Below are 50976 nucleotides of genomic sequence, written 5' to 3' on the forward strand. Positions count from 1 at the left end.
ATGTTTTAAAAGGGTTTTTATTTTATAAAAAATACTATCAACCTTCCTACACTATCCATACATACAAAAAAAATACAAAACAAAGGCCGTCTGAAATGCTCTTTCAGACGGCCTTTTTTTATGGTTTCTATTTATCCAATACGTTGAAGGACAATTTCTAGGACAAATTTACTGCCCACATAGGCAAAAATCAGACTAACAAATCCGACAATAGTCCAAACGGCAGCTTTTTTGCCGCGCCATGCGGTCATGCTGTGTTTCAGCAATAATGCACCATAAATCAGCCACGACATAATACTGAAGATGGTTTTATGCGTGAAGGTCATCGGCTTGCCGAAAATGGTTTCTGCAAAAAACGTACCGCTGATAACGGAATAGGTCAATAAAACGAATCCTGCCCACATACCTTGGAACATCAGTTTTTCCAAACTCAATAATGGCGGTAAGAAGCTGACCAATGCAGAAAAACGGCGTTTGTGCAGATTGCGGTCGAGCAAAAGGATTAGGATGGCAAATAAGGTAACGATGCCAAATAATCCGTATGCGAGCAATGATGATGCGATGTGCGACAGCGGCAATAAGTCTACGATTTGACGGCCTGAAAAATCACCCGGGAAAAGGAAACACAACAATAAGGTCAATGCGGCACAGGGATACAATAAGAGTTGCACCCCGCGCAGACAGTAAAAGAAGCTGCCCAGGCAGTACATCATCAACATCAGCCAAACTATCAGACTGAGCGAATAACCAAAACCGGTAATCAATACCCTATCCTGCAATACCGGGAACATCAATGCTGCACCATGTACCAATAATGCGCCGCTCAAAATCAGCAACTCGGTTTTCAGCGGGTAAGACTTATTATTGTGCTTTTTATGTTGCACCCAGGAAAATGCGCCCAATCCGGCATACACCAGCATAAGGCAGATTAAGACAATCGGCATAAATATCTTTCTCAATAGACGTGTGAACACTAGATGGGCAGCCGGCAGGGTTTCAGACGGCCTTGCTGTGCGTATTTGTGTTCTTGAAGCATAACTTCGGACTATCGTGTAAAATAATCCGAATTTTATTTTAACAAAGAATGCCCTGTATTGGGCAGCTATTCTCATTATCAAGGATAAGTATGTTAGACAACCTGACCAACCGCTTCAGCAAGGTACTTAAAAATATTCGCGGCCAATCAACGCTGACCGAAGACAATATCAAAGAAGCCTTGCGCGAGGTTCGTCTTGCCCTGCTGGAAGCCGACGTTGCATTGCCCGTCGTTAAAGAATTCGTCAATACAGTCAAAGAACAGGCCCTTGGCCAAGAAGTCGTCGGCAGCCTGACGCCTGACCAAGCCTTTATTGGTGTGGTCAACCAAGCCTTAGTCGAATTGATGGGCAAGGAAAACAAAACGCTGGATTTATCGGTTTCACCGCCTGCCATCGTTTTGATGGCCGGTTTGCAGGGTGCCGGTAAGACAACAACCGTCGGCAAACTCGCCCGCCTGCTGAAAAACGATCAGAAGAAAAAAGTCTTGGTGGTATCTACCGACGTTTACCGCCCTGCCGCGATTGAACAGCTGCGCCTGTTGGCCGAACAGGTAGGCGTGGACTTTTTCCCATCTGATACCAACCAAAAACCGGTTGAGATTGCAACTGCCGCCGTCGATTACGCCAAAAAACATTTTTACGATGTCTTGATGGTCGATACCGCCGGCCGCCTGGCAATCGATGAAGAGATGATGAATGAAATCAAAGCGCTTCATGCAGCGGTCAACCCGGTTGAAACTTTGTTCGTTATTGATGCCATGTTGGGTCAGGATGCAGTGAATACCGCTCAGGCATTTAATGAAGCCCTGCCGCTGACCGGTGTCGTATTGACCAAGATGGACGGCGACTCGCGCGGCGGTGCGGCATTGTCCGTGCGTCATGTAACCGGCAAACCGATTAAATTTATCGGCGTCGGCGAAAAAATCAACGGCCTTGAACCTTTCCACCCCGACCGTCTTGCCAGCCGTATCCTCGGCATGGGCGACGTATTGACCCTGATTGAAGACGTTCAAAAAGGTATTGATGAAGAAGCCGCCGCCAAAATGGCGAAAAAGCTGCAAAAAGGCAAAGGCTTCGACCTCAACGACTTTAAAGAACAAATCCAGCAGATGCGCAATATGGGCGGCTTGGAAAACCTGATGTCGAAAATGCCGGGCGAACTGGGCCAAATATCGAAACAAATCCCCGAAGGCACGGCTGAAAAAGCGATGGGCAAAGTGGAAGCCATCATCAACTCAATGACTCCAAAAGAACGCGCCAACCCTGCCCTGCTCAAAGCCAGCCGCAAACGCCGTATTGCAATGGGTGCGGGCACAACCGTGCAGGAAGTGAATAAATTGCTCAAACAGTTTGAACAAATGCAACAAATGATGAAGATGTTCAGCGGCAACGGTTTGGGCAAACTGATGCGTTTGGCCAAAGGCATGAAGGGAATGAAAGGCATGTTCCCAGGTTTGTAAGCTAATTTGACAGAAAACGCCGTCTGAAATTTCAGACGGCGTTTTTGTTTTGTATTCTGATTAAAACCATGAGGCTTTAAACAACCATTTCTTTCTATAACGTCTAATATAAAAGGCCACCTGAAATCCTATTTTCAGACGGCCTTTGCTTATTCAACCTTCAACTTATTGCGACTTTTTCTGCTCTTCGCGTACTTTGTCCACCAACTGGTCAATCGTGGTCATGCCGGACTGCCAGTCTTTAAATTCGACTTGGTATTTGCCGCCGACGATAACGGTCGGTGTGCCGCTGATTTGGAATTTATTGGTCAATTCTTCCATTTGAGCCGCACGTGCTTGGCTTTCGGGTGCTTCAAATGCAGCCAATACTTTTTTGCCGTCAAATGCAGTTTGCTCGGACAACCATTTTTTCAGGGTATCGGTATCGGCCAAGTTGATTTTTTGGTTAACCATCGCATCGAAAATATGGCTGTTGGCTTTATCTGATTCACCGGCCATTTCCACTGCGGCCGCCAAACGTGCCAAAGGTTTCATTTCATCACCCCACACGACATGCTCCCGGCGCATATAGGTATCGTCTTTAAACGTTTTGATGTGCTCGCTCAAGACCGGCTCAAGATGGGCGCAATGCGGGCAGAAGTAGCCGAAGAATTCCAATACTTCGATTTTGCCGGCCTGCTGTTGCGGAATCGGATTGGACAATACGGTGTAATTGACACCTTCGGTCAATGCGGCAGGGGCTGCCGGAGCGGATGCGCTGCTTTGGGCGCTGTCTGCCGGAACGCTGGTTTCAGCCTGTTTGCCGCAAGCGGCCAATGCCAACAGGGTCAATGAAGTCAAAGCTAAGGTTTTCAGTTTCATAGGTATCTCTTGTGTGTCAGATTAATGTGCGGATTTTATGGCATTTTACTGAGAATATATATGATTCGGAATGAAAAAGTGTGTTTAATTTTGCTTCTTCAGTTATTAAAGGCCGTCTGAACTTTCAAACGGCCTCAGTTTTTCAACGTAATTCATGATTAATGCAACAGCATTTCCTGCATCAGCTTCATGCCCCATTGCCAGCCGCCGAGTGCGCCGTTTAACTGGCCGGAATGCGGCGATTGAAGCAGACGAGCATGCCAGCGATCGGCCTGTTCTTGCGCCCAATCGCGTGGCGTGCCGTCTGTTTCGGCGATAACCAGCGCTGTACGGCAAGGGCAGCGGACACGTTGGAACGTATGGATTTCGTCTTCGGGAAAAGCTTCTGGATGCGGCGAGACCAAAATAATATTAGTCAGGCGTTTTTGCGTCATGATGTCGGCTTGGTACAGCCATGCTAAAAATGCGGATACGCCGGCACCATGAGCCACGACGGCAATATTTCTGCTCACAACATGGTCGAAGGCTGCCTGAATGGCGTGTTGCCATTCGGAAATGGTTTGCCGACTATCAGCTTCGGCAGTTTGAACAATCGGATAGCTGATCGCCCAGCGGTCTATCCACATTTCCGCTTCATCCGCATCGCGTATCAGAAACAGTGCCATTTCTTCGAGTTCGAAGCTCTGCATTTCAGACGGCCTATTTGAGCAAGTCGTTAAGTGTAAATGCAATCAGCAATGCGGCTGGCACGCTGAGGATGGCACAAGTCGCCAGACAAAGTACGATGTTGGCAATCAGCCGCCAGCCCTTCCAAGCAAAGCATTTGGCCGCAATTAGCAGGCAAGGCAGGGAAAACAGCAGCCATACCAACGCCCAAGTCGGATTGGCCTTGGTCGGCGCAACCCAGCCGGACATCCGCGCCAGCATAAACACCGCCCACACCAGCATAGGCAATACAAATGCCGCTACGACCCATGCCGCGCCTACGCCGGTTTTGCCGTTTATATTCCAATCATATTTACCAAAAACCTTATTCGGCAACATAGTCATACTCCACAACTAAAGGGGCGTGATCCGAGAATTTTTCGTCTTTATAAACATGTGCGGAAACGGCTTTGGCGGCCAACTCCGGCGTAACCATCTGATAATCGATACGCCACCCGACATCTTTCGCATACGCTTGTCCGCGGTTGCTCCACCAGGTATAGCCCGGCACATCGGGATAAAGTGTGCGCCACATATCCGTCCAACCGAGCTTGTGGATGACTTTGCCTATCCATTCGCGTTCTTCAGGCAAGAAGCCCGAATTCTTCTGATTACCCTTCCAGTTTTTCAAGTCGATGTTTTGGTGGGCAATATTCCAGTCGCCGCAGACGACAATGTCACGTCCTTCGTTTTTCATGGCTTCGAGCATGGGATAGAACGCGTCCAAAAAGCGGTATTTCACTTGTTGGCGCTCTTCCGCGCTGCTGCCGCTGGGCAGATACAGCGAAATCACCGACAACTTGCCGAAATCGCAACGGACAAAACGGCCTTCCCTGTCAAATTCTTCAATGCCCATGCCGATTTGCACATTGTCGGGTTTGCGTTTGCTGTACACCGCCACGCCGCTGTAACCGCGCTTTTCGGCGCAATGCCAGTAGCCGTGCATACCGTGCGGATTTTTCATATCGTCTGACAGATCAGCCTCTTGAGCTTTCAGTTCCTGCACGCAGACGATGTCGGCACCGGAAGTGGCGATGTATTCATAAAAACCTTTTTTATAGGCGGAGCGGATGCCGTTGACGTTGGCAGAGATAATTTTCAACATAAGATTTGAGTGATTTTTAAAAACGGATAATAGGATTGAGGTTTTCAGACGGCCTGCAAGTCATAAACAAATACTTTGGAATTGCGGCCGTTGGCATTGTATACCTGCCGGCGTTCGGCAGGCAGGTCATCGGCTGAGGCCGTCTGAAAGCCCCGTTCGACAAACCATTCGCCCGTGTGCGTGGATAAGGCGAAAAGCGTTTTGATATTTAAGGCGCGTGCTTTTTGAAACAGATGTTCCAACAGCAATTCGCCGTAGCCGCCATCGCGCGCTTCGGGCGATACCACCAGACAGGCCAATTCGCCGCAGTCCGGTTCGGAAAAGGTTTTCAACGCCACGCAGCCGTAAATGTTTTGATCGTGTTCCAATACGGAAAAACTAGAAATATGGTTTTCCAAATACTCGCGGCTGCGGTGTAACAAGATGCCTTGTTCCGCCAGCGGACGGATTAAGGCGATGATGTGCGGAATGTCGTCGCTGCGTGCCTGACGGATGGAAACAAACGGCTCGCGCGCAATAGATGTACCGCTGCCCTCGCGGGTAAACAGCTCGCGCAACAGGCTGCCGTCTTCACGGCCGTTGAGAATCTGCACCCGCGATACGCCGTTTTCCAACGCGCCTACCGCCGCATGCAACAAATCGGCCGGCGCATCGGGATTGTCGTGTATCAGCTCCTGCACTTCGCCGACAGACAAAGTATTGGCCAACGAGCCGTCGGCGCGGCGGATACCGGCTTCTTCGGTCAAGAAAACCAGTTTCTCCGCCTGCAAAGCCATGGCCACTTCCTGAGCGGTTTCGCACATACTCAGGTTGAAGGTTTTGCCGCTGTACGAATGTCCCAAAGGACTGATCAGCACCACCGCGCCGCCATCCAAACGCAAACGGATTTCTTCCGCGTCGATTTTGCGGACGGTACCGGTATAGCCCATGTCCACGCCGTCGATAACGCCCAACGGACGGGCGGTAATAAAGTTGCCACACGCGATAACCGGCGGCTTGCTCCGTTGCGGTGCGGATACGCTGCTGAACAAGGCGGCTTCCACATCGCTGCGGATAATCCCCGCCACCTGCTTCACTTCCATCAAAGTCGCTTCATCGGTAATCCGTCGGCTACCGCTGTATTTCGGAACAAAATTCCGACCCGAAGCCAATTTGTCGAGCAAATGCCGCGAACCGTGTACCAAGACCAAACGCAAACCCAAGCTGGCCAACAGATTTAAATCTGCGGCCAAACGAATCAAGGTTTCGCCTTCCAACAGGCTGTCGGTCACGCCGACCACCATGGTTTTGCCGCGCAAATATTGGATATAGGGCGCGGCCTCACGAAAGCTGGCGACAAAATGGGCGATGGCACTCATAGCAAGGCAAGATAAAAGAGTTGCATAATCAAAACCGTCAGCGCAATCAGCGATGCCAAAGTCCAGTTGAAACCGTCCTTGCGCGTTTTGACCGCCGCCGGCTCTTCCACCTTAGACTCTTCCTTGAGCGCGCTGTTGAGCAAATCGGAAATTTCTTTGCGCGAGAATTTGGAATGCTTGAGAATTTGCGCACCGATGTTATGCACGAGGCGCACATCCGTTACCGCCACAGGCAGATGGGCCGGATCGGCCGGCAGGTTGCCCGACAGATAATCCTTGGCCTTAAACATCCCCGAACAACGCGTGCAGACCACGAAACCCTGCGCCACGTTCAACTGGGCATCTTTCACCCAATGCGGTGTTTTACAATGAGGACAAGAACAAGCAGGCATGAGTATTTTCCGTAAGTGTATTGAATCAAAAATATATTTTAGCCAATGTTTCAGACCGTCTGAAAACTGTTTCAGACGACCTGAGCATGATGTTATGGTTTAAACCGCGCCGTAACGTTCGCGATAAGCTTTGACTGGCTCGAAAAAGCCGCCAAATTCGGCATTGTTTTGCAAGAGCGTGAACAAGTCGTTCAAGTTGGCAATCGAAACCACCGGCAGGCCGTATTGTTTTTCGACTTCCTGCACCGCCGACAATTCGCCCGTGCCTTTTTCCATACGGTCGAGCGCAATAGCCACTGCGGCAGGCGTTGCGCCTTCGGCCTCAATCAGTTTGACCGACTCGCGCACGGATGTACCGGCGGAAATCACATCATCGATAATCAGCACGCGGCCTTTCAAAGGCACGCCCACCAACACACCGCCTTCGCCGTGGTCTTTGGCTTCTTTGCGATTGTAGGCAAACGGTACGTTTACGCCTTTTTCCGCCAACATCATCGCTGTTGCCGCCGCCAAAATAATACCTTTATAGGCTGGGCCGAACAGCATATCGAACTTCACGCCGCTGGCAATAATGGCCTCGGCGTAAAACTTCGCCAGTTGCAAAGTCGATGCGCCGTCATTAAACAAACCGGCATTGAAAAAATAAGGCGACTGACGGCCGGCCTTAGTCGTAAATTCGCCGAATTTCAATACGTTTTGTGCCAAAGCGAATTTGAGGAAGTCTTGACGGAAATCGGACATTTGGGTTCTCCCGAAAGATGTTGATTTATCAAAGAAACGATTATAAAGGATTCATGCGGAAAAATCAGGCCGTCTGAAAACAGGTTCAACCCTGCTTTTAACCGACAAGGCGTCATTGCCGTCTTATCTCGGCAATCAAAACGGATTATTCCCGATGATACGGATGGTTGTGCAAAATCGAAACGGCGCGATAAAGCTGCTCGGTCAATAAAACGCGCACCATGCCGTGCGGCAAGGTCAGGCTGGAAAGGCGCATCATCATGTTTGCCTGCTGTTTCAAACGGTCAGTCATGCCGTCTGCGCCGCCGATAATAAAGCAGACGTGTTCGCCGTTTTGCTGCCAGCCTTTCAAATGTTGTGCCAATTCGACCGAAGTCGGCGCTTTGCCGCGCTCATCCAATACCACCAAAAACGCGCCCTGCGGTATGGCTTCCAACAGGCGTTTTTCTTCAGCCGCCATACCCTGAGCCGCATTCACACTCGCGCCGCGTTTCTCTGGCTTGATTTCTTTCAGCGCATAATTGACATCGCGCCCGAAGCGTTTGGCATACTCGCCGACGGCTTCATCCACCCAACGCGGCATTTTCGTCCCGACAGCCAAGACGGTGATATTCATGGAGTATCCTTTTGTTATCGAATTGTCGGTTGGAAATTATGGTCAAGCAAGCCTTTAACCTGTTCCAACCATGGGAAACTGCCCACGCAACCGACTGAAAATAAAAGGCCGTCTGAAAGCCGAATGTATCCCTTTCGGCTGTTTCAGACGGCCTTTCAATGATTAGCAGTGAACCAGTGTACCTTCGTTTTCGCCGGTTACTACGCGCTTGAGCGAGCCTTCTTTAGCAATGCCGAATACCACGATATTGAGTTTACGTTCGCGGCAGAGGGCGAAAGCGGTGGCATCCATCACTTTAAGGTTTTTCAACAAGGCTTCGTCAAAAGTAATGGTTTCGTAGCGTGTTGCAGATGGGTCTTTTTTCGGGTCTGCGGTGTACACGCCGTCAACGTTGGTCGCTTTGAGCATCACGTCGCAGTTCATTTCCGCACCGCGCAATGCGGCGGCAGTGTCGGTCGTGAAGAACGGATTACCGGTACCGGCGGCGAAAATCACGACTTTGCCTTCTTCCAAATATTGAATGGCTTTAGGACGGGCGTAAGTTTCAGCGATTTGCTGCATGGAAAGTGCGGATTGTACGCGCGCTTTGATGCCCAAAGTTTCAAATGCGTCTTTAAGTGCCAACGCGTTCATTACAGTTGCCATCATGCCCATGTAGTCGGCAGTGGCGCGGTCCATGCTGCCTGCTTGTGCAGATACGCCGCGGAAAATGTTACCTCCGCCGACAACGATACCGACTTGCACGCCCATTTTAACGACTTCGGCAATTTCGCCGACAGTTTGAACGATGGTATCGTGATTGATGCCGAACGGATCGGAACCCATCAGGGATTCACCGGAGAGTTTCAGTAATACGCGTTTGTATTTGATTTGCTGTGTCATGGGATACCTTGCTTTCTTGAATGTCGTCGGTCGAAGTTTGGGCCGTCTGAATTTTCAAACGGTCGGATTACAATGATATGGCGTGTTGTTCTATTATTGTTTTGGTTTTCAGACAGCCTGAATATTCGGCCGTCTTAAAATAGGTACCGTAAACGGTTTTCTCAAAAAAAAGCACCCTGATTCGTTTGGAATCTAGGTGCTTTCTTTTTCATAAGTGCCTTACACTTTAGCAGCGGCAGCAACTTCGGCTGCGTAGTCAACAACGGCTTTCTCGATACCGTCGCCTACTTTGTAGCGTACGAAGCTAACCACTTCAGTGCCGTTTTCTTTAGCAAATTGGGCAACAGTTTGGTCAGGGTTCATCACGAATGCTTGGCCGTTCAGAGTGATTTCAGCCAAGAATTTGCGGATACGGCCTTCAACCATTTTAGCGGCGATGTCGGCAGGTTTGCCGGAAGCGATAGCTTGCTCGGTGTAGATGTGGCGTTCTTTTTCAACAGTTTCAGCATCTACTTCGGCTTCGCTTACGCATTGTGGTTTAGCGGCAACGATGTGCATACCGATTTTACGCGCTACGTCTTCAGAGCCTTTGAACTCAACCAATACGCCTTCGGTAGCCAAAGCACCGTGGATGTAGGCAACCAGTTGGTTGGCAGTGTCGATCACTTGGAAGCGGCGAACAGACATGTTCTCGCCCAATTTAGCGATGATGGCTTTGCGTTCTGCTTCAACCAATTCGCTCAGTTCTTCAACAGAAGCCGGTTTTTTCTCGGCAGCAGTTTTAGCAACGAAGTTGGCAAATTCTACGAAGCCGGCGTCTTTAGCAACGAAGTCGGTTTCGCAGTTTACTTCAACCAATGCGCCGACATTGCCGTTGATCGCGTAAGCCAATACGCCTTCGGCAGCAGTACGGCCAGCCAGTTTACCGGCTTTCGCACCAGATTTAATACGCAGGATTTCTTCGGCTTTGTCGAAGTTGCCTTCAGCTTCAACCAAGGCTTTTTTGCATTCCATCATGCCCAGGCCGGTAGCGGCGCGCAGGTCGGCAACCATTTTTGCAGTAATTTCTGCCATTTTGAATCTCCTAGATTTTTGGGAACACGGCGATTGCCGTGTTTGGAAATAGTGGCCGTCTGAAACGGATTTCAGAACGGGATTTGAGAAAAGGGGCATAACGCCCCTCTTCTGTGTACCGGATTACTCGGCAGCAGCTTCTTGGGCAGCGGCTACAGTTTCTTGCAGCGCTTGGTTTTTGCCTTCCAAAACTGCGTCAGCGATGCCGCGGCAGTACAGGCGGATAGCTTTAGCGGAGTCATCGTTACCAGGGATAACGTATTTCACGCCGTCAGGGCTGTTGTTGGTATCGACTACGGCGATAACAGGGATGCCCAGTTTTTCAGCTTCAACCAGAGTACCTTTTTGGTAGCCGGTATCGATAACGAAAATCGCGTCAGGCAGGCCTTTCATGTTTTTGATACCACCCAAAGAACGTTCCAGTTTTTCAACGTCGCGTTGCATTTCCAAAATTTCTTTTTTGTTGAAACCGCCTTCGGCAGCGTTTTCCAGGGCAGCAGTTTTTTCTTCCAGGCGTTTGATGGATTGCTTAACGGTTTTGTAGTTAGTCAGCATACCACCCAACCAGCGGTAATCAACGAAAGGCATACCGGCACGGGTAGCTTCTTCGCGGATGATGTCGCGGGCTTGGCGTTTGGTACCTACAAACAATACTGTACCTTTGTTGGCAACCAGACGACGTACGGCTTCTTGCGCCTCTTGGAACATCGGCAGGGTTTTTTCCAAGTTTACGATATGGATTTTGTTGCGCGCACCGAAAATGTATTGAGCCATTTTCGGGTTCCAGAAACGGGTTTGGTGACCGAAGTGAACACCGGCTTCAATCATCTGACGCATAGTAATTTGAGACATGTTATTTCCTTGAAAGGGTTAAAGAGCACACATTCAATCGCATAGAACTTGATAGGCCAGGCCTATTGTCAAGCACCCTTCGGCGAAAGTGGGCATAAGTTTTAAAAATAAAAGAGTGTTTCCGAAATGGAAAACTGACGGATTATAGCGGATAAGAGGCCGTCTGAAAAGGGATTTTATACCTTTCCGTCCTGTTTTTCATCCGTCTGTACCGCCTTTTGTTGGGCCGCCTCAAACTCCGCCTGCTCCTGCCGTTTCATCAGGCGGTTGCGGCGGCGGATGGTCACGACGAAGACCGTGAACACAGTGGGCAACACTGCCCAAAAAACCAAATAAATCAATGCGCGCGCAATACTCGGCTGCGCGGCGGAAAACATCACGGCAACAAAAAGATAGCCGATGGCGACAATGTGCCACATTGTGTGCGTCCTGTTTGAATGTTAACAAAATCGTTATAATCGCAACATTCTACCGCAATCCTGAAAGGCCGTCTGAAAATGAGGAATCCCGACAAATCGGCACTACGCAAACAGTTCCGCCGCGCACGCGCCCAAATGAGCGCCGACGAGCGAAACGCCGCCACCAAAACCATCAACCGCCTGCTCAAACCCTACATCAAAAAAGGACGGAAAATCGGCGTGTATTGGCCGATAGGCAAGGAATTGCGTTTGGACGGCTTTATCCGTGCCGCACAAAAACGCGGCGCAAAACTCTACCTGCCCTATATCGAACCGAACACGCGACGGATGTGGTTCACCCCCTACCCTGCCGACGGCACCAAACAAGAACGCAAACGCGGCCGCGCCAAATTAAGCGTCCCCCAATTTACCGGCAAAAAAATCCGCGTCCACCAACTCAGCCTGCTACTCGTCCCCATCGTCGGCATCGACAAACGCGGCTACCGCCTCGGACAAGCCGGCGGCTATTACGACGCTACCCTCTCCGCCATGAAATACCGCCTGCAAACCCAAACCCTGGGCGTAGGCTTTGGCTGCCAACTGACCGACACACTGCCGACCGAACCCCACGACCTGCCGCTGGACGGGTTTGTATCGGAGTCGGGCGTGCTGATGTTCAAACATCATTAATCAATAGCTTTCAGACGACCTCAGAGATGCCGTCCGTTAAGACACTATAAAAGGTCGTCTGAAAACTCAAACCATCAAATACAAAGGAAACCCCCATGACTGATTTCTCATCCACTCCCGTTTTATCCTTCGACCGCGTCCGTCTCGAACCTTTAACAACGGCACACGAAGCCGGTTTGCGCGAAGCAGTTTGCGACGGCGAAGTTTGGAAGCTGAACGTAACCACCGCGCCCGAACCCCACCAAGTAGCTGACTATATCCGCACCGCCATACAAACCCGCCTCGCCTTTGCCGTCATCGACGAAGACACGGGAAAAATTGTCGGCTCGACTTCGCTTTACCACATCGACCCCGCCATCCCACGCCTCTACATCGGTTTCACATGGTATGCCCTGTCGGCACAGCGCACGCACATCAATACCGCCTGCAAAATCATGTTGCTCGACTACGTCTTCAACACTTTAAACTGCCGCTGCGCCTGCTGGCAGACCGACAACCTCAACACCGTCTCCCAACGCGCCATCGAACGCTTGGGCGCACACCAAGACGGCATCTTGCGCTGCCACAAGCTGCGGAAAGACGGTAGCGTGCGCGATACGGTCGAATACAGCCTGCTGCGTGAGGAATGGCCGCAGGCAAGGGCAAAACTGCTCGAAAAAGCGGTAGCTTATGACGCATCCTGAAAAAACGTTTTCTTCTTCATTTTTTCATCAAAACACGCCCATATTGCTGACAATCCGAACTCTTTAAAAAATTAATGAAATAAGGTACAACACCGTCAATCCCCTGATAAATAAAGGCCGTCTGAAAGTTTCAGACGGCCTTTATTCGGATTAAACCTTACTTGGCATCTTTAAATCCACGTTTTAAATGCACCATCAGCAATGCGACGGCGGCAGGCGTTACGCCGGAAATACGGCTGGCTTGGCCGACGGTTTCGGGTTTGTGCTGGTTGAGCTTTTGCTGCACTTCGGCGGACAAACCTTTGACTTTGCTGTAATCGATATCCTCGGGCAGCTTTAGGGTTTCGATGTCGCGGCGGCTGTCAATTTCTTCGTTTTGGCGGTCGATATAGCCTTGGTATTTGACTTGGATTTCGACTTGTTCGACCACGCTGTCGGCAAGTTCGGTTTCAGGTTGTGCGTCGGGTAGGGTCATCAGCGCGGCGTAGTCGAGGTTCGGGCGGCGCAGGAGGTCGTGCAGGCTGGCTTCGCGGCTGAGTTTTTGCCCGAACACGCGGATTTGTTCGTCTTCGGCGAGTTTTTGCGGCGTGTACCATGTTGCTTTCAAACGTTGGATTTCGCGTTCGATGGCTTCGCGTTTTTCGTTGAACATGCGCCATTGCTCTTCACCCACCAAGCCGATTTTGTAGCCGTCTTCGGTCAGGCGCATGTCGGCGTTGTCTTCCCTGAGTTGCAGACGGTATTCGGCGCGGCTGGTGAACATGCGGTAGGGTTCGTTCACGCCTTTGGTGATGAGGTCGTCCACCAATACGCCGAGATAGGCTTGTTCGCGGCGCAGCAGGAGCGGGTCTTGTTCGCGGATGTATTGCACGGCATTTGCGCCTGCGAGCAGACCTTGCGCGGCGGCTTCTTCATAGCCGGTCGTGCCGTTGATTTGTCCGGCAAAGAAGAGGCCTTGGATGGTTTTGGTTTCGAGGCTGGCTTTGAGGTTGCGCGGATCGAAATAGTCGTATTCGATGGCGTAGCCGGGGCGCAGGATATGGGCGTTTTCCAAACCTTTCATGCTGCGCACGAGGGCGATTTGGATGTCAAACGGTAGGCTGGTGGAGATGCCGTTGGGGTAGTATTCGTGCGTGGTCAGGCCTTCGGGTTCGAGGAAAATCTGGTGGCTGTCTTTGTCGGCGAAGCGGTTGATTTTGTCTTCGATAGACGGGCAGTAGCGCGGACCTACGCCTTCGATTTTGCCGGTAAACATCGGGCTGCGGTCGAAGCCTGAGCGGATGATGTCGTGGGTTTGCGTGTTGGTATGCGTAATCCAGCAGGATACTTGGCGCGGGTGCATATCGGCGTTGCCGCGTACGGACATTACGGGAACGGGTGTGTCGCCGGGCTGTTCGGTCAGTTGGGAGAAGTCAATCGTGCGTCCGTCAATACGCGGCGGCGTGCCGGTTTTCAGACGGCCTTGCGGCAGGTTCAATTCGCGCAAACGGCCGCCCAAGGATTTGGCGGCTGGGTCGCCGGCGCGGCCGCCTTCATAGTTTTCCAAACCGATATGGATTTTGCCGGACAAAAACGTGCCTGCGGTCAACACGACGGCGCGTGCTTTAAACTCCACGCCCATCGCGGTGATTACGCCGCTGATGCGGTCGCCGTCGAGCGTTATGTCTTCGACGGCTTGTTGGAAAAGGTCGAGGTTTTCTTGGTTTTCCAACATTTCGCGGATGGCGGCTTTATATAGGATACGGTCGGCCTGCGCACGCGTGGCACGCACTGCCGCGCCTTTGCTGGCGTTCAAGCGGCGGAACTGAATACCGGATTTGTCGGTAGCCAACGCCATTGCGCCGCCCAATGCGTCGAGTTCGCGCACGAGGTGGCCTTTGCCGATACCGCCGATGGAGGGGTTGCACGACATTTGGCCGAGGGTTTCGATGTTGTGTGAGAGCAGCAGGGTTTGCGCACCCATGCGTGCGGCGGCAAGCGCGGCTTCGGTACCGGCATGGCCGCCACCGACGACAATCACGTCGTAGGTTTTGGGGTAAATCATGTAAGTCATGTTTGTGTGTTCTGTAAAGGTTTCAGACGGCCTTTTGTTGATCAGGCCGTCTGAAAAATGGAATCAAATCTTAAAAAACCAAGCTTAAAAGGTATAGCCTGTTTCCAATTCGTCATCGCCGACCAATTCGACCAGCAACGCATACAGCGGCGCCAAATCGTTGTAACGGCGGGATACGCGGCGCAAGTAGTTCAGGAAGCGCGGGATTTCAGGGCGGTATTTGTCTTTGCCGTCGCGGTAGTACAGGCGGGCAAAAATGCCGGCCACTTTCAAATGGCGTTGTACGCCCATCCATTCAAACCAGCGGTAGAACTCGTCAAACTCGGCAGGCACAGGCAGTTGGGCGGCGCGTGCTTTTTCCCAGTAACGGATGACCAAATCCAACACAAATTCTTCTTCCCATTCGATAAACGCATCGCGCAGTAGCGACACCAAATCATAGGAAATCGGGCCGTAAAGCGCGTCTTGGAAGTCCAACACGCCCGGACGACCTTTTGCCAGCATCAGATTGCGGACGATAAAGTCGCGGTGGACATACACTTTAGGCTGCGCCAACAAGGGCGGCAACAGCGTATCGACGGTTTGCTGCCACAACTGGCGTTGCTTGAAGGTCAGCTCGCGGCCCAATTCTTTGGCCACAAACCATTCGGGGAACAAGTTAATCTCGCGCAGCATGACTTCGCGGTCGTATTCCGGCAGTTTGCCGGGTTGGCTGGCTTTTTGCAGTTCGATCAATTCGTCGATGGCTTCAAGCAGCAGGGCTTTGTGGGCGGTTTCACTGTTTTCCTGATTCATGGCGGCCAGGAATGTGGTATTGCCCAAATCGTTCAACACCATAAAGCCCAACGCTTCATCCACATGAAGCACTTGCGGCACATTGACCATGTTAAACAGTTTTTGCACTTTCAAATACGGCGCAACACTCATCTTCTCAGGAGGCGCATCCATACAGATAACGGTCTGGCCGTCTGAAAACGTCGCGCGGAAATAGCGGCGGAAGTCGGCATCGGCTGCCGCAAAGCTCAATTCGAACGGCTGGTTCGGGTAAACAGACTCCAGCCAGTTTTGTAATTCGGTTTGTCGTTGCATAGCGGTATCGCAGAATTTCAGGTTACAATAACCGCTATTCTAACTGGCAAACCGATTTAAGGGGCGATTTTGGCTCGTTTATTTTCACTCAAACCCTTGGTACTCGCCTTAATTATGGGCTTTGGCGCAACAGCCGTGCGCGCGGAAGATGCTTCTGTTCCGCAGGCGGAAGACTATACCCCTGCCCACACCGCCACATCCAAACCGGCACAAACCAGCCAAAGCGAAGCCGATCCGCTTTCTTTGGGCAGCACGTGCCTGTTTTGCGACCATGAAGATGCCAAGCCGGTCGAAACCGCCGAAATCAAACGCAGCGGCGAGCCTGCCCTGCCTGCCGATTACACCCGCGTCAACGCCGATAAAATAGAAGGTCAGACCCAAGTCGGCGTCCGTGCTGAAGGCGACGTCATCGTTGAGCGCAATGCCGATGTTCTCAATTCCGATTGGGCGCAATACGACCAAGCCACCGATACCGTTACCGCCGGCGACCGCTTTACCCTGTATCAAAACGGTTCGACCGTATCCGGCGACCAATTGGTTTACAACCTCAAAGACCAAACCGGTTCCGGCACCGCCGTGCGCCTCAATACCGAACAAGGCGGACGCCGCCTTCAAAGTGTCAGCGAAAAAGCCGAACTCAAAGGCAAAGGCCTCTACAAACTCATCAATACCAAATTCAACACCTGTTCGCCCGGCGATGCCAGCTGGTATATCCAAGCGCAAAGCATTGAGGCCGATGAATCGACTGGTATCGGCGTGGCCAAACACGCTTCGCTCGTATTCGGCGGCGTATCCGTCCTCTACACGCCTTGGGCGGACTTCCCCATCAATGGCAACCGCAAAAGCGGCCTGCTCGTTCCGACCATTGCCACAGGTTCAGACGGCCTTGAGCTGAGCCTGCCCTACTACTTCAACCTTGCGCCGAATTTGGATGCCACCATCCGCCCGGGCATTATCAGCAAACGCGGCGTGCAACTGGGCGGCCAAGTCCGTTATCTGCAACCGAATTACAGCGGCGAAGTCGATGGCGACTGGATGCCCAACGACCAAAAAAGCGTCCACAACAACCGCTACCAGTTTAAATGGAAACACCAGCAGCAGCTGAACAGCAAAATCAGCGGCGGCATCAACTACAACCAAGTTTCCGACGATGATTACTACCGCGACTTCTACGGCCGCGAAGACATTGCGCGCAACGTCAACCTCGACCGCCAGGCATGGCTCAATTACAGCGACAAACTGTTGGGCGGTAGCTTCGACGGCTCGTTGCACGTACAAAAATATCAAACGCTGGCCAACCAAGACGGTTATAAAGACGAGCCTTATGCCATCATGCCCCGTCTGACCGGCCGTTGGCAAAGCCATATCGGCAAGGCGCAACTCAACGTATTAGGCCAATTCACCTACTTTGACCACGACACCAAGCAAGACGGCAGCCGCGTGGTACTCTATCCGAGCGTCAAATGGGATTTCCACAACCAATGGGGCTACATCCGACCTAAAGTCGGCGTACACGCCACTTATTACAGCCTCAACAGCTTCAATGGTCAAAGCGGCCGCAATGTCAGCCGCGTCCTGCCGATTATCAACGTCGACAGCGGCCTGACTTTCGAGCGCAGGGCCCGGCTCTTCGGAGGAGAATACCTGCAAACGCTTGAACCACGCCTGTTTTACAACTACATTCCGACCAAGTCCCAAAACGACCTGCCTAATTTCGACAGCTCCGAAAACAGCTTTACCTATTCGCAGCTGTTCCGCGAAAACCTGTATTCAGGCAACGACCGCATCAATTCGGCCAACAGCCTGACGCTGGCCACACAAAGCCGTATCCTCAACCCCAATACCGGTGCGGAACTCTTCCGTGCAGGTATCGGCCAGAAGTTTTATTTCAAAAAAGACAACGTCCTGCCTGACGGCAACGTCAGCAATTATCCGCGCAGCCAATCCGACTGGGTAGCCTTTGCACACGGCAATCTTACTCCGAGCACACGCATTGATTTGGACATCCACTACAACCAAAACCTAAGCCGTGCCGAAAGCTACGCCGCAGGGATTACCTACAACCCCGAACCCGGCAAAGTCTTAAGCGCGCGCTACAAATACGGACGCAACGAACGCATCTATCTGCAAGCCAACGGCAACTATTTCTACGACAGGCTCAGCCAAGTCGACCTTGCCGCCCAATGGCCGTTGAGTAAAAACCTGTACGCCGTTGCCCGTTACAATTACGAAATCGAAGCCAAAAAACCGCTGGAAATGCTCATCGGTGCAGAATACAAAAGCAACTGCGGCTGCTGGAGCGCAAGCTTGGTCGGCCAACGCTATGTTACCGGCGAAAACAGCCACAAAAACGCCGTATTCTTCAACCTCCAACTCAAAGACTTGAGCAATATCGGCAACAACCCATTCGAAAAACTCCGCTTAGCCATCCCCGGTTACAGCAAAACCAACGAGGTAGTCAAACAATGAACTTCAAACCCCTGATTCTCGTCGCCGCACTCACTCTCGCAGCAGGCGCACACGCTGCTCCTAAAGCAAAAGCGACCAAAGCGCGTGCCAACAAAACTCCAGTCGTCAGCGCCACCACCATGCCAGCCGTACAAGGCGGCGTACATCTTTCAGACGGCATTGCCGCGGTTGTCGACAACGAAGTCATTACCCACCGCCAAGTAGCACAAGCCGTAGCGCAAGCGCGTCAAACCATGCCTAAAGGCACACAAATGGACGACAACGAGCTGCGCCAACAAGTTTTGGCACAAATGATCAATCAATCCCTGATCCTCCAAGCAGGCAAACGCCGCAACATCCAAGCGACCGATAGCGAGATCGAAGCCGTTATCGCACATAACCCCAACATCAAAAACCCGTCTGCCGCCGTCCGTCAAGACATCGCCGACAGCATTATTGTTGAAAAAGTGCGCCAACAGGCCATCATGCAAAACAGCCGCGTCAGCGACTCCGAAGTGGCACGTTACATCGAGCAGGCCAAACAACAAGGCGTAACCTTGCCTGAAGCAGACCCTGTACGCCAATACCATGCCCAACACATCCTCATTAAAGCCGACAACGACAATGCCGCCGTCGGCGCAGAAAGCACCATCCGCAAAATCTACTCACAAGCCCGCAGCGGCGCAGATTTCGGCGGTTTGGCACGCCAATACTCGCAAGACAGCAGCGCCGGTAATGGCGGCGATTTGGGCTGGTTTGCCGACGGCATGATGGTTGCCCCATTTGAAGAAGCCGTCCACAAACTCAAACCCGGCCAAATCAGCGCCCCTGTCCGCACCCAATTCGGCTGGCACATCATCAAGCTGAACGACGTCCGCGAAGCAGGTACGCCTGAAGAGCGCCAACAAAACGCCATCCGCCAATACCTGTCCCAACAAAAAGCACAACAGGCGACCACCAACCTCCTGCGCGAACTGCACAGCAGCTCATACGTTGACGTACGCTAATCGCGCGTATTGTTAAAAAGGCAGAAATCCGTACAATAAGGCCGTCTGAAATCCATTGTTCAGACGGCCTTTTCTCCTTTTCCTCACGCAACCCATTGATTAAAGCACCCCATCATGCCCATCCGTCCCAACTGGCAAACCGCCACCCTGCTGCAAGCCGAAGAAACCTCCATTACCTCCGCCCACACCGGCCGCACCTACCGCATTCAAGCCGCGACACTCGGCGAGCGTCCGGCAGGCGGCTATCCCGTGCTGTATATCCTTGACGGTGATGCCTTTTTCCCCGCCATCCTCAATATGGCGCAATCCCTGCTCATCAACCCCATCACCAAAAGCCATGCCGCCTGCCTGATTGTCGGTATCGGCTACACCGGCGGCAACATCCGCGACTTAAGCCAACGCGCCCTCGACTACACGCCGCCGCTACCCGACAACGCGCCCGAATCCGAACGCAAACAATACGGCCAAGCCGACCGCTTCAGCCGCTTTATCGATGACGAACTCTCCGCCCTGCTCGACAGCAAATACCGCATCAATACCCAAAACCAAGCCGTCTTCGGCCATTCGTTCGGCGCACTGTACGGCCTCTATTCCCTGTTCACCCGTCCCGAACGATTCCGCCACTATTTACTGGTTTCGCCGTCCATCTGGTGGCAAGACCGCCGCGTACTCGATTGGCTACCCGACATTTTGCCGCAAGGAATCGGCATCCGCCTCAGCGCAGGCGAACATGAGGGCAAAAACAACCGTCCCGACCAAACCAGCCATGGCATGGTCGCACAAGCCAAAATCCTTGCCGGCACTTTGCACCACCTCGGCGCGGATGTCCGCTTTACCCTCTACCCCAACGCCAATCACGGCAACGCCCCGTTTTACGCCCTGACCGACTGCATCGAATATTTGCGCAGCGCATGGCAGCGTTGAAGCAGGTTTGCCAAACATTGAGGCCGTCTGAAACGCAAACTTAGAAGCGTATTAAACCTATTGGATCAATTTTAAATCCTCTAAAATCCAATTATAAAAAGGCCGTCTGAAATCTATTGTTCAGACGGCCTTTGATATACGGTTTGCCAATCAGCCATTATCCCTGCTTTTTCCATTCCAAAGCCAAATCATACAGCGCCTTTTTATTCTCGCCGGTAATCTTGGCGGCAAGCTCGGCAGCCTGTTTGGTCGGCAACTCAGCCGCAAGGATTTTCATGGTGTTTTGCGCCGCTTCAGGCAAATCGCTGTGTTTCTCTTTCACCGCAGGGTGCAACACCAGCACCATCTCGCCACGCGTTTGGTTGCTGTCGTTTTTGAGGGCGGCTTGGATTTCGGCAACCCTGCCGCTGAGGAAGGTTTCAAACGTTTTGGTGATTTCGCGCGCCAAAGTCAAACGGCGTTCGGGGAACTGCGCGGCCATATCCGCAAGGCTTGCTTCGATACGGTGCGGCGTTTCAAACATCACAATCGGAAAATCGGCTTCCACCCATTTGGCCAGCAGCTTTTGGCGTTCGCCGGCCTTAGGCGGCAGGAAACCGTTGAAATAAAAATCGGATTCCGTCACACCGGCCACACTCAACGCCCCCATAACCGCGCTTGCGCCGACCACAGGCACCACTTTAAATCCGGCTTCGCGCACGCGGGCGGCAAGTTTCGCACCGGGATCGCAAACCGCAGGCGTGCCCGCATCCGAAACTTGGGCGACGCTCAGGCCGTCTGAAAGATGGGCGATGATTTTATCGGCCATTTGCTGCTCGTTGTGTTCGCGCACGCTCACGAGTTTGCCCTGAATGCCGTACGCACTCAAAAGCTGGGCGGTAACACGGGTGTCCTCGGCGCAGATAATATCGGCCTTTTGCAGAACGGCCAGCGCGCGCAGCGTTATGTCGGCTAAATTGCCGATGGGTGTGGCGACAACGTATAATGTCTGTTTTTCGATGCTGTCGACGGCTTTTTGCAGGTGTTTTGTGTACATAGATTCAAGGCCGTCTGAAACGGCGTCTCTTTAAAAACAATGATTATATAACGGGTAAACTTTTCATGCGCTTAAACCACAAACAGGGGGCGGCGGCCGAAGATGCGGCGCTGGCATTCCTGCTGGGCAAAGGCTGCTCTCTGCTGGCGCGGAACTGGCATTGCGCCTACGGCGAAATCGATTTAATCGTCAAAAACGGCGGTACGATTGTGTTTGTTGAAGTAAAATACCGCAAAAACCGAGGTTTCGGTGGTGCCGCATACAGCATCTCGCCGTCCAAATTATTGAAATTGCAACGAAGTGTAGAGTATTATCTGCAAAAGCACGGGTTAAACCATGCGCCCTGCCGCCTGGATGCGGTACTGATTGAGGGCGACGGCCAACCCGAATGGATTCAAAATATTACAGGTTAACCTCATGACAACATTACAAGAACGCGTTTCCGCGCATTTTGCCGAGAGCATCCGCGCCAAGCAGGAAGCCGAAAAAGTACTGGTCGAGCCGACCGTACAGGCTGCCGAGCTGATGCTGCAATGCCTGATGAACGACGGCAAAATCCTGGCCTGCGGCAACGGCGGTTCGGCTGCCGACGCGCAACACTTCGCCGCAGAAATGACCGGCCGTTTTGAAAAAGAACGCATGGAATTGGCCGCTGTCGCGCTGACGACAGACACTTCCGCCCTGACCGCCATCGGCAACGACTACGGTTTCGACCATGTATTCAGCAAACAAGTGCGCGCACTCGGACGTGCCTGCGACGTATTGGTCGGCATCTCCACTTCCGGCAATTCAGCCAACGTCATCGAAGCCATCAAAGCGGCACACGAGCGCGACATGCACGTCATCGCCATGACCGGCCGCGACGGCGGAAAAATCGCTGCCATGCTCAAAGATACCGATGTTTTGCTCAACGTCCCTTATCCGCGCACTGCCCGCATTCAGGAAAACCATATTTTGCTGATTCACGCCATGTGCGACTGCATCGACTCCGTCCTGCTTGAAGGCATGTAACCCTTTCTTTTCAGACGGCCCATCCCTTAAAGGCCGTCTGAACGCCCACCCGTCCATACCCAAGGAAAAGGATATGAAGAATATCAAACGCTACGCCCTCCCTGTTCTGACAGCAACCCTCTTGAGCCTGAGTCTGAGCGGCTGCGTCGGCGCACTGATCGGCGGTGCAGCCGTCGGCACCAAATCCGCCGTCGACCGCCGCACCACCGGCGCGCAAACAGACGACAACGTTATGGCACTGCGCATCGAAACCACCGCACGCTCCTACCTGCGCCAAAACAACCGAGTCCAAGGCTACACGCCCAAACTGAACGTTGTCGGCTACAACCGCCACCTGCTCCTGCTCGGCCAAGTGGCTACCGAAGGCGAAAAACAATTTGTTGAACGCATCGCCCGTTCCGAACAAGCCGCAGAAGGCGTGTACAACTACATCACCGTTGCCTCACAAGCGCGTTCGCTCGGCGATGTGACCAACGATACTTGGGGTACATCCAAAGTCCGCGCCTCCCTGCTGGGCATCAGCCCGGCTACCCAAGCACGCGTCAAAATCGTGACTTACGGCAACGTGACCTATGTGATGGGCATCCTCACGCCTGACGAACAAGCCCGCGTGACCCAAAAAGTCAGCACGACCGTCGGCGTACAAAAAGTCGTGACCCTCTATCAAAACTACGTTGCCAACTGATTCACAGGCAACCCGGGGCCGTCTGAATATTCAGACGGCCATTCCTCCAACAATTACCCGACCCATCATGTCCAAGAATAATAAACCCCCTTTCCAACTTAAGCCCAAACACCTAATCCGCGCTTTATTCCTTGTCAGCTTTATCGCCGTCGCCGCCCTTGTTGCCGGCGTATTCAGCACCCTACACTCCGGTAAAACCGACGTACCCGAAAAAAGCCCTGCCGAACAAACCGACACACGCATTGAAGTTTGGCGCCCCAACGGCACAGTCGAACCTGAAACCGTTCAGCCTGCCAAGGACGGCGACGCAAAAACTGCCTCCGGCAATCCTGTCGTCCCACAAAATGAAAAAGGTGAAAAAGCGGAAGAAGGTGTAAAAAACGACCGCGCCGCTGCACACCGAGGCAAACGCACAGAAAACAAACGCACTGAAGCCGACAAATCAGAAAACACACCATCCGACAACAGCAGCCCTGCCGCTCAAAACAAACCTAAAGCAGACAGCCAGCCGGTAGAAAACAAAGCCGCAAGCAACAAACCTGCCGCACAAGCGGTAGAAAACAAACCGGAAAAAGCCAAAGCCCCCGAGTCCAAACCGACTCCGAAAGCCGAGCCTGGGGCAAAACCACAAGCCAAACCGCGCAATAAAGACAATCTCGACAACCTGTTTTAAACAGACGGCACACCCGTCCCGTTCAGACGGCCTCCATGCCGTCTGAAACAAGAAGGAAACCTCATGAACGAAGTCATCATCAAAACCCCCGAAGAAATCGAAAAAATGCGCGAACTCGGCCGCTTGGTCGCCGAAGCCCTCGATTACATCGGCCAATTCGTCAAACCCGGCGTCACCACCAACGAAATCGACAAACTCGTTTACAACTACCACGTCAACGTTCAAGGCGGTTATCCAGCTCCCCTCAACTACGGCAACCCGCCCTACCCGAAATCCTGTTGCACCTCCGTCAACCACGTCATCTGCCATGGCATTCCCGACGACAAGCCGCTGAAAGAAGGCGACATCGTCAACATCGACCTGACCATTAAAAAAGACGGTTTCCACGGTGACTCCAGCCGTATGTTTACCGTCGGCAAAGTCTCCCCGATTGCCCAACGCCTGATCGACGTGACCCACGCCTCCATGATGGCGGGTATAGAAGCGGTCAAACCCGGCGCCACCCTCGGCGACGTCGGCTATGCCTGCCAACAGGTTGCCGAAAATGCCGGCTATTCCGTCGTGCAGGAATTCTGCGGACACGGCATCGGCCGCGGCTTCCACGAAGCACCTCAAGTAGTCCACTACGGCTGCAAAGGTGAGGGCCTCGTCCTCAAACCAGGCATGATTTTTACCATCGAGCCGATGATCAACCAAGGCAAACGCCATCTGCGCATCCTGAACGACGGTTGGACAGTGGTTACCAAAGACCGCTCCCTCTCCGCCCAATGGGAACACGAAGTTTTGGTTACCGAAACCGGCTACGAAATCCTCACCATCAGCCCTGCCAGCGGTAAGCCTTAACCTTGAAAAAACCTTCAGGCCGTCTGAAAACATAGATTCAGACGGCCTGAAGTTTATCCGCATTCTCAATCTAGAAAACCGAATAAAAACTCGAAATTAAGTTTTCACCCAAATTGAATTGTTTAATTATGTAAAAATTTGCTTACGCCATATTTAAGATAAGCGCATAATTTAATGATTTATATAATGAAAATTTACTGAAATAATGAATTAAGAAATATTTACACAAATTATGGCAGACAGCGGAAAACTTCTTTCGAATATACTGTCTAATTATCTAGATCAGTCATTTGCAATACGCCCACATATCACCCCAAAAGCCTACAGGAAAGGGATACAGGCATTCTTGCAGACCCATTTTTATGCCTAGAGGCATGCAACAAATACCACAATAAGGAAGATTCATGAAATCGTTCGAAAAAATTGAAAACATCCGCGATATCCGTAAAAAACTCGGCCTGAACCAAATGGACTTCTGGAGCCGCATTGGTGTGACTCAATCCGGCGGTTCCCGTTACGAATCTGGCCGCAATATGCCTAAACCTGTACGCGAATTGCTGCGTTTGGTACACATCGAGCGCGTAGATTTGGCTAAAGTTAACCGTGACGACTTGGCCGTTGCTTCCCTGCTGAAAAACCGCGACCCTGAGTTGTACGCTTCTCTGAAAAGAGAAGCCAAAGCCGACAAAAGTAAATAATCAAGCTATTCAAAAGGCCGTCTGAAACTCGTTTTCAGACGGCCTTTTTACTTTCTACACCCTAAGGGCATGTCGCATACATGCCCTTTTTCATTTACGGCTGATACTGTTTGAAATAGTCCAACACGGTTTGCGGCAGCCATTGCAGATTCAGACGGCCTTGATCGCGGCTGACAAAGCCGACATGACCGCCGTATGCCGGTTGCAGCAGCGTAACGGCCGAGGACACGTCCCGCTCGGTCGGCAGGGCTTCTGGCGGCAGGAAAGGGTCATTGACGGCATTGAGCAGCAGTAACGGCGTACCCACGCCTTTCAGAAACGGTTTGCAGGAATTACGGCGGTAGTAATCGTGGCGGTCGGCAAAACCATGTAGCGGCGCGGTAAAGCGGTCGTCAAAATCGCCAAGCGTTTTGCAGTTTTGTTGGCTTAAGGCCGTCTGAAACTGAGGAATCGCCTGGGCTTTCGGCAACAGCGAATTTAAAAAATAGCGCGTGTAAATCAGTCGCGTCATGCCCTGATCAAATCGCGTACCGGCCGCTACGGCATCAACCGGCGCGGAAACGACGGCAGATGCGCGTGGAACGGCATTGCTGCCCTGCTCACCCAAATATTTGGCCAGGGCATTGCCCCCCAAAGAAACGCCGACAGCGTAGATGGTTGAATAGCGTCGGGCCAGTGTGTTGAGCATAAAGGCGATTTCGGGCGTATCGCCGAGGTGGTAGAACACGGGCGCGGTGTTTTCTATACCGCCGCAACTGCGGAAATGGGCAACCACGCCGTTCCAACCGCGCTGCTGCACGGCTTTCATCAGCTCGACTGCGTAATGACTCTCGCTGCTGCCTTCCAGTCCGTGGAACAAAACCACCAACGGCGCATCAGGATTGGCGCTGTCGACAAAATCGTAGGCAACTTGGGTTTTGCCGGTACTGTCGGGCAGAAGCTCGCGGCGGTAGTCGGGCGCCTTGCCTTGCAGCAGCTTGGCAAACAGAGTATCGGCATGGCCGTTTCTGAGCCAATAAGGCGTGTTGGGTGAACGTGTATTCATGATTTATTTCTTCTATTTTTCAGACGGCCTGAAGATGATCATATACACCAGCAATGCAGTCAGCGTGCCGTTTGTCCAGCCTGCCCAAACGTCGGTGGGATAATGCACGCCCAAATAAATGCGTGAAAACCCGGTCAGCAGGGCAAAGGAAATGCCGCCTACCCAAGCAGCACGGCGGTAGCGCGTGCGACGGCAAAGCAATATCAACATGACGGCAATGGCAGCGGAAAACGTACTGTGGCCGCTGGGAAAGGAAAAATTGCTCTCCTCAATCAGGCGCTGCCAAAGCAACGGGCGTTCGCGGGCAAACCATACCTTCACAATCAGCATGTTCAAAGTCGGCACCAATGCCGCCAACACGCAAAACAGCGCTTCGCGCTTCTTATCGGCAAAATACAGGGCGGCGGCAACCGCGCCGATCAGCGGCACGGCAATCGCGGTTTTGCCCAGATAGTGCAACACGGTGGCAATCGGATCAAACCATGTTCCCGCGTGGGCATGGACGGCGTGCATCAGCGGCGGTTCAAAAGCGAAGCCGCCATATTGCGCCAGCCAAATGCCGATAATGAGGGTTGGCGGTAAAAACAGCAAAGAGGCAAAAGTCAGTGCGCGTCTGGATTGGGCTGGGGATAAATGCATTATTCCACCGTTTCTTTCAAAGTCGCGCCAATCGCCTGCAAACCCTGCAACGCATCTTCCCACGCCGCATCCAGCAAGCGGCAGGCCTCGCCTTCCGCTTTAATGCCGAACTCGATATGCGGCGGAGTATAACGGCCGTCTGAATCGGTACGGCCCACGGTTGGCAGGCTGTACGAACGGATACCAGCGTAGGTATGTTCAAGATGTTCCATAATCGGCGTAATGCGCGACTCGGGTTGGTCGAACACATACACGCTGCGGCTGCCGCGTTCGGTTTGGTTGAAGCGGTCGGCGTAATAAGTTTCCAATACCCATTCCGCCATCGGGTGCGCCATCACGGGGAAACCGGGGAAGAAATAATGCTCGCGGATGGAAAATCCGGCGATGTTGTTAAACGGATTGGGCACCAATTCCGCGCCTTCGGGAAAATCCGCCATCTTCAGGCGTTGGGCGTGTTCCGGCGAATCGAGCGGTTCGCCGCGTTTCTGGGTCACGCCCTCGATGAACTTGGCTGCTTCGGGATGGCGGACGACGGGTAAATCCAAAGCGGCGGCGGCCGCTTGGCGGGTGTGGTCGTCGGGCGTAGAGCCGATACCGCCGGTAACGAAAGTCGGCAGGCCGTCTGAAAAGCTGCGGCGCAGTTGCCGAACCAGCAAATCGGGTTCATCGGGCAGATATTGCACCTGATTGAGCTTCAGCCCGCGCGATTCCAGCAGGGATTTGAAAAAGGCGAAATGCTTGTCTTGGCGGCTGCCGTGCAGAATTTCGTCGCCGATGATGATGAGGTTGAAAGCGTTCATAAATGGGGTTTCTTCTTGGAGGCCGTCTGAAACATTCAGACGGCCTCACGGCTGACAATATGTCCCATTTATAAGATAATGGAACCCGTTTTTCAAGTCTGAAGGAAGAATTCTCCATGAGCCACAACCACACCATCCTGCAACACCTCCCCATCGGTCAAAAAGTCGGCATCGCCTTCTCCGGCGGTCTCGATACCTCTGCCGCGCTGTTGTGGATAAAACTCAAAGGCGCGCTGCCTTATGCCTACACCGCCAACCTCGGCCAACCTGACGAAGACGATTACAACGCTATTCCTAAAAAAGCGATGGAATACGGCGCAGAAAATGCCCGCCTGATTGACTGCCGCGCGCAGTTGGCACACGAAGGCATTGCCGCCATCCAATGCGGCGCGTTCCACGTTTCCACCGGCGGCATCGCCTACTTCAACACCACGCCTCTGGGCCGCGCCGTGACCGGCACCATGCTCGTTTCCGCCATGAAAGAAGACGACGTCAACATCTGGGGCGACGGCAGCACCTACAAAGGCAACGACATCGAGCGTTTCTACCGCTACGGCCTCTTGACCAATCCCGCGCTGAAAATCTACAAACCTTGGCTCGACCAACAATTTATCGACGAACTCGGCGGCCGTCACGAAATGAGCGAATTTCTGATTGCCAACGGCTTCAACTACAAAATGTCGGTTGAAAAAGCCTACTCTACCGACTCCAATATGCTGGGTGCCACCCACGAAGCCAAAGACTTGGAATTCCTCAACAGCGGCATCAAAATCGTTAAGCCCATCATGGGCGTTGCCTTCTGGAACGAAAACGTCGAAGTCAAACCCGAAGAAGTCAGCGTACGCTTTGAAGAAGGCGTGCCGGTTGCATTGAACGGCAAAGAATACGCCGATCCTGTCGAACTCTTCCTCGAAGCCAACCGCATCGGCGGCCGTCACGGCTTGGGCATGAGCGACCAAATCGAAAACCGCATCATCGAAGCCAAATCGCGCGGCATCTACGAAGCCCCGGGCATGGCGTTGTTCCACATCGCCTACGAGCGCTTAGTAACCGGCATCCACAACGAGGACACCATCGAACAATACCGCATCAACGGCCTGCGCCTCGGCCGCCTGCTCTACCAAGGCCGCTGGTTCGACAGCCAAGCCCTCATGTTGCGCGAAACCGCCCAACGCTGGGTCGCCAAAGCCATTACCGGCGAAGTCACCCTCGAATTGCGCCGCGGCAACGACTACTCGATTCTGAACACCGAATCGCCCAACCTGACCTACCAACCCGAACGCCTGAGTATGGAAAAAGTCGAAGACGCCGCGTTCACACCGCTCGACCGCATCGGACAACTGACTATGCGCAACCTCGACATCACCGACACCCGCGCCAAACTGGGTATCTACTCGCAAAGCGGTTTGCTGTCGCTGGGCGAAGGTTCGGTGTTGCCGCAGTTGGGTAATAAGAAATAAAGCAACCCTGCCATTTGGGACCGTTTCAAACGGGAAAGGTCGTCTGAAATTTAGTTTTCAGACGACCTTTCTATTTTTCCTCAGATTAGATGGATATTTTATGTTTAATTTTGTAAATCAACATCTTAGACAAAGGCAACCTCGCGCCGACCTCCGCCATGGAACAAGTGCAAAACTTTGTACTCGGCGGCATCATCGGCGGCGTGATTTACAGCGACAGCGTCGGCCTGCTGCAATTTTTCCTCGTACTGATTTTGTGGACGCTATTGGTATTGAGCCTGAAATTCATCAAAAACCACAACCGCTGGATCAAATCCGTAATTGACGGCAAATCCGTTTGGACCATCGTCAACGGCGAAGTCCAAGCAGAAGAATGTATGAAAAACGGCATCAGCGCACACGACCTCATGTTCAAACTCCGCGCCGCCGACATCTACGAAATCTCTTCCGTCAAACGCGCCGTCATGGAGTAAAACGTCCAGTTCACCGTCATTCAGTACGGCGACGAAAGCCTGCGCTATCCACTGATTACAGACGGCCAAGTCGACACCGACATCCTCGAAATCATTAAGCGTGATGAAGAATGGCTGCAACAGGAACTCGACCGCCTCCACCTTGAAGCCTCGCAAGTCTATATCGGCGAATACATAGACGGAAAATTGGTGGCACACCGTTATTCTTCTTGATTTGAAAATAGCAGGCCGTCTGAAACCTTGATTTCAGACGGCCTTTTTATATTCAATCCAAACACTGATTTTTTAATCGCGATATTCAAACGTTGTGCCCAAAAATTGAGCCAGCGCAGAGACGTGGGAATGTCGGGGATCTTTGACGGCGGTCAGCAGCAGGATATTGCCGTGTTGCCGCTCCAAATCCAGCAACTGCTTGATGGCGGCCTGCTCGGCATTGCCTTGCAGCTCTTCATGATAACAGCTGACAAAACTGTCAAAATTTTGAGCCGGATTTTCGTGATACCAGCGACGCAGGTTTGCACTGGGCGTAATATCTTTCAGCCAAAGCGCCGTAGCGAAAACTTCTTTATGGACGCCGCGCGGATAGAGGCGGTCGATAAAGACGGCGGTTTGTTTAGAATCGGGTTGATAGGCGTAAATGCGCTGTACGGTAAACATTTTTTCTCGTCTCCAATGGATTCAGGCCGTCTGAAAATTCAGACGGCCTGATGTTTTTTAGGGTTTAAAACAGTTTTTTGACTTCGGCTTCGATGTCGTCGGCACGCATAAAGGTTTCGCCGATCAGGAAAGTATGCACGCCGTGGCCGCGCATGAAATCGACGTCTTCTTTGTTGCGGATGCCGCTTTCGGTTACAACGGTTTTGCCGTTCAATTCAGGCAAGAGGTCGAGGGTTTGTTGCAGGGTCACTTCAAACGTACGCAGGTTGCGGTTGTTGACGCCCCACAACGGCGTAGTCATGTTGCGGCATTTTTCCAACTCGGACGCATCGTGCAACTCCAACAAGACAGTCATGCCCAATTCGTGGGCGACGGCTTCAAAACGCTCAAGCTGCGCTGCTTCCAAGGCGGCGGCAATCAGAAGAACCGCATCCGCACCCCACGCGCGCGCCTGATAGATTTGGTATTCGTCGATGATGAAATCTTTACGCAAGACCGGCAGCGCCACAGCCGCACGCGCCTGTTTCAAATACTCGGGCGATCCTTGGAAATAAGGTTCGTCCGTCAACACGGACAAACAGGCCGCGCCGGCTTTTTCATAGGCAACGGCGATTTCGGCAGGATGAAAATCAGGACGGATCAGGCCTTTGCTTGGGCTGGCTTTTTTGACTTCGGCAATAATGGCAGGCAGATTCTGCGCATGTTTTTCACGGATCGAGCCGATAAAGCTGCGAACAGGCGCGGCAGCCTGCGCTTGGGCTTTGATGTCTTCCAGGGAAATGGCGGCTTTTTGGGCGGCCACTTCTTCTGCTTTGGTGGCAAGGATTTTGTTGAGAATATCGGTCATGGCGTTTTTCTATTGGGGCTGATTTTCGGGTTTGAATCATGCAACATGCTGCCGCAGATTAGATTTCAGACGGCCTGAATGCCGCTATTTTAATGGTTTGAAAAAAGGCGGGCAAGAATGCCCGCCTTTGTGTCTGCTTTAATTTAGTGATGGATACCCAAAACAGTCGCGTTGTGGCTGATGATTTCGTCCGCCAAAGTCGGATTGTCGTTCAGCTTGATACCGTAGCCGGGCACCAATTCTTTCAGACGGCCTGACCATGACTCGATACGGCCAGGGAAGCATTGGTTGACCAGCTTAATCATCAAAGGCACGGCGGTTGATGCGCCTGGGGACGCACCCAGCAATGCGGCCAGCGAGCCGTCGGCATGGGCGACGATTTCGGTACCGAATTGGAGTACGCCGCCTTTTTTCGGGTCTTTTTTGATGATTTGTACGCGTTGACCGGCGGTAATCAGTTCCCAATTGTCAGGATTGGCTTCCGGATAATACTCTAAGAGCGAATTAAAGCGTTCTTCTTTGGTTTTACGCAATTCGCCTAAGAGGTATTTGGTCAGCGGCATATTAGCCCAACCGGCGCGGAGCATAGGATAGAGGTTGTCCATTTGGATGGACATCGGCAGATCCATGAGCGAGCCTTGTTTGAGGAAATTGGGGCGGAAGCCTGCGTATGGGCCAAACATCAGATGACGTTCGCCGTTTACGTTGCGGGTATCCAAGTGCGGAACGGACATAGGAGGCGCGCCAACGGAAGCTTGACCGTACACTTTGGCATTGTGTTGGGCAACGGTTTCAGGGTTGCTGTTGCGGAAGAACAGGCCGGAAACAGGGAAGCCGCCGTAGCCTTTGCCTTCCGGAATACCGGATTTTTGCAGCAGGGTCAGTGCACCGCCGCCTGCGCCGAGGAACACGAAACGGCTGCGGAGGGTCAAATGGTCTTCATGGTTTTCGGTGTTGCAGGTTTTGAGTACCCACGCGCCGTCAGATTCGCGTTTGATGTCTTCAACATGGCGGTTGAATTCCATTTTCACGCCTTTTTCGCGCAGATATTGCACCATTTGACGGGTCAGATTACCGAAATCAACGTCCGTACCTTCGGCGGAGTAGTTGGCGGCAATGGGTTGGCTTTCATCACGACCGTTGACAACCAGCGGCGCCCATTCGGCGATTTTGGCGCGGTCGGTAGAAAACTCCATTTTTTCAAAGAGTTTTTGGTTTTTGAACACGTCGAAACGTTTTTGCAGATAACTGCAATGGTCGGCGTTCATCACCAGCGACATATGGGGGACGGAATTGATGAAAGAACGGTCGGTCAGTTTGCCTTCTTCGACCAAAGTTGCCCAAAATTGGCGGCTGATATGGAATTGTTCGGCAATATTGAGGGCGCGGGTCGGATCGATCGTGCCGTCGGCAGTCAGAGGCGCATAGTTCAATTCGCACAGCGCAGAGTGTCCCGTACCGGCATTGTTCCATGCATTTGATGATTCCAACGCTACATCTTCCAAGCGTTCGATCAGGGTGATTTCCCAAGATGGTTCGAGTTCTTTGAGCAATACGCCCAAAGTGGCGCTCATAATGCCGCCGCCTACTAATACGACATCGGTTGCTTCAGCCATGGTTTTACTCCTACTAAAGTCAGGCATGGTTTGCCTTGTGGTTATCTATCATTATAAACAACTGATTTCAGAGGAATTATTTTTTGGTTTTGTTGTGTGTGAAACTTTTTGCCTGCTGAGTTTCCGAGCGTAAATGGCGGAAGGCAGTTTCGGTTTGGGTTCCAGATTTCAGGTCTTTATAATATGTTATTAAGAATTTAGTAGATTTTACGGAGAAATGCAAAGATTTTCTGTTCGGTTCATATAAAAATAATAGATTAGGCCGTCTAAAAACGTTTTCTTACCCTTTATCTGCCAATGTTTGCCAAGAAAAAAGAATTTTTCATTTCTTTTTTAATTGACTGTTTTTGTCAGCAATTTCGGTGGCAAACTAACGTGAATCAACCGCCGATCTGCTATCATTTCAACTTATTTTCCCAAGGCAAGCTGCCATGTACCTGACTCAAGAAAAGCCCTACCGCCCCCTATTGGTCGCACTGATGTTCCTCACCCTGCCGCTGGCGATGATATTGCACAATATCGTGCAAATTGCCTTTTCAGACGGCCAAGGGCTGTTGGTCACAGTCAAAGACGGCGCGTGGACATGGCAAAGCGGTTGGCAGGATTCCGTCGCATGGTTCGTCTGCGGCATGTTTGCCTTCCTCAACCTGCCTATTGCCGGCGGACTGACCAAGCTGGCGTATAAAAAAATGATGCGCCGGCATTCGCGTTACGCCATCTTCCTTGCCGGTGTCGCAGCGTGTGCCTCGGCGGCGGCAGGCTTGATTTTTGAAGCCATCTTAGGCCAAGCCGCATTGGCAGGCATGCGCGGACAAGGCGTGTTCTACTACACCCTCTCCGTATGGATCATCGCCATGCTGACCCTGCCCAAACAGCTCACGCGTGCGCCGGAGCAGCCCATCGTCTTTCACAAAATGAAACGTTGATTCAACAGGCACAAACATTTTCAGACGGCATGCTTTCCGTTACCATTACATCCAACGCGTTTTAACCAATAAGGAATAACAAATGAATCAGGCGCAACAGCTCCGCGACGGCATACAGGCACTGGGTTTGGACATCGACGAAGCCAAACAGGCCAAACTGCTAGACTATGCCGCCCTGCTGCAAAAGTGGAACAAAACCTACAACCTGACCGCCCTGCGCGATCCCGCCCAAACCGTCAGCCACCACCTGCTCGACAGCCTGACCCTCCTGCCCTATATCGAACACGCACAAACCATGCTCGACGTCGGCTCCGGCGGCGGACAGCCCGGCATACCCACCGCCATCTGCCGTCCCGACCTCGACATCACCCTCCTCGATGCCAACACCAAAAAAACCGCCTTTCTGCAACAAGCCGTCATCGAACTCGGCCTAAAAAACGTCCGTGTCATCAGCGGCCGCGTAGAAGCCGCCGCCGACTGCCGCGCCGACGTCATTACCAGCCGCGCCTTTGCCGAACTCGCCGACTTCGTCAACTGGACAGAGCACCTCCTCAAAGACGGCGGCTACTGGGCAGCCATGAAAGGCATATACCCGCAAGAAGAAATCGACAAACTGCCCGAAAGCGTCGCCGTCGAAAAAGTCGAAGCATTGCACGTCCCCCAACTCAATGCCGAACGCCATATCGTCATCATCCGCAAAAAGGCCGTCTGAAAACAACCCAAGCATACCGAATAACGGTACAATCCAGCCATCCACACTTAACACAACAGCAAAGCACATGAGCGCACAAATCCTCGCCGTCGCCAACCAAAAAGGCGGAGTCGGCAAAACCACCACCACCGTCAACCTCGCCGCCTCCCTGGCCTCCAAAGGCCGCCACGTCCTCGTCGTCGACCTCGACCCCCAAGGCAACGCCACCACAGGCAGCGGCATCAACAAAGCCACCATCGAAAACGGCGTTTACCAAGTTGTCCTCGGCGAAACCGACATCCCCAACGCCGTCGTCCGCAGCAAAGAAGGCGGCTACGACGTATTGGGCGCCAACCGCACACTGGCCGGCGCAGAAGTCGAACTCGTCCAAGAAATCGCACGCGAAATCCGCCTCAAAAACGCCCTACAGCTCGTTGCCGACAACTACGACTACGTCCTCATCGACTGCCCCCCGTCCCTAACCCTGCTCACCCTCAACGGCCTGGTCGCCGCCAACGGCGTCATCGTCCCCATGCTTTGCGAATACTACGCCCTCGAAGGCATCTCCGACCTCGTGGCCACTGTCCGCAAAATCCGCCAAGCCATCAACCCCGACCTCGACGTAACCGGCATCGTCCGCACCATGTACGACAGCCGCAGCCGCCTCGTCGTCGAAGTCAGCGAACAGCTCAAACAACACTTCGGCAACCTGCTCTTCGATACCGTCATCCCCCGCAACATCCGCCTCGCCGAAGCCCCCAGCCACGGCCTCCCCGTCCTCGCCTACGATGCCCACGCCAAAGGCACCCAGGCTTATCTCGACTTGGCTGACGAACTGATTGCACGGTTGGAAAAATAAATAGAAATATGAATATAAAAAGGCCGTCTGAAAGGTAGAAAGTACTTTCAGACGGCCTTTGGTTTGATTGGAAAGAACTTTTTAAAAAGACCGCGTGCGTGCCTAGGGGTGCACACGCGGTTTGATGCAAGCTACGGTTTACTATACAGGCTACGCTAGCTAAAAAATTAATCTTTCTTGATAAACAATAGATTATATGTTATACAAAACAAATTTTTACTAATGTGGTTATTTAAATAAAAATGAATAATGGTACTTTTTTAAAAGCAATCGATTTTTTCTGTGGTGGCGGAGGAATGAGCTATGGAATGCAATCTGCTGGCATCAAAGTTCTAGCTGGAATAGATTACGAACCTAGCTGCAAAGAAACATATGAAGCCAATATAAATGCCAAATTTATACAGGCTGATGTTTTTGAATTGCAACCTGAAACATTGGAAAAGGAACTCGGCTTAAAAAAGAATGATGATGATTTGATTCTTATAGGTTGTAGTCCTTGTCAATATTGGAGTGTTATCCAAACAGATAAAAGCAAATCGGAAAAATCCAAGAGTTTGCTTTTGGAGTTTCAGCGGTTTGTAGAATATTTCAATCCCGGATATGTTGTTGTAGAGAATGTTCCAGGAATCCTGAGCAGGATGAAAGAAAGCGGTCTTGATAATTTCATAAAATTATTGGAAGAAAAAGGCTTTACCGTCCATTTCGGTATTCACAATACGGCTGATTACGGAATTCCCCAAAGCCGTAAAAGATTTACGTTAATTGCAAACAGAATAACCAAAGAAAAGCTAGAACCAATCAAGTATTCGGGCAAACGACTTACGGTACGCGATGTTTTAGGAATGGAAAACGGCTTTCCCCAAATTATTGCAGGACATCAAGATAAAACTGATTTTATGCATAGTTGTGCGGGATTATCTGATATAAATCTGAGGCGATTGGCTCTGGTCCCTAAAAACGGAGGAAACCGCTCGGCTTTTGCACATATTCCCGAATTACAGCTGAAATGTTTTATCGGAAAAGACAATAGTTTTAAGGACACATTCGGTAGGTTATGGTGGGATAAGCCCGCACCTACCATAACGACCAAATTCTTTAGTATTTCCAACGGACGATTTGCCCATCCTGAAGAAGACAGGGCGTTATCCCTGCGCGAAGGTGCAACATTGCAATCGTTCCCTCGTAACTATGTCTTTAAAGCGGGTAGCAGGGACAAAATAGCCCGTTTGATTGGTAATGCCGTTCCTCCGATGTATGCGGAAAAAATAGGTAGGGCAATTGTTGATAGTCTTAAATACCTTAAAAAAGGAAATGGAAATGTCTAAAACTTCCAATAACTCATCTCATATCTTAGAAATGAGATTTGATCCAAATGTAATTACACATTTAGGAATACAAATGTATTCGACTTTACCGCCAGTTATTTCAGAGTTAGTTTCAAATGCTTATGATGCAGATGCTACTCGTGTTGTTGTCAGATTGAATGATAATTTAGAAGAAAAAAGTATTGTGATTGAAGATGACGGTCATGGAATGAGTTTTAATGAAATTAATGAGAAATTTCTTATTATTGGGAGGAATAGGAGAAAGTCAGAAGGAGAAAAGAGTCGTAGCGGAAAACGTTTTGTTGTAGGTAAAAAAGGGATTGGGAAATTGGCTTTTTTCGGAATTGCCAATACTATCGAAATTTCTACAATTCAAAATTACCGGAAAACAACATTTATTTTAGATTGGGAGGAAATTCAATCTCAAAAAAATACTCAAGAGCCTTATCATCCAAAAATTATAGAAGATCAGGTCAAAGTATCCAAACAATCTGGAACAGAAATTAAGCTAATGAAAATAAAAAGAAAAACTGGATTCCAAGCAAGAAACTTGGCAACTTCATTAGCAAAATCATTCCAGATTTTTGATGAGCCGGATTTTAAAACGGAGATTTTTCATAATAATGAGGCTGAACCAATAGTCGTGAATAACGATTTGCGTTATGAAGGTTTTGATAAATTTATTGAATGGAACTCCCCATGGAGCGAAATTTCTTTTAACCAAGATGAAGAGAATAAATACAAAAACTATCTTGAAAAAATAAAAGGAAGTTTAATTGCAAGTAAAGAGCAAACTGTTCCAGAAAAAATGCGAGGGGTCGCTTTATTTTCGAGAGGAAAACTGGTTAACGAATATTCATTTTATGGTTTAGGTGCTACAAGTTTTGGATATTCATATATCACAGGTTGCTTAGATGTTGGATTTATTGAAGATTTTTCAGAGGATGTAATTTCAACTAACCGAAGATCATTAAATTGGGAAACTGATGAGACTAAATTTTTAGAGGAGGTGTTACAATTTTTAATTAAAAAATTTTATAATTTCCATAAAACAAAAAAAGAAAATGATAAAAAGAAAAAAGTTGAGGAAACAACAGGTATTTGTCTTGACAAATGGTATGAAAATCTCCCGAGACATGAACGTAGATTAGCTAAGAAAATCATGGATCAAATTATTCATGCAGAAGGACTAGAGCCCAAAAAAGCAATAAACTTGATTAAATACGTACAGGATTCTTACCAATTTACTTCATTTAAGGAATTGGCAGAAGAAATTAGTGAAGAAGGGTTTGGAGATCCCCATCAAATTCTTCAATTGATGAAAGAGTGGCAGTTAATTGAAGCACGGGAGTTTTATAAATTAGCAGAAGTTCGATTGGAAACAATTAAAAAGTTTGAGCAATATATTGCAGAAAATGCAAAAGAAGTTCCCATTATGCATGATTTTTTAAAACAATTTCCATGGCTGCTAGATCCAAGAATTATGTCCTTCGAAGATGAAGTAACATTTTCCAAGCTATTAAAAGATAAATACCCTGATAACGATCTGGAAATAGAAAACCGTAGAATTGATTTTCTCTGCCAACGATTTGCAAATAGTGTTTTTATTATTGAATTAAAAAGGCCAAAAGGAAAAATTAGTCATAAAGAATTAGATCAGGCATTAGATTACGTTGATTTCATAAGAACAAATTTAGGCAATGAGAACGGAGCTCAAATATACTGCTATTTAATAGGAGAGCGATTGGTAGATACGAGAGCTGTTCAATTAAAAGCCCAAGCATACCAAAAGGACGGCCTTGTTTATATTAAAACATATCAGGAGCTTTTAGCTAATGCAAAAATGTATCATACTGAATTTATTGAAAAGTATGAGAATTTGAAGAAATTAAGATAGAATAAATGTCTGATATCTTTACACCGTCCAAGCGTTCTTTGGTCATGTCAAAAATCCATAGTAAAGAAACCAAACCGGAAGTATTGGTAAGGAAATTTCTTTTTTCCCAAGGTTTCCGTTATCGGAAAAATGATAAGCGTTATACAGGCAAACCGGATATCGTTTTGCCAAAATATAAAACAGTCGTGTTTATACACGGCTGTTTTTGGCACGGGCACTCTTGCAGTAAAGGGCATATCCCGAAAAGCAATACGGATTTTTGGTTGGAAAAAATCACAAAAAATCGCGAACGTGATATTAAAAATGAAACCGAGCTGGAAAAGATTGGTTTTAAAGTGATTGTCGTTTGGGAGTGCGAATTAAAAAATAAAGCTATTTGTAGGGAGCGATTAAATCGGTTGGCCGAGGAAATAAAAGATGCCGTCTGAAAAAATCAGACGGCATTTTCCTTTAATTAAGACCCTCCCACTCCTTCATCAACCTCTTCACCGACACCGGATACGGTGTCTTCAATTCCTGTGCAAACAGCGACACCCTCAATTCTTCAATCATCCATTTAAACGCGGCAAGGCCGTCTGAAACGGGGAGGCCTTGTTTGATCAGGCTGTCTGTTTTTTCCTGCCACATTTGTTCCAGCTCTTGAATATCGGCTTCGCGGGCTGCGTCGCGTGATGGGTTGCTGCTGTATTTTTCGAGGCGCAGGGTCATGGCTTTGAGGTAGATAGGGAGGCGCGGCCATTGTGCCCATGGGGTATGGCTGGCGAAGCCGGGGGCGAGCAGGGTTTGCAGGCGTAGTCTTAGAAGGTGGGTCAATGGGTGTTTGCCGAGTTTGCTGTTCAGTTCGGCATAGGCGGCGGCGGTTTCCTGCAGGTAGCGACTGAGGGCTTCTTTGACGGCGGGCAGGCGGCTGCGGGCGCGTTTGATTTGCTCTTTGAAGGCTTTTTCGTTGCGCGGCAGCTCGTCTTCGCCGATAAAGGCGCGGTTGCAGACGGCTTGGGTGAGGTCGTCGCGCAGGGTGTCGGCGTTGATGTGTTTGAGCAGCATGGCGGCTTGGGTAAAGCCTTGGATGCCTTTATTCAGATCTTTAACTTGTTCTTTTAGTTGCAGTTTCATGAGTTCGATCACGCCTAATCTGTGTGCCTGTTCGGCGGCTTCGGTGGTGTCGAACAGGCGCAGGGCGATGCGGCCGTCTTTTTCTTTTTGCAGGCCGAGGTAGCCGGTGAGCTGCTGTTTGCCGCGGGCGAATTTGATGGATTCGGGCAGGGTGCCGATGTCCCATGCGGTAACGTTGTCGCGCTCGAATTCTTGGGTGTTGTCGCGGAAGGTAACGGTGGCGGCTTGGCCGAGCTGTTGTTGCAATTCGTGCAGTTTACGGCCGCCGGCAAGCTCTTGTCCTCCGTCGTCGATAATGCGCAGATTCAGATAGCAGTGTTCGGGCAATTCTTGCCCTGCCCATGCGTCTTGGTCGATTTGCTCGAGAATCCGCATATCGCCGGCGTTTTTGGCGATAAAGTGTGCCAACTGGGGAATAATGGCCGCTTGGCGGTCGGGATTGCTTTCGAGGAATTTGGTGATGAAATCGGGTACGGGCACGCAAATGCGGCGGATTTGCTTCGGCAGTGCTTTAATCAGCAGCTGGATTTTTTCGCGCAACATACCGGGCACCAACCATTCAAGCGACGGCGCGTGCAGGCGGTTGAGGACGGTCAGCGGCACGGTCATGGTCACGCCGTCGAGCGGATGGTGCGGCTCGAAGCGGTAGGAAAGTTTGAACTTGCCATCTGCGGTTTGCCAGAATTTGGGGAACTGCTCTTCGGTAATATGCGCGGCGGCGTGTTGCATCAAATCGTCGCGGCTGAGGAACAGCAGGCGCGGATTGTCGCGCTCAGCAGTTTTGAGCCAGGCTTCAAAGGTGCGGATGTCGGCAAGGGGGAGGGGTTTTAGACGGCCTTTTGGGGGGGCAGGCTGCTTTTTGGGTTTGGGGTCGTCTGAAACTGTCGAAACTGCGGCACTCTGTTCCCTCTCCTGTGGGAGAGGGTTAGGGAGAGGGTTTGTTGAGGTTGCGGAGTTGGTTTGGGTGGCAACTGTTTTGCCCTCTCCCCGACCCTCCCCCATGGGGGAGGGGGTAGTTTGCTGAGTAGCGTAGGTTGGATTGTCAAACCCAACAGTTTTTGCGGTTGCGGCTGATGTTGGGTTTTCAACCCAACCTACGGTGTTGCCGTGATTTTCATTTTGGCGAAACTTGTGATTTTCATTTTGGCGAAACTTGTTATTTTCATTTTCAGACGACCTTTCGGCTTTGTCGGATTCAATAAGCCGTACGGGTTCTTCGCTTCCCCAAACGCCGCCTTTTGCGTCTTTCCACACCAGCTCGGGTAGGCGTTCGTTATAAAACGCAAACAGTGCTTCATCATCGACCAATACGTCTTGCTTACGAGATTTGTGTTCGAGTTCGGTAATTTCTTTAATCAGCTTTTTATTGTGGGCAAAAAAGGCCGTCTGAAGATTGCTTTCTTGCGCTACCAATGCGCCGCGGATAAAGATTTCACGCGCTTCTTCGGGCGCAACTTTGCCGTAAGACACGGGGCGGCGCGGCAATACGGTCAGGCCGTAAAGCGTAACGCGTTCGCTGGCGACGACTTCGCCGCGTTTTTGCTCCCAGTGCGGCTCGAAATAGTGGTAGCGGACGAGGTGTGGTGCTTCCTGCTCTATCCATTCGGGCTGGATAACGGCGACGTCGCGCGCGTAAAGGCGCGTGGTTTCAACCAATTCTGCCGCCATCACCCATTTGGGTTTGGCTTTGAACAGGGCTGAGGCGGGGAAAAGGTGGAAGCGGCTGCCGCGCGCGCCGGTATAGTCGTTGCCGTCGGGCGATTTCATACCGACGTTGGCGATAAGGCCGGTCAGCAGGGCGCGGTGGATTTGCTCGTAGCCAGCTTCTTTAGCAGCGCGGATTTGGGCGCGGTGTTGTTTCTTATCCAGTTGTTTTTGTTTGAGCTTGGCTGCCAAATCTTGGTCGCCTTGGCTTTCAGACGGCCTTAATTGTTCTTGGGAAGGAGGCTGCCTAAACGCGGCTTCCTTGGTGGTCAAACCCATTTCAATCGCGGTTTGGGCAAGCTGGTGGTGCAGCTCGCGCCATTCGCGCATCCGCAGGTGCGACAGGAAATATTGGCGGCACCACTGCACCAACTGCTTGTTGGACAAGCCTTTGTCGCGCTCGCGCTGGAAGCTGTCCCAAATGTTCAGATAGGCAAGGAAATCGGACTGCTTGTCGGTAAACCGCTCGTGCGCCTTGGCTGCGGCATCGCGCGCTTCCAGCGGCCGCTCGCGCGGGTCTTGAATCGACAGCGCGGACGCGATCACCAATATTTCCGCCATGCAGTCGTGCTTCTTCGCCGCCAGTAAAATGCGCGCGATTTTCGGGTCGATGGGCAGGCGTGCCATTTGTTCGCCAATCGGGGTTAATTGATAGTGCGGTTTTTGGATTTTTGGGCAGCCTGAAAAGTTTTTATATGGTATATTTTGTTGATTTTTCATAATTTTGTTTAGAATCAGTTATCTTTTTGAGATGGGTAGGTTGCTTGAAAAATAACAGATAATACTGTCTTAAAGCAGTATTTAAGACAGCATTTGTTCTATCCTAAGTTATAATTCTGTTTTTTCAGGTCATCTGAAATCTTATTTTAGAAAATATAAAATATGATGAATAACACACACCAACCTACTGTTTTAGATTTATTTTGCGGCTGTGGCGGCTTATCGCTCGGTTTTATTCAAGCTGGTTTTGATGTTAAATTGGGCATAGATTATTGGCAAGACGCGATTACCACCTACACCGCCACACACAAAGGCACACAAGGCATTGTCGCCGATTTATTCAACATCACACCCGAACAAATCTCCCAACAAACTCAAATTAAACAAATAGATGTGATTATTGGTGGACCACCATGTCAAGGTTTCTCTATCGCCGGCAAACGCATGATTGATGATGAACGCAATCAACTTTATAAAGCGTTTGTGGATTTTGTCCGTTTTTATCAGCCCAAAGCATTTCTAATGGAAAATGTCCCTAATATAATGTCAATAGGAAAAGGAGCGATTAAACAACAAATTACTCAAGATTTTGAGCAACTAGGCTATATCGTCAAAAGTCAAATTTTAATGGCTTCTGATTATGGGGTACCGCAAAATCGTAAACGCGCATTTTTTGTGGGATTTAAAAATGGCATAACATTTGATTTTCCCAAACAAACGGTTAATCAATATGTTACTGTAAAACAAGCCATTTCTGATTTACCTGATTATTCGGTTGATGATGGCGCGGCTTATCCACTTTTAGGCAGCAGCGAATATCAACACATGATGCGCCAAAATGCAACTGGCTTGTTTAATCATCAAATCACTCAACATAATGATAAAACAAAAGAAATTATCGCACTCGTACCTGATGGCGGCAATTACAAAAGCCTACCTGAACATTTGCGCCAAACGAGAAACGTCAATATTGCATGGACACGCTTAAACAGCCAAAAACCAAGTTTTACGATTGATACAGGACACCGCCACCATTTCCATTATGAATTTAACCGTGTGCCAACGGTGCGCGAAAGTGCGCGGATTCAATCGTTTCCTGATGATTTTGTGTTTTTAGGGACAAAAACCAGTCAATATAAACAAGTTGGCAATGCTGTTCCGCCTATGTTGGCAAAAGTGATTGCATTGAAAATGAAAGAATTTTTATGAGCCAAATTTATCAAATTCCTGATGAATATTTTTTCCGTTTACATCATATTCGCCCACGTTTTAAAAGTAATGTAGAAGAAGTGTTATTGTACGTTGCCAATTCTATTTCTGATTTGAACACGCTGCCTGAAAAAGAATTTAACGAACAATTAAATGCGGTTTTGAGAAATTTTGGTAAAAATCAAACTGCTAAACAAAAAACCATCGATAATTGGCGCACTGAAATTGCTGCCTTATTTTCTTTTATTCAAGAAACCGAAACAGGAAAATTATTTCCCAGTCTCATGGCAAAAAGGCTGGCTGAAAATCAATATCTTGATGAATTTTTTAATTATTTTTTATACACTTTTCAATACCCAGCAGGACACAATAAAAATCATGCAGTGATTGAACAGATCAAAAAAGGCATTCAATTTCAGCCGTGTAAATTTATTTTGCAAATTTTTCAGGCGGCCTGCGAATTAAGCGATAAGCCATTTAGTTTAACCGCCGAAGAATTAACGCAATGCGCCTATTTTGATTTGCGCGTAACGGCTGAACATAGCAAAACAGCACATGATGTTGCCAAGCACATTATTGAAAATAGAGAAAATAAAATTAAATACTCTCATGAATATGAGCAATTAAAAAAGATAAACGGTAATTATCCATCTGCTAGTGATGTCTATCGTTATGCTGGCGATATTTTAGATTATATGGTTTTGGCTAATTTATTGAAAACAAAGGGAACACACTATTACTATTATTTGAATACGGATAATCCAGATTTAATCAATCGCCATTTGCAAAATACAGCTTATTTCAACCAATACAATTGTTTTTATTATCAAAAAGAAATCAGTAATGCTGAAATTAGGGCATTAGAACGACAATGGTTTGATTATGTGAACCAATTTGACAATATCGCAGAATTTTCTCCGTCATTAAATCAAGCGGAACAAGCAGATATTTCTGTATTAGTACAAGAATATTACGCCAAAATGCAAGGTAAAGAATTGTTACCTACCAAAATTTTTGGCGATTATGGCGAAACTTTGATTTTGGCGCATGAATATTTACGTACCAAAGGTCAATCCAACCGCCAACATTTGATTAACAAAATCCCAACGCCTTTGGGTGTAGGTTATGATTTGCAAAGTATTGAAATTGAAAAGCATAAACGATACATTGAAGTGAAAAGTACGCGCTCTAAAAAGGCAATTAACAGCAATCGCTTTAAATTAACGCCAAATGAATGGGATAGCGCGGAAACCTTGGGAGACAGTTACTTTATTTATTATCTAGTTATGAATGAGACAGGCAAAAATATTTTTATTATTCAAAATCCTGCGAAAAAATATCGTGAGAATTTATTAAAAATTGACAGCCATTGGATGGTTGAATTTTTACCGCAAGCTGGCAAGTGGCAGCCTTTGTTGGAGGTATCATGCTCCGAGTAACATCCCTATTTTGCGGTTGCGGTGGCATGGATAAAGGTATTTTGGGTGGATTTGATTATTTAGGGCACTACTACGCCAAATTACCATTTGAAATTGTATATGCTGCCGATAACGACCCTTACGCCATTAAAATTTACAACGACAATTTTACGCATCATGCTGAATTGAAAGATGTTCGCGATATTGTGGCACATGAATTGCCTGACCATGATATTTTGCTGGGGGGCTTTCCGTGTCAATCGTTTTCTATTGTGGCGCAAAATCCGCCGCGTTTGGGTTATAAAGATGAAAAAGGTAAGTTATTCTTTGAAATGGTTAAAGTTTTAAAGGAAAAACAACCTCGATTTTTTATTGCGGAAAATGTAAAAGGTTTGTTATCGGCAAATAATAAACAGGCTTTTCCGATGATTTTGCGTGAATTTGAACAAGCTGGTTATCACATTCACTATAAATTGCTGAATGCGTCTGAATATGGCGTACCGCAAAAGCGCGAACGTGTTTTTATGGTGGGTTTTCGGGATTTTGACGATTATTTCAAATTTCAATTTCCTGTTATGCTGCCTGAAAAAGTACCGCTTAAATTCGCATTGGATGCACAAGCTAATCTTGATGAAAAATGGTTTTTCAGCCCTAAAGCGGTAGAGGGTATGTTGCGTGTGCGTGAAAAAATGAATAAAGGGCGCGTACAAAATATTGAACAGCCATGCAATACGATTAGCGCACATTTGGCAAAAGTGAGTTTGAATGGCACAGACCCTGTATTGATGATTGGCGAACGGTATCGCCGATTTTCACCGCGTGAAGCCGCTAATATTCAATCTTTTCCGCTTGATTTTCAATTTGACAGCGTGTCAGATAATCGTCAATATCGGGCAATTGGCAATGCTGTACCGCCTGTATTGATGTGGCACGTTGCCAATGCGTTAGCAGAAATTGTGTAGTATTCAGCCAGTCTAAAAATGCAAAATACCATCTGAAATTTATTTTCCAAGCGGTATTTTTTGTGTAATTTCTTTTTCTGGTTGTTTGAAATCATATTGCCTCCACCGCCCCCAACTCCAGCAATACCTGAAAACCGTCATTGATATACCGCTGATCCGGTGCTTCGAGGAATGGGAATGCCGCCACATCGCCCAGTTTCAACGCTTCCATGCGCAGGATGACGGCGGCTAGGTTGCTGCGGACAATTTCGGGGTCGGTGAATTCGGTGCGGCTGTTGAAATCTTCTTCTGAAAACAGTCGGATACACACGCCTGCGGAGACGCGGCCACAGCGGCCGGAGCGTTGGCGGGCGGCGGCTTGGGAGATTTTTTCGACATGAAGCTGCTCCACTTTCGCCCGTGCGGAATAGCGTTTGACGCGCGCGAGGCCGGTGTCGATGACGTATTTGATGCCCGGCACGGTGAGCGAGGTTTCGGCGACGTTGGTTGCTAACACGATGCGGCGTTTTGCGCCTGAAGGGTGGAAGATTTTGTGCTGCTCGGCGTGCGACAGGCGTGCGAACAGGGGCAGAATTTCGTCGTTGCGGCGCAGCATGGATTTGCGCAGGGCTTCTGCCGCTTCGCGGATTTCGCGTTCGCCCGGCAGGAACACCAAAATATCGCCTTCGCCGTAGCGTGCCAATTCGTCGGCTGAATCGACAATTGCGTCGGTCAACTCGACTTCCGCGTCGTCTTCGTCTTTGCTGGTCAGCGGTCGGTAGAGGATTTCGACGGGATACGTCCGTCCGCTTACTTCCAGCACAGGCGCGCCGTTGAAGTGTTGGGAAAAGCGTTCTGCGTCTATCGTTGCCGAGGTGATGATGACTTTCAAATCGGGGCGGCGCGGCAGGAGCTGTTTCAAATAGCCCAAGAGGAAGTCGATGTTCAGGCTGCGTTCGTGCGCTTCGTCGATGATAATCGTGTCGTAGGCAGCGAGATAACGGTCGGTCTGGGTTTCTGCCAACAGGATGCCGTCGGTCATCAGCTTGACGCAGGCATCGCGCGAGGTGTGGTCGGTAAAGCGTACTTTATAGCCGACCGCGCTGCCGATTTCGGATTTCAGCTCTTCGGCAATCCGCTCTGCTACGGAACGCGCGGCCAAACGGCGCGGCTGGGTATGCCCGATCAATCCTGCCGCCCCGCGCCCGAGTTCCAAACAAATCTTGGGCAACTGCGTGGTTTTGCCCGAACCGGTTTCGCCGCAAATAATCGTTACCTGATTTTCGGCAATGGCTTTTTTGATTTCGTCGAGTTTTTCGTGAACGGGCAGCGTGTTGTCAAATTCGGGCTTGGGCAGTTTGGACAGGCGTTGCAGATAGAGATCGTGCGATTTTTTGTATTTTTCCTCAACCTTGGCCAAGCCGCCGTATTTATTGGGGTTTTTAAAGGCAGATCGCAGAAAATGGCGGTCTTTGGAGAGGGTTTGGGCGAAATCGGGTTGCGGCATGATGGTGCAATAAATTAAATAATGTGAAAAGAATGGAATTATAGCAAAAGGCCGTCTGAAACTTGCTTGCTTTCAAGTTTCAGACGGCCTTTGTATGGATAAACCGTTTTAGTCGGCGGCGTGCCAAGGTTTTTGCATACCGGCGTGGAAACTCGGTTTTTCTCCGCCCCACAAGGTGTCGATGTCGTAAAAGTCGCGCACTGCAGGGAGCATGACATGGACAACGAGGTCGCCTGCGTCGACGAGCGTCCATTCGCCGCTGTCGCCTTCGGTGCTGAGGATTTCGAAACCGGCTTCTTTCAAATCGACGGCAACGTTGTTCGCCAGTGCTTTAACTTGGCGTGTGCTGTCGCCGCTGGCAATAATCATGCGGGCAAACAGGGAGGTTTTGTCTTGGGTTTCCAAAACAGAGATGTCTTTGGCTTTGATGTCTTCGAGGGCGTTTACGGCCACTTCGACCATTTTTTGCAGGTCTTGCAATTCTTGTTCGTTCATTATTTTCCTAGTTGAAATGTTTTCAGACGGCATTATAGCTTATCTGCCTGAATAAACGCTATTTTTCATAGAGTTTGTGTTGGCGGATGTATTGGGCGATGGGTTGCGGCAGGCCGTCTGAATGGTGCGTTTTGGCGAGATCGGCGCGGATTTGGGTGGAGCTGGTGTTGTGCAGCGGCGCGTTGAGGATGCGGACGCTGCCGTTTTGCAGGGCTTCGCCGAGCCATGCGTGCAATTCGCGCGGGGTTTTGTTGAGGTTGTCGCCTTGGCGCATGGCGATGGCGATATGGGTCTGGCGCACGAGGGTTTGCCATTTTTTCCATGTGTGCAGCTGCATCAGGCTGTCGCTGCCCATCAGCCACCACAGTTGCGCGCCGGGAAACTGCTGGCGGAAGATTTGGACGGTGTCAAACGTATAAGTCGCTCCGTCGCGGACGATGTCGCAGTCGCTGGCGGCGAATTTCGGCTCGTCGGCGATGGCGAGTTCGACCATATTGAGGCGCTCTTGTGCCGGCGTACGCGTGCTGTCTTTGTGGTACGGGTCGCCTGCCGGCAGGAAAACGACAAGATCCAAACCGATTTCGTCGGCGAAGGCGCGGGCGATGTGGAGGTGGCCGTTGTGGATGGGGTCAAACGTGCCGCCGAATAATCCGATGTTTTTCATTTCGTGGTGGTGTCTGCGTTAGATGTTTTGGCCGTCTGAAGCAGGCTGGCTGCCGTCAACAATCAGGTTGAGCTTGCCTGTGGTCGGGTGGATGACCAGGCCGTGGATGGCAATGTTGTCGGGCATCAGCGGATGTTTGCGAATCAGCTCGACGGTATGGCGCACGCTGTCTTCGACGTTGTCAAAACCGGTCAGCCAGCCGTCCAAATCGATACCGGCATTGCGCAGGGTTTCGATGCGGTCGTCGGGGATATTGCTGTCGTGTACGCGTTGGAGGAACTCTTCGGCGTGCAATCCGCGCATACCGCAGTCGTGGTGGGCAATGACCATGATTTCTTTGACTTTGAGTTCAAATACGGCTACCAACAAACTGCGCATCACCGAACCCCAAGGGTGGGTCACTAGCGCACCGGCGTTTTTGATGAGCTTGGCATCGCCGTTTTTCAAGCCTAAAGCATTGGGCAACAATTCGATAATGCGTGCATCCATACAGGAAAGAATGGCCAGCTCGCGGCCGGGGTATTTGTTGGTGAAATATTTTTCGTACTCGCCCGATTCAACGAAATGTTGGTTGTAGGAAAGGATATCGGTCAATTCACTCATGATGATGTGCTCGTTTCGGATGATTTACTCTATTATAGCGGTTTTCAGGGGGTATGGTTGTTTTGCAAATTCGCCGTAAACGGCTAAAATCGATGTATCTTTAGTTCTTTTGGAGGATGCGCCATGTCTCAGTCTTTCCGTTTTGAACAGGTATTCACACCCTATGTCCACGACACATTGTGGGATTGGGCGAAGACAAGTTATGGCGCATCCGACGATTGGTGCATTCTGTATCTCAACGGCCTGCCTTTAGGCCGTCTGAACCCGTTATGGCGCGAACGCCTCGGACAAGATTGGACAGGCAGGCAGTCAACCCTTTCAGACGGCCTGAATTTGGAAACTGACAGCTGGCCGGAAATGGGCGACAGTTTGCAAACGCTGGCGCAACAATGGCGCAAGTGTGGTTGGCTCAAAGGTTGGCGCGGTGAAAAGTTTGACATCTGCGACCAGTCGGGCAAGCCTTTATGCGCACTCGAACGCGCCGCCTTCCGTCCGTTCGGCCTGATGAGTCAGGCAGTGCATTTGAACGGATTGGTCGAAACAGAAGACGGTTTGCGCTTTTGGATAGGCCGCCGCAGTCCGCACAAAGCCGTCGATCCGAACAAACTCGACAACCTGACCGGCGGCGGCATCAGCAGCGGCGAGAGGCCGTCTGAAGCCGTCTGCCGCGAAGGCGAAGAAGAAGCAGGCATTCCCGCTTCTATGACACCCCATATCCGACCGACCGCCCAAATATATAGTTTGCGCCCGGTTAATCGCGGTGTCCACAACGAAATCCTGTATATCTTCGACATCGTCCTGCCCGAAGGCTTCCAACCCGCCAACCAAGACGGCGAAGTCGCCGGTTTTGAACTGATGGACATCCCCACCCTGCTCGATGCCATGTTGGGCAGACACATGATGCACGATGCCCAGCTGGTCACGATCGAAGCCTGCCGTCGATACGGCCTGATCGACCCCAAACATCCGCTGTCCGCATGGCTCGACAGTATCCGTTACCGACCCCATTTTTAAAGGCCGTCTGAAACCATGTTGCAACTCAAAAACATCAACAAACGCTTCGGCAACAAAACCGTTGCCCAAGACATCAACCTAAACGTCGAAGCAGGCGAAATCCTCGCCGTACTCGGCCGCTCCGGCTGCGGCAAATCCACCCTGCTCAAAACCATCGTCGGCCTGGTGCGTCCCGACAGCGGCGAAGTCTGGCTCAACGGCGACAACATCACCGACATGCCGTCTGAAAAACGCAATATCTCGCTGATGTTTCAAGACTACGCCCTTTTGCCGCATTTAACCGCCCTCGACAACGTCGGCTTCGGCCTCAAAATGCGCCGCCTGCCCAAAGCCGAAATCGAAGAACAATCCATGCAGGCCTTGCGCGACATCGGCTTGGAACACGAAGCGCAACGCAAACCCGAAAGCCTCTCCGGCGGCGAACAGCAACGCCTCGCCCTTGCGCGCGCCTTAATCACGCGACCGTCGCTGTTGCTCTTGGACGAAGCCTTCTCCAGCCTCGACACACACCTGCGTCACCACCTGCGCACCCTGACCGCCGAGCGCATCCGCAGTCAAAACATCCCCGCCATTCTCGTGACCCACTCCGCCGAGGAAGCCTGCACCATGGCCGACACCATCTCCATCATGCACGAAGGCCGCATTCTCCAACACGGCACGCCGGAAACCCTTATCCGCCGTCCCGTCAACGCCCAAGCCGCCCTGCTGCTCGGTTTGGCCAACACCGGCGACACACGCTACATTCCCCAACACGCCATCCGATTTGACCCGAACGGCACAGCCGTCCGCATCAGCGAAGCCGTCCCCCTCGCCGAAGGCACACGCCTCACCCTCGCCCATCCGCAATACGGCGATTTGATTTGGTATCCCCATGCAGACTACGATACGGACAAACCGCAAACCGGACAGGAAATCCGTATCAACGTGGATGAAAGTCAGATCGTTTGGTTTGATTGAATTTGATGGATTAAGAAAAAGAAAAAGGCCGTCTGAAAGAGCAGTTTCAGACGGCCTTTGTTATCTAACCATCAA

The 50976-nt window shown here is 50.5% G+C and carries 51 protein-coding genes and 1 pseudogene; 25 read left to right on the forward strand and 27 right to left on the reverse strand.

All coding sequences use genetic code 11. The features are described from left to right. Window positions 1–131 precede the first annotated feature (131 nt). Window positions 132–944, reverse strand: coding sequence for a cytochrome C assembly family protein (ccsA, locus tag HMPREF2872_RS04990; protein WP_070631668.1), 813 nt, complete (start codon window positions 942–944; stop codon window positions 132–134). 182 nt (window positions 945–1126) lie between these two features. Here ccsA and ffh point away from each other — a divergent pair, with 182 nt between their 5' ends. Continuing rightward, window positions 1127–2497, forward strand: coding sequence for a signal recognition particle protein (gene ffh / locus HMPREF2872_RS04995; protein ID WP_070631671.1), 1371 nt, complete (start codon window positions 1127–1129; stop codon window positions 2495–2497). A gap of 165 nt (window positions 2498–2662) precedes the next feature. Here the strand turns inward: ffh and HMPREF2872_RS05000 are convergent, their stop codons facing one another. From HMPREF2872_RS05000 to HMPREF2872_RS05055, 12 genes are all read right to left on the reverse strand, one after another. Next, entirely contained in the window at window positions 2663–3358 is a 696-nt protein-coding gene (locus HMPREF2872_RS05000; protein ID WP_070631673.1) for a thiol:disulfide interchange protein DsbA/DsbL, read from the reverse strand. 158 nt (window positions 3359–3516) lie between these two features. After that, window positions 3517–4047, reverse strand: a complete 531-nt coding sequence (locus tag HMPREF2872_RS05005) for an alpha/beta hydrolase (RefSeq protein ID WP_070631676.1) — start codon at window positions 4045–4047, stop codon at window positions 3517–3519. Window positions 4048–4057: 10 nt separating this feature from the next. Further along, window positions 4058–4402 carry a hypothetical protein gene (locus HMPREF2872_RS05010; protein WP_049330844.1) on the reverse strand — a complete coding sequence of 115 codons (345 nt, stop codon included), beginning with the start codon at window positions 4400–4402 and terminating at the stop codon, window positions 4058–4060. After that, window positions 4389–5168: an exodeoxyribonuclease III gene (locus HMPREF2872_RS05015; RefSeq protein ID WP_070631679.1), complete on the reverse strand. Its 780-nt coding sequence runs from the start codon at window positions 5166–5168 to the stop codon at window positions 4389–4391. Before HMPREF2872_RS05015 ends, HMPREF2872_RS05010 begins: the two co-directional genes overlap by 14 nt. Before the next feature lie 44 nt (window positions 5169–5212). After that, window positions 5213–6526 (reverse strand): amino-acid N-acetyltransferase, encoded by a 1314-nt coding sequence (gene argA / locus HMPREF2872_RS05020; RefSeq protein ID WP_070631682.1) that lies wholly within the window; start codon window positions 6524–6526, stop codon window positions 5213–5215. Continuing rightward, window positions 6523–6918, reverse strand: coding sequence for an MJ0042-type zinc finger domain-containing protein (locus HMPREF2872_RS05025; RefSeq protein ID WP_070631685.1), 396 nt, complete (start codon window positions 6916–6918; stop codon window positions 6523–6525). The genes argA and HMPREF2872_RS05025 overlap by 4 nt, the downstream gene beginning before the upstream one ends. A 99-nt stretch (window positions 6919–7017) precedes the next feature. Beyond that, entirely contained in the window at window positions 7018–7659 is a 642-nt protein-coding gene (gene pyrE / locus HMPREF2872_RS05030) for an orotate phosphoribosyltransferase (RefSeq protein WP_070631688.1), read from the reverse strand. A 145-nt stretch (window positions 7660–7804) separates the two neighbouring features. Next, complete coding sequence (gene rlmH, locus HMPREF2872_RS05035) at window positions 7805–8275, reverse strand: 23S rRNA (pseudouridine(1915)-N(3))-methyltransferase RlmH (RefSeq protein WP_070631690.1); 471 nt, start codon at window positions 8273–8275, stop codon at window positions 7805–7807. Window positions 8276–8437: 162 nt separating this feature from the next. Then, window positions 8438–9157, reverse strand: a complete 720-nt coding sequence (pyrH, locus tag HMPREF2872_RS05040; RefSeq protein WP_002243681.1) for a UMP kinase — start codon at window positions 9155–9157, stop codon at window positions 8438–8440. A 219-nt stretch (window positions 9158–9376) separates the two neighbouring features. Then, the gene (gene tsf / locus HMPREF2872_RS05045; RefSeq protein WP_012779539.1) at window positions 9377–10231 is read right to left on the reverse strand and encodes a translation elongation factor Ts; all 855 of its coding nucleotides are present in this window, start codon (window positions 10229–10231) and stop codon (window positions 9377–9379) included. A gap of 123 nt (window positions 10232–10354) precedes the next feature. Beyond that, on the reverse strand, window positions 10355–11083 hold the full coding sequence (gene rpsB, locus HMPREF2872_RS05050; RefSeq protein ID WP_002230071.1) for a 30S ribosomal protein S2: 729 nt from the start codon (window positions 11081–11083) through the stop codon (window positions 10355–10357). Between the two features lie 176 nt (window positions 11084–11259). Continuing rightward, window positions 11260–11502 (reverse strand): hypothetical protein, encoded by a 243-nt coding sequence (locus HMPREF2872_RS05055; RefSeq protein ID WP_070631694.1) that lies wholly within the window; start codon window positions 11500–11502, stop codon window positions 11260–11262. 78 nt (window positions 11503–11580) lie between these two features. Here HMPREF2872_RS05055 and HMPREF2872_RS05060 point away from each other — a divergent pair, with 78 nt between their 5' ends. Together HMPREF2872_RS05060 and HMPREF2872_RS05065 are read left to right on the forward strand one after the other, a co-directional pair. Then, window positions 11581–12171, forward strand: a complete 591-nt coding sequence (locus HMPREF2872_RS05060) for a 5-formyltetrahydrofolate cyclo-ligase (RefSeq protein ID WP_070631697.1) — start codon at window positions 11581–11583, stop codon at window positions 12169–12171. A 95-nt stretch (window positions 12172–12266) separates the two neighbouring features. After that, window positions 12267–12854, forward strand: coding sequence for a GNAT family N-acetyltransferase (locus HMPREF2872_RS05065; protein ID WP_070631700.1), 588 nt, complete (start codon window positions 12267–12269; stop codon window positions 12852–12854). 157 nt (window positions 12855–13011) lie between these two features. Here HMPREF2872_RS05065 and mnmG read toward each other — a convergent pair whose 3' ends face one another. Together mnmG and amgK are read right to left on the reverse strand one after the other, a co-directional pair. Beyond that, on the reverse strand, window positions 13012–14907 hold the full coding sequence (mnmG, locus tag HMPREF2872_RS05070; RefSeq protein WP_070631705.1) for a tRNA uridine-5-carboxymethylaminomethyl(34) synthesis enzyme MnmG: 1896 nt from the start codon (window positions 14905–14907) through the stop codon (window positions 13012–13014). Window positions 14908–14991: 84 nt separating this feature from the next. Continuing rightward, window positions 14992–15996 carry an N-acetylmuramate/N-acetylglucosamine kinase AmgK gene (gene amgK / locus HMPREF2872_RS05075; protein ID WP_049329275.1) on the reverse strand — a complete coding sequence of 335 codons (1005 nt, stop codon included), beginning with the start codon at window positions 15994–15996 and terminating at the stop codon, window positions 14992–14994. Between the two features lie 69 nt (window positions 15997–16065). Between amgK and HMPREF2872_RS05080 the strand changes: the two genes are divergently transcribed. From HMPREF2872_RS05080 to HMPREF2872_RS05090, 3 genes are all read left to right on the forward strand, one after another. Then, window positions 16066–18465 carry an LPS-assembly protein LptD gene (locus HMPREF2872_RS05080; RefSeq protein WP_349267083.1) on the forward strand — a complete coding sequence of 800 codons (2400 nt, stop codon included), beginning with the start codon at window positions 16066–16068 and terminating at the stop codon, window positions 18463–18465. Continuing rightward, window positions 18462–19451, forward strand: a complete 990-nt coding sequence (locus HMPREF2872_RS05085) for a peptidylprolyl isomerase (protein WP_070631712.1) — start codon at window positions 18462–18464, stop codon at window positions 19449–19451. Before HMPREF2872_RS05080 ends, HMPREF2872_RS05085 begins: the two co-directional genes overlap by 4 nt. 114 nt (window positions 19452–19565) lie before the next feature. Continuing rightward, entirely contained in the window at window positions 19566–20375 is an 810-nt protein-coding gene (locus tag HMPREF2872_RS05090) for an alpha/beta hydrolase (protein WP_070631715.1), read from the forward strand. 157 nt (window positions 20376–20532) lie between these two features. Here HMPREF2872_RS05090 and rsmI read toward each other — a convergent pair whose 3' ends face one another. Continuing rightward, window positions 20533–21411, reverse strand: coding sequence for a 16S rRNA (cytidine(1402)-2'-O)-methyltransferase (gene rsmI / locus HMPREF2872_RS05095; protein WP_070631717.1), 879 nt, complete (start codon window positions 21409–21411; stop codon window positions 20533–20535). A gap of 65 nt (window positions 21412–21476) precedes the next feature. Here rsmI and HMPREF2872_RS05100 point away from each other — a divergent pair, with 65 nt between their 5' ends. The 6 genes from HMPREF2872_RS05100 (at window position 21477) to HMPREF2872_RS05125 (ending at window position 25321) form a co-directional block, all read left to right on the forward strand. Next, the gene (locus tag HMPREF2872_RS05100) at window positions 21477–21824 is read left to right on the forward strand and encodes a YraN family protein (protein ID WP_003680646.1); all 348 of its coding nucleotides are present in this window, start codon (window positions 21477–21479) and stop codon (window positions 21822–21824) included. Window positions 21825–21828: 4 nt separating this feature from the next. Then, window positions 21829–22422, forward strand: coding sequence for a phosphoheptose isomerase (locus tag HMPREF2872_RS05105; RefSeq protein WP_070631719.1), 594 nt, complete (start codon window positions 21829–21831; stop codon window positions 22420–22422). 73 nt (window positions 22423–22495) lie between these two features. Next, window positions 22496–23107, forward strand: a complete 612-nt coding sequence (locus tag HMPREF2872_RS05110; RefSeq protein WP_070631722.1) for a BON domain-containing protein — start codon at window positions 22496–22498, stop codon at window positions 23105–23107. Window positions 23108–23174: 67 nt separating this feature from the next. Next, the gene (locus HMPREF2872_RS05115) at window positions 23175–23780 is read left to right on the forward strand and encodes a hypothetical protein (RefSeq protein WP_070631725.1); all 606 of its coding nucleotides are present in this window, start codon (window positions 23175–23177) and stop codon (window positions 23778–23780) included. Window positions 23781–23843: 63 nt separating this feature from the next. Then, a complete protein-coding gene (gene map / locus HMPREF2872_RS05120) occupies window positions 23844–24623 on the forward strand; it encodes a type I methionyl aminopeptidase (RefSeq protein ID WP_070631729.1) in 780 nt (259 codons plus the stop codon). A 404-nt stretch (window positions 24624–25027) separates the two neighbouring features. Further along, a complete protein-coding gene (locus HMPREF2872_RS05125) occupies window positions 25028–25321 on the forward strand; it encodes a helix-turn-helix domain-containing protein (RefSeq protein ID WP_070631732.1) in 294 nt (97 codons plus the stop codon). Window positions 25322–25415: 94 nt separating this feature from the next. Here the strand turns inward: HMPREF2872_RS05125 and HMPREF2872_RS05130 are convergent, their stop codons facing one another. The 3 genes from HMPREF2872_RS05130 to HMPREF2872_RS05140 are packed head-to-tail and all read right to left on the reverse strand — an operon-like array spanning window position 25416 to window position 27805. Further along, window positions 25416–26366 carry a YheT family hydrolase gene (locus HMPREF2872_RS05130; RefSeq protein ID WP_070631735.1) on the reverse strand — a complete coding sequence of 317 codons (951 nt, stop codon included), beginning with the start codon at window positions 26364–26366 and terminating at the stop codon, window positions 25416–25418. A 12-nt stretch (window positions 26367–26378) separates the two neighbouring features. After that, window positions 26379–27005: a phosphatase PAP2 family protein gene (locus tag HMPREF2872_RS05135; RefSeq protein WP_070631738.1), complete on the reverse strand. Its 627-nt coding sequence runs from the start codon at window positions 27003–27005 to the stop codon at window positions 26379–26381. Beyond that, entirely contained in the window at window positions 27005–27805 is an 801-nt protein-coding gene (locus HMPREF2872_RS05140; RefSeq protein WP_070631741.1) for a competence/damage-inducible protein A, read from the reverse strand. Before HMPREF2872_RS05140 ends, HMPREF2872_RS05135 begins: the two co-directional genes overlap by 1 nt. Window positions 27806–27921: 116 nt before the next feature. On the opposite strand from HMPREF2872_RS05140, the gene argG reads away from it, so the two are divergent. Both argG and HMPREF2872_RS05150 read left to right on the forward strand, forming a co-directional pair. Then, window positions 27922–29265, forward strand: coding sequence for an argininosuccinate synthase (gene argG, locus HMPREF2872_RS05145; protein WP_070631744.1), 1344 nt, complete (start codon window positions 27922–27924; stop codon window positions 29263–29265). A gap of 122 nt (window positions 29266–29387) precedes the next feature. After that, window positions 29388–29951: pseudogene (locus HMPREF2872_RS05150) on the forward strand (YetF domain-containing protein). A 72-nt stretch (window positions 29952–30023) separates the two neighbouring features. Here HMPREF2872_RS05150 and HMPREF2872_RS05155 read toward each other — a convergent pair. The 3 genes from HMPREF2872_RS05155 to HMPREF2872_RS05165 all read right to left on the reverse strand — a co-directional run bounded on the left by HMPREF2872_RS05155 (window position 30024) and on the right by HMPREF2872_RS05165 (window position 32858). Continuing rightward, entirely contained in the window at window positions 30024–30395 is a 372-nt protein-coding gene (locus tag HMPREF2872_RS05155; RefSeq protein ID WP_070631747.1) for a DUF488 domain-containing protein, read from the reverse strand. A gap of 64 nt (window positions 30396–30459) precedes the next feature. Next, the gene (gene trpC, locus HMPREF2872_RS05160) at window positions 30460–31242 is read right to left on the reverse strand and encodes an indole-3-glycerol phosphate synthase TrpC (protein ID WP_070631749.1); all 783 of its coding nucleotides are present in this window, start codon (window positions 31240–31242) and stop codon (window positions 30460–30462) included. Window positions 31243–31385: 143 nt separating this feature from the next. Further along, complete coding sequence (locus tag HMPREF2872_RS05165; RefSeq protein WP_070631750.1) at window positions 31386–32858, reverse strand: malate:quinone oxidoreductase; 1473 nt, start codon at window positions 32856–32858, stop codon at window positions 31386–31388. Window positions 32859–33289: 431 nt separating this feature from the next. Between HMPREF2872_RS05165 and HMPREF2872_RS05170 the strand changes: the two genes are divergently transcribed. From HMPREF2872_RS05170 to HMPREF2872_RS05195, 6 genes are all read left to right on the forward strand, one after another. Then, complete coding sequence (locus tag HMPREF2872_RS05170) at window positions 33290–33784, forward strand: hypothetical protein (protein ID WP_070631751.1); 495 nt, start codon at window positions 33290–33292, stop codon at window positions 33782–33784. Between the two features lie 82 nt (window positions 33785–33866). Then, complete coding sequence (rsmG, locus tag HMPREF2872_RS05175; protein ID WP_049359315.1) at window positions 33867–34496, forward strand: 16S rRNA (guanine(527)-N(7))-methyltransferase RsmG; 630 nt, start codon at window positions 33867–33869, stop codon at window positions 34494–34496. A 67-nt stretch (window positions 34497–34563) separates the two neighbouring features. Further along, complete coding sequence (locus HMPREF2872_RS05180; RefSeq protein WP_070631752.1) at window positions 34564–35334, forward strand: ParA family protein; 771 nt, start codon at window positions 34564–34566, stop codon at window positions 35332–35334. A 242-nt stretch (window positions 35335–35576) separates the two neighbouring features. After that, on the forward strand, window positions 35577–36659 hold the full coding sequence (locus tag HMPREF2872_RS05185) for a DNA cytosine methyltransferase (protein ID WP_070631753.1): 1083 nt from the start codon (window positions 35577–35579) through the stop codon (window positions 36657–36659). Next, complete coding sequence (locus HMPREF2872_RS05190; RefSeq protein WP_070631757.1) at window positions 36652–38556, forward strand: ATP-binding protein; 1905 nt, start codon at window positions 36652–36654, stop codon at window positions 38554–38556. The genes HMPREF2872_RS05185 and HMPREF2872_RS05190 overlap by 8 nt, the downstream gene beginning before the upstream one ends. A 5-nt stretch (window positions 38557–38561) precedes the next feature. Then, window positions 38562–38984: a very short patch repair endonuclease gene (locus HMPREF2872_RS05195; RefSeq protein WP_070631759.1), complete on the forward strand. Its 423-nt coding sequence runs from the start codon at window positions 38562–38564 to the stop codon at window positions 38982–38984. A gap of 22 nt (window positions 38985–39006) precedes the next feature. Here the strand turns inward: HMPREF2872_RS05195 and HMPREF2872_RS05200 are convergent, their stop codons facing one another. Beyond that, window positions 39007–42093: a DUF3418 domain-containing protein gene (locus tag HMPREF2872_RS05200; protein WP_168164754.1), complete on the reverse strand. Its 3087-nt coding sequence runs from the start codon at window positions 42091–42093 to the stop codon at window positions 39007–39009. Between the two features lie 162 nt (window positions 42094–42255). On the opposite strand from HMPREF2872_RS05200, the gene HMPREF2872_RS05205 reads away from it, so the two are divergent. Genes HMPREF2872_RS05205 through dcm form a run of 3 tightly spaced genes read left to right on the forward strand, consistent with a single transcriptional unit; the run spans window position 42256 to window position 45682 of the window. Continuing rightward, window positions 42256–43302: a DNA cytosine methyltransferase gene (locus HMPREF2872_RS05205; RefSeq protein WP_083311738.1), complete on the forward strand. Its 1047-nt coding sequence runs from the start codon at window positions 42256–42258 to the stop codon at window positions 43300–43302. Next, window positions 43299–44741, forward strand: a complete 1443-nt coding sequence (locus HMPREF2872_RS05210; RefSeq protein WP_070631763.1) for a protein NO VEIN domain-containing protein — start codon at window positions 43299–43301, stop codon at window positions 44739–44741. Before HMPREF2872_RS05205 ends, HMPREF2872_RS05210 begins: the two co-directional genes overlap by 4 nt. After that, window positions 44729–45682, forward strand: a complete 954-nt coding sequence (gene dcm, locus HMPREF2872_RS05215; RefSeq protein WP_070631767.1) for a DNA (cytosine-5-)-methyltransferase — start codon at window positions 44729–44731, stop codon at window positions 45680–45682. The genes HMPREF2872_RS05210 and dcm overlap by 13 nt, the downstream gene beginning before the upstream one ends. A 91-nt stretch (window positions 45683–45773) precedes the next feature. Here dcm and hrpA read toward each other — a convergent pair whose 3' ends face one another. From hrpA to HMPREF2872_RS05235, 4 genes are all read right to left on the reverse strand, one after another. Continuing rightward, entirely contained in the window at window positions 45774–47168 is a 1395-nt protein-coding gene (gene hrpA, locus HMPREF2872_RS05220) for an ATP-dependent RNA helicase HrpA (RefSeq protein ID WP_083311739.1), read from the reverse strand. 108 nt (window positions 47169–47276) lie between these two features. Next, complete coding sequence (gene rsfS / locus HMPREF2872_RS05225) at window positions 47277–47663, reverse strand: ribosome silencing factor (protein ID WP_002246503.1); 387 nt, start codon at window positions 47661–47663, stop codon at window positions 47277–47279. A gap of 58 nt (window positions 47664–47721) precedes the next feature. After that, entirely contained in the window at window positions 47722–48327 is a 606-nt protein-coding gene (gene nadD / locus HMPREF2872_RS05230; protein WP_070631769.1) for a nicotinate-nucleotide adenylyltransferase, read from the reverse strand. Window positions 48328–48345: 18 nt separating this feature from the next. Beyond that, entirely contained in the window at window positions 48346–48930 is a 585-nt protein-coding gene (locus HMPREF2872_RS05235; protein ID WP_070631772.1) for a beta-class carbonic anhydrase, read from the reverse strand. Window positions 48931–49053: 123 nt separating this feature from the next. Here HMPREF2872_RS05235 and HMPREF2872_RS05240 point away from each other — a divergent pair, with 123 nt between their 5' ends. Then, window positions 49054–49944, forward strand: a complete 891-nt coding sequence (locus HMPREF2872_RS05240) for an NUDIX hydrolase (protein ID WP_070631774.1) — start codon at window positions 49054–49056, stop codon at window positions 49942–49944. 15 nt (window positions 49945–49959) lie between these two features. Further along, window positions 49960–50901, forward strand: coding sequence for an ABC transporter ATP-binding protein (locus HMPREF2872_RS05245; protein WP_070631777.1), 942 nt, complete (start codon window positions 49960–49962; stop codon window positions 50899–50901). Window positions 50902–50976: the final 75 nt, after the last annotated feature.

This window comes from Neisseria sp. HMSC069H12, from assembly GCF_001812735.1.
GTDB lineage: Bacteria > Pseudomonadota > Gammaproteobacteria > Burkholderiales > Neisseriaceae > Neisseria > Neisseria subflava.

Excerpts from the sequence above, each read along its gene's own strand:
- ccsA (WP_070631668.1), bottom strand. The coding sequence starts at position 944 with ATGCCGATTGTCTTAATCTGCCTTATGCTGGTGTATGCCGGATTGGGC.
- ffh (WP_070631671.1), top strand. The coding sequence starts at position 1,127 with ATGTTAGACAACCTGACCAACCGCTTCAGCAAGGTACTTAAAAATATT.
- HMPREF2872_RS05000 (WP_070631673.1), bottom strand. The coding sequence starts at position 3,358 with ATGAAACTGAAAACCTTAGCTTTGACTTCATTGACCCTGTTGGCATTG.
- HMPREF2872_RS05005 (WP_070631676.1), bottom strand. The coding sequence starts at position 4,047 with ATGCAGAGCTTCGAACTCGAAGAAATGGCACTGTTTCTGATACGCGAT.
- HMPREF2872_RS05010 (WP_049330844.1), bottom strand. The coding sequence starts at position 4,402 with ATGTTGCCGAATAAGGTTTTTGGTAAATATGATTGGAATATAAACGGC.
- HMPREF2872_RS05015 (WP_070631679.1), bottom strand. The coding sequence starts at position 5,168 with ATGTTGAAAATTATCTCTGCCAACGTCAACGGCATCCGCTCCGCCTAT.
- argA (WP_070631682.1), bottom strand. The coding sequence starts at position 6,526 with ATGAGTGCCATCGCCCATTTTGTCGCCAGCTTTCGTGAGGCCGCGCCC.
- HMPREF2872_RS05025 (WP_070631685.1), bottom strand. The coding sequence starts at position 6,918 with ATGCCTGCTTGTTCTTGTCCTCATTGTAAAACACCGCATTGGGTGAAA.
- pyrE (WP_070631688.1), bottom strand. The coding sequence starts at position 7,659 with ATGTCCGATTTCCGTCAAGACTTCCTCAAATTCGCTTTGGCACAAAAC.
- rlmH (WP_070631690.1), bottom strand. The coding sequence starts at position 8,275 with ATGAATATCACCGTCTTGGCTGTCGGGACGAAAATGCCGCGTTGGGTG.
- pyrH (WP_002243681.1), bottom strand. The coding sequence starts at position 9,157 with ATGACACAGCAAATCAAATACAAACGCGTATTACTGAAACTCTCCGGT.
- tsf (WP_012779539.1), bottom strand. The coding sequence starts at position 10,231 with ATGGCAGAAATTACTGCAAAAATGGTTGCCGACCTGCGCGCCGCTACC.
- rpsB (WP_002230071.1), bottom strand. The coding sequence starts at position 11,083 with ATGTCTCAAATTACTATGCGTCAGATGATTGAAGCCGGTGTTCACTTC.
- HMPREF2872_RS05055 (WP_070631694.1), bottom strand. The coding sequence starts at position 11,502 with ATGTGGCACATTGTCGCCATCGGCTATCTTTTTGTTGCCGTGATGTTT.
- HMPREF2872_RS05060 (WP_070631697.1), top strand. The coding sequence starts at position 11,581 with ATGAGGAATCCCGACAAATCGGCACTACGCAAACAGTTCCGCCGCGCA.
- HMPREF2872_RS05065 (WP_070631700.1), top strand. The coding sequence starts at position 12,267 with ATGACTGATTTCTCATCCACTCCCGTTTTATCCTTCGACCGCGTCCGT.
- mnmG (WP_070631705.1), bottom strand. The coding sequence starts at position 14,907 with ATGACTTACATGATTTACCCCAAAACCTACGACGTGATTGTCGTCGGT.
- amgK (WP_049329275.1), bottom strand. The coding sequence starts at position 15,996 with ATGCAACGACAAACCGAATTACAAAACTGGCTGGAGTCTGTTTACCCG.
- HMPREF2872_RS05085 (WP_070631712.1), top strand. The coding sequence starts at position 18,462 with ATGAACTTCAAACCCCTGATTCTCGTCGCCGCACTCACTCTCGCAGCA.
- HMPREF2872_RS05090 (WP_070631715.1), top strand. The coding sequence starts at position 19,566 with ATGCCCATCCGTCCCAACTGGCAAACCGCCACCCTGCTGCAAGCCGAA.
- rsmI (WP_070631717.1), bottom strand. The coding sequence starts at position 21,411 with ATGTACACAAAACACCTGCAAAAAGCCGTCGACAGCATCGAAAAACAG.
- HMPREF2872_RS05100 (WP_003680646.1), top strand. The coding sequence starts at position 21,477 with ATGCGCTTAAACCACAAACAGGGGGCGGCGGCCGAAGATGCGGCGCTG.
- HMPREF2872_RS05105 (WP_070631719.1), top strand. The coding sequence starts at position 21,829 with ATGACAACATTACAAGAACGCGTTTCCGCGCATTTTGCCGAGAGCATC.
- HMPREF2872_RS05110 (WP_070631722.1), top strand. The coding sequence starts at position 22,496 with ATGAAGAATATCAAACGCTACGCCCTCCCTGTTCTGACAGCAACCCTC.
- HMPREF2872_RS05115 (WP_070631725.1), top strand. The coding sequence starts at position 23,175 with ATGTCCAAGAATAATAAACCCCCTTTCCAACTTAAGCCCAAACACCTA.
- map (WP_070631729.1), top strand. The coding sequence starts at position 23,844 with ATGAACGAAGTCATCATCAAAACCCCCGAAGAAATCGAAAAAATGCGC.
- HMPREF2872_RS05125 (WP_070631732.1), top strand. The coding sequence starts at position 25,028 with ATGAAATCGTTCGAAAAAATTGAAAACATCCGCGATATCCGTAAAAAA.
- HMPREF2872_RS05130 (WP_070631735.1), bottom strand. The coding sequence starts at position 26,366 with ATGAATACACGTTCACCCAACACGCCTTATTGGCTCAGAAACGGCCAT.
- HMPREF2872_RS05135 (WP_070631738.1), bottom strand. The coding sequence starts at position 27,005 with ATGCATTTATCCCCAGCCCAATCCAGACGCGCACTGACTTTTGCCTCT.
- HMPREF2872_RS05140 (WP_070631741.1), bottom strand. The coding sequence starts at position 27,805 with ATGAACGCTTTCAACCTCATCATCATCGGCGACGAAATTCTGCACGGC.
- argG (WP_070631744.1), top strand. The coding sequence starts at position 27,922 with ATGAGCCACAACCACACCATCCTGCAACACCTCCCCATCGGTCAAAAA.
- HMPREF2872_RS05155 (WP_070631747.1), bottom strand. The coding sequence starts at position 30,395 with ATGTTTACCGTACAGCGCATTTACGCCTATCAACCCGATTCTAAACAA.
- trpC (WP_070631749.1), bottom strand. The coding sequence starts at position 31,242 with ATGACCGATATTCTCAACAAAATCCTTGCCACCAAAGCAGAAGAAGTG.
- HMPREF2872_RS05165 (WP_070631750.1), bottom strand. The coding sequence starts at position 32,858 with ATGGCTGAAGCAACCGATGTCGTATTAGTAGGCGGCGGCATTATGAGC.
- HMPREF2872_RS05170 (WP_070631751.1), top strand. The coding sequence starts at position 33,290 with ATGTACCTGACTCAAGAAAAGCCCTACCGCCCCCTATTGGTCGCACTG.
- rsmG (WP_049359315.1), top strand. The coding sequence starts at position 33,867 with ATGAATCAGGCGCAACAGCTCCGCGACGGCATACAGGCACTGGGTTTG.
- HMPREF2872_RS05180 (WP_070631752.1), top strand. The coding sequence starts at position 34,564 with ATGAGCGCACAAATCCTCGCCGTCGCCAACCAAAAAGGCGGAGTCGGC.
- HMPREF2872_RS05185 (WP_070631753.1), top strand. The coding sequence starts at position 35,577 with ATGAATAATGGTACTTTTTTAAAAGCAATCGATTTTTTCTGTGGTGGC.
- HMPREF2872_RS05190 (WP_070631757.1), top strand. The coding sequence starts at position 36,652 with ATGTCTAAAACTTCCAATAACTCATCTCATATCTTAGAAATGAGATTT.
- HMPREF2872_RS05195 (WP_070631759.1), top strand. The coding sequence starts at position 38,562 with ATGTCTGATATCTTTACACCGTCCAAGCGTTCTTTGGTCATGTCAAAA.
- HMPREF2872_RS05200 (WP_168164754.1), bottom strand. The coding sequence starts at position 42,093 with ATGAAAAATCAACAAAATATACCATATAAAAACTTTTCAGGCTGCCCA.
- HMPREF2872_RS05205 (WP_083311738.1), top strand. The coding sequence starts at position 42,256 with ATGATGAATAACACACACCAACCTACTGTTTTAGATTTATTTTGCGGC.
- HMPREF2872_RS05210 (WP_070631763.1), top strand. The coding sequence starts at position 43,299 with ATGAGCCAAATTTATCAAATTCCTGATGAATATTTTTTCCGTTTACAT.
- dcm (WP_070631767.1), top strand. The coding sequence starts at position 44,729 with ATGCTCCGAGTAACATCCCTATTTTGCGGTTGCGGTGGCATGGATAAA.
- hrpA (WP_083311739.1), bottom strand. The coding sequence starts at position 47,168 with ATGCCGCAACCCGATTTCGCCCAAACCCTCTCCAAAGACCGCCATTTT.
- rsfS (WP_002246503.1), bottom strand. The coding sequence starts at position 47,663 with ATGAACGAACAAGAATTGCAAGACCTGCAAAAAATGGTCGAAGTGGCC.
- nadD (WP_070631769.1), bottom strand. The coding sequence starts at position 48,327 with ATGAAAAACATCGGATTATTCGGCGGCACGTTTGACCCCATCCACAAC.
- HMPREF2872_RS05235 (WP_070631772.1), bottom strand. The coding sequence starts at position 48,930 with ATGAGTGAATTGACCGATATCCTTTCCTACAACCAACATTTCGTTGAA.
- HMPREF2872_RS05240 (WP_070631774.1), top strand. The coding sequence starts at position 49,054 with ATGTCTCAGTCTTTCCGTTTTGAACAGGTATTCACACCCTATGTCCAC.
- HMPREF2872_RS05245 (WP_070631777.1), top strand. The coding sequence starts at position 49,960 with ATGTTGCAACTCAAAAACATCAACAAACGCTTCGGCAACAAAACCGTT.